The following is a 57,671-nucleotide window of genomic DNA, read 5'->3' as shown; positions in this document are numbered from 1 at the left end:
TACCGGGTCACTCCGTTATACACTAAATAAATTAAACAACGAAAACTCAGTGAGTGAAATCTTCATTCCATTAGAAAAGCCCGTATCTGCTATGCAGACACGGGCTTCTTTTTGCTTATGGGATTAATAGTTACTTTTGCTCCACCTGAATCGTTTGTTCAAGCTCCGGATAATAATGTTTAACTTGTTTTCCTTCTTCATCCCTTAATGCTTTATGATTTTCATCAATGGAGTAAGTAAACGGCTTAACTGTAATTGTCTTTGGTGTTTGCGCGAACGGTATGAAATCTTTGTCTACCATAGGATAGACTATAGCCGGCAAGTTGAATGACCCACTCGAAGAAAATGCATTGCCTAGTTCATCAACAATTTCATAGAACATTTCAGAGGTTGTGTATCCATCCTTTTCTTTCACAGTTGGCGCTTTACCTTCTTCGCTGAGCTGTAATCTGCTTGTGGCTGGAGTTAATTCCAGCTTGGTAATCGTATAACTGAATTCTTCTGCCTCTTTTGTTTGGTTCAGATCAAGCTTGATAATTCCTTCCGTTACTTTTTTCACCGGCACCTTGATTTCAAAAGGCTCTGCGATTTGTGTAACCGGCACAGTGATGCTTAATTCAAATTCATTCCCCAAAGCCTCTACATTATTTAGATTTCTATAATCGTATAAAATAGCATTCTTTTTACCCTCAACATCGCCAAAAGACGACATTTGGGCCTCCAGATTCTTTCCATTCGGCAATTTCACTTCTGCTGAACCCAACAACCCTTTTTCGGACTGGTTCATTGTCACTTTCGCATACTGCTGTTCTTTTACCGCTGGATCGAATTCAGTCGGTTCAATAATCATTTCTGCCATCATCTTATCCTTATCAATGCCTTCCCGTTCAATCGCAAAAGCCAACCGCGAGCCGTCATAATAGGCATCGGTAACCTTCAAGGTCACTCCATCATGGGTAACGCTTTGGTTAGGCGCAGTAGATAATCCTTTTTCTTCAGCAGCATTTAGACCTTTATCGTCAATCCCCTTAAAAATACTTCCTACAACAGGAATCTGCTTTAACGTTTCAGCCATGACTGGGGATATAAATCCGCTACCGATTATCCCCGCACCCAACACTGCTGCTGCCGCGGCAGCCACCAATGATTTTTTCAGGAACTTATTCCCACTTTTTCTTGACGCTCGCTTTTCCATTCCCTCGTCTCCTATTCGCTTCATAATTGAATCGCTGAAACTGTCTACCGGCATTTCATGATTATGGAATGTTTGACGAATGTGCTCCATCTTCTGACTTTCAGTTGGATCTTGCCATTTCTCCATGAGGGCTTCCTCCTTCATTCATTCTTTGCCGGACTAACTTTTTGCGTAGACGTTCAAATTTCTTGCGTAAAGTAGCTGAATTACAATCCATAATCTGACCCATTTCTTCAAAACTGTACTGCTCTACTACCTTAAGAATCAGAAGATTGCTCTCTTCAGCTGTCAGATCATCCATAAATAACTTCTGCAATGGCTCCTCATCGTTAGGATTATAATAGGCTTTCGGCTGCTGCTCTTTATATAGCGACAACAGACGGTTTCTTCGTTTGCGTTTGCGAACCTGATCCAAACAATGATGATAGGCCACTTTATACAGCCATGAATTAAAAGAGACTCGTTTCTCATAACGTCTGAGTTCCTGATACACTTTTACAAATATATCTTGCACAGCATCCTCTGCTTCTTCATGACTTCTCAAAATATAATAGCAATACGTATAAATCTTTCTTTCATAGGCTTGTATTATAGTTCTATAGGCTTCGCGGTTACCCGCAAGAACCTGATCAATAGCCTCTTCAATTATTGTTTGATTCATTTGGACCCCGGGGCTGCGACGTTCCAAAGAATCACCTCCTTGTTATTGACTACAACTATATAACGATTGTGATCCCTGTAATTGTGACAGGCTCAAAATTTTTTCCAAATATGTTATAAACATCATCTGTTTTTCAATAAAAAAAGCGACTGCCCCGATTGATGCTCGGAGAAATCGCTTTTATAATAATATTCCATATTTATAAACTTTTTACTTATTTATGTTTTTCAACTCAATACATGCTTCAAAAAATACAATATCACTATTCTGGCCACGGACATATATACCATCATCCGTTACAGCTGAGCGTAAAATAGTCAGTTCATCCCCAAACTTAGCTTCTTGTAGATAAGTAATCCGGAAGCGTGTGAACTCTGCATTATCCCATTCCGCTAAACTGAGTGCATCACAACATAAATCTCCGTATCGGGCATTATTCAGATGTCCGTTGCTATCCAGCCCACTATATCTTACCTGATACCGATAAGCTTCTTCCATAATAATATCAGTAGGGATCGTTACCTTAACAGGCATATCCCCTACTGAATCGCCATTATAGTGCTTAACCTGAACTGGAAGAGCGTTCGGTCTGAGTATCTTTCTCTTCTCAATATCTACTAAAGCCCATATAGAACGCGCTGTGGCAATCTCTATATGATCTGCATCAAAAATACGATAATCCCGTTGCCATAAAGCCCCTTTAGTACCTTTACTCCAGGTATGTACGCTAAGCACATCATTTGGGCGAGGAATACGCTTAAAATCAAGGTCTAACGTAATCATCATCCAGCCCATTCCTGCACTCAGAATTTCTTCCACACTTATCCCCAAATTACCCACTGCGAAGTCTGCCGCACATTGCATGATATCCAGAATAAAGGATAACTTACTCTGCGAACGATAATCCGTGTCGCTCGCATGTACAGAAAAATCTTCTATCCACACAAGATTACTACTGTTGTCCATTGTTTATCCTCCTGCCATGCAAAATATCCTTGCATTTACTTGAAGTATCCACATATACCACTACTCTATCCACATAAATTGGGGACTACTTTCATTTTTGAATATATTTTATTATTTCATCCACATGTTAGTAACTTTTATTTTTTCGTTATTTCCCCATGACTTATCCACATTATTTAAATTAAGCGATAAAGGGAACAAAAAAGCCATTGTTGATAAATCAACAATGGCTTCGTGTGCTTGGCAACGTCCTACTCTCCCAGGACCCTTCGGTCCAAGTACCATCGGCGCTGGAGGGCTTAACGGTCGTGTTCGGGATGGGTACGCGTGGAACCCCTCCGCTATCGCCACCAAACGGGCATTTACAGCGTAAATGCTCAGACTTAATCGCCTGAAAACTGAATCCGAATTGAATTTGCGTTCTAAGTATAGGATAAGCCCTCGACCGATTAGTATTGGTCAGCTCCATGCATTACTGCACTTCCACCTCCAACCTATCTACCTCGTCGTCTTCAAGGGGTCTTACTAATTGGGAAATCTCATCTTGAGGGGGGCTTCACGCTTAGATGCTTTCAGCGCTTATCCCGTCCGTACGTAGCTACCCAGCCATGCTTCTGGCGAAACAACTGGTGCACCAGCGGTACGTCCATCCCGGTCCTCTCGTACTAAGGACAGCTCCTCTCAAATTTCCTGCGCCCACGACAGATAGGGACCGAACTGTCTCACGACGTTCTGAACCCAGCTCGCGTACCGCTTTAATGGGCGAACAGCCCAACCCTTGGGACCTACTTCAGCCCCAGGATGCGATGAGCCGACATCGAGGTGCCAAACCTCCCCGTCGATGTGGACTCTTGGGGGAGATAAGCCTGTTATCCCCAGGGTAGCTTTTATCCGTTGAGCGATGGCCCTTCCATGCGGTACCACCGGATCACTAAGTCCGACTTTCGTCCCTGCTCGACTTGTAGGTCTCGCAGTCAAGCTCCCTTATGCCTTTGCACTCTTCGAATGATTTCCAACCATTCTGAGGGAACCTTGGAACGCCTCCGTTACTCTTTAGGAGGCGACCGCCCCAGTCAAACTGCCCGCCTGACACGGTCCCCGTACCCGGTAAGGGTACTAGGTTAGAACCTAGATACGATCAGGGTGGTATCCCAACGGCGCCTCCACCGAAGCTTGCGCTCCGATTTCTACGGCTCCCACCTATCCTGTACAGATCGTACCCAAATTCAATATCAAGCTGCAGTAAAGCTCCATGGGGTCTTTCCGTCTTGTCGCGGGTAACCTGCATCTTCACAGGTATTAAAATTTCACCGGATCTCTCGTTGAGACAGCGCCCAAGTCGTTACGCCATTCGTGCGGGTCAGAATTTACCTGACAAGGAATTTCGCTACCTTAGGACCGTTATAGTTACGGCCGCCGTTTACTGGGGCTTCGGTTCATAGCTTCGGGTTACCCCTAACCACTCCCCTTAACCTTCCAGCACCGGGCAGGCGTCAGCCCGTATACTTCGCCTTGCGGCTTCGCACAGACCTGTGTTTTTGCTAAACAGTCGCTTGGGCCTTTTCACTGCGGCCCCCTCGTGCTATTCACACTACCGGGGCACCCCTTCTCCCGAAGTTACGGGGTCATTTTGCCGAGTTCCTTAACGAGAGTTCTTCCGCGCGCCTTAGAATTCTCTTCTCGCCTACCTGTGTCGGTTTGCGGTACGGGCACCTTCTCCTGGCTAGAGGCTTTTCTTGGCAGTGTGAGATCATGACCTTCGCTACTGTAATTTTCGCTCCCCATCACAGCCCAGCCTTAACGATGTGCGGATTTGCCTACACATCAGCCTCACTGCTTAGACGGACATATCCATCAGTCCGCGTCACTACCCTCCTGCGTCACCCCATCGCTCATAGCGGATTACGGTGGTACAGTAATTTCAAACTGTTGTCCTTCGACTACGCCTTTCGGCCTCGCCTTAGGTCCCGACTTACCCTGAGCGGACGAGCCTTCCTCAGGAAACCTTGGGCTTTCGGCGGATCAGATTCTCACTGATCTTTTCGTTACTCATACCGGCATTCTCACTTGTATGCTGTCCAGCGCTCCTTACGGTACACCTTCAACCCACATACAACGCTCCCCTACCCCAGATACATACGTATCTAGCCATAGCTTCGGTGGTGTGTTTAGCCCCGTTACATTTTCGGCGCAGAGTCACTCGACCAGTGAGCTATTACGCACTCTTTCAATGGTGGCTGCTTCTAAGCCAACATCCTGGTTGTCTGTGCAACTCCACATCCTTTCCCACTTAACACACACTTGGGGACCTTAGCTGATGGTCTGGGCTGTTTCCCTTTTGACAATGGATCTTAGCACTCACTGTCTGACTCCCGGCAATAAGTATATGGCATTCGGAGTTTGACTGAGCTTGGTAATCCTTGCGGACCCCGCACCCAATCAGTGCTCTACCTCCACTACTCTTATACCGAGGCTAGCCCTAAAGCTATTTCGGGGAGAACCAGCTATCTCCGAGTTCGATTGGAATTTCTCCGCTACCCCCACCTCATCCCCGCATTTTTCAACATGCGTGGGTTCGGGCCTCCAGTGCGTGTTACCGCACCTTCACCCTGGACAGGGGTAGATCACACGGTTTCGGGTCTACGTCCACATACTCAATCGCCCTATTCAGACTCGCTTTCGCTGCGGCTCCGTCTTCTCGACTTAACCTTGCATGTTAAACGTAACTCGCCGGTTCATTCTACAAAAGGCACGCCATCACCCATAGATAGGGCTCTGACTTTTTGTAAGCACACGGTTTCAGGTTCTATTTCACTCCCCTTCCGGGGTGCTTTTCACCTTTCCCTCACGGTACTGTTTCACTATCGGTCGCCAGGTAGTATTTAGCCTTAGCAGATGGTCCTGCTGGATTCATACGGGGTTTCACGTGCCCCGCACTACTCGGGATCCGTCTCGGAGAGAACACAGTTTAGGCTACAGGGCTTTTACCTCTATCGCGGGCCTTTCCAGACCTCTTCACCTACCATATTCCTTTGTAACTCCATGTGAGACGTCCCACAACCCCTAAGAGCAAGCTCTTAGGTTTAGGCTGTTCCGCGTTCGCTCGCCGCTACTGACGGAATCACTATTGTTTTCTCTTCCTCAGGGTACTTAGATGTTTCAGTTCCCCTGGTCTGCCTCTACATCTCCTATGTGTTCAGAGATGAGTAACTGCGAATTACCACAGCTGGGTTTCCCCATTCGGACACCCCCGGATCAAAGCTTGCTTACAGCTCCCCGAGGCAGTTTCGTTGTTCGCCACGTCCTTCGTCGGCTCCTGGCGCCTAGGCATCCTCCGTGTGCTCTTATTAGCTTAACCTTGATTTTTCCTAAGAAAAATCTCACTAATAACATTTACTTGTTTACACAAGTTGCTAAAAGATGTTCTAAAACGCAAATTCGTTTCGGTATCCAGTTTTCAAGGATCAAGTCTTACTGAGAGCTTAAACTCTCAAAACTGAGCAACGAGTGAGTAACAGGCCTAAACCTGAGATTTTGGAAGCTTAACTTCCGATTTGAATGTCTTCATTGCAGAAGACGATTCTCCATAGAAAGGAGGTGATCCAGCCGCACCTTCCGATACGGCTACCTTGTTACGACTTCACCCCAATCATCTACCCCACCTTCGGCGGCTGGCTCCCTTGCGGGTTACCCCACCGACTTCGGGTGTTGTAAACTCTCGTGGTGTGACGGGCGGTGTGTACAAGACCCGGGAACGTATTCACCGCGGCATGCTGATCCGCGATTACTAGCAATTCCGACTTCATGCAGGCGAGTTGCAGCCTGCAATCCGAACTGAGACCGGCTTTGATGGGATTGGCTTCACCTCGCGGTTTCGCTTCCCGTTGTACCGGCCATTGTAGTACGTGTGTAGCCCAGGTCATAAGGGGCATGATGATTTGACGTCATCCCCACCTTCCTCCGGTTTGTCACCGGCAGTCACTCTAGAGTGCCCAGCTTAACCTGCTGGCAACTAAAGTTAAGGGTTGCGCTCGTTGCGGGACTTAACCCAACATCTCACGACACGAGCTGACGACAACCATGCACCACCTGTCTCCTCTGTCCCGAAGGCCGCCACTATCTCTAGTGGATTCAGAGGGATGTCAAGACCTGGTAAGGTTCTTCGCGTTGCTTCGAATTAAACCACATACTCCACTGCTTGTGCGGGTCCCCGTCAATTCCTTTGAGTTTCAGTCTTGCGACCGTACTCCCCAGGCGGAGTGCTTACTGTGTTAACTTCGGCACCAAGGGTATCGAAACCCCTAACACCTAGCACTCATCGTTTACGGCGTGGACTACCAGGGTATCTAATCCTGTTTGCTCCCCACGCTTTCGCGCCTCAGCGTCAGTTACAGCCCAGAAAGTCGCCTTCGCCACTGGTGTTCCTCCACATATCTACGCATTTCACCGCTACACGTGGAATTCCACTTTCCTCTTCTGTACTCAAGTCACCCAGTTTCCAGTGCGACCTCAGGTTGAGCCCAAGGTTTAAACACCAGACTTAAATGACCGCCTGCGCGCGCTTTACGCCCAATAATTCCGGACAACGCTTGCCCCCTACGTATTACCGCGGCTGCTGGCACGTAGTTAGCCGGGGCTTTCTTCTCAGGTACCGTCACTCCGATAGCAGTTACTCTACCGGACGTTCTTCCCTGGCAACAGAGCTTTACGATCCGAAAACCTTCATCACTCACGCGGCGTTGCTCCGTCAGACTTTCGTCCATTGCGGAAGATTCCCTACTGCTGCCTCCCGTAGGAGTCTGGGCCGTGTCTCAGTCCCAGTGTGGCCGTTCACCCTCTCAGGTCGGCTACGCATCGTCGCCTTGGTGGGCCGTTACCCCACCAACTAGCTAATGCGCCGCAGGCCCATCCCTCAGTGACAGATTGCTCCGTCTTTCATTCTTTCTTCAGGAGAAAAAAGAAATTATCCGGTATTAGCTACCGTTTCCGGTAGTTATCCCAGTCTAAGGGGCAGGTTGCCTACGTGTTACTCACCCGTCCGCCGCTAAGTTATTTTGAAAGCAAGCTTTCAAAATAACTCCGCTCGACTTGCATGTATTAGGCACGCCGCCAGCGTTCGTCCTGAGCCAGGATCAAACTCTCCAATTAGTATTGAAAAGAGCGATATGCTCATTTTGAAACATCTGACGAGAAAATTAATTCTCTAATTTCGGATATCACTTTCGTGATTTCCTACTCACTCGTTGTTCAGTTTTCAAAGATCAAGTTCTCGTTGGCGCCGTTTAATGTCTCAGCAGCAACTCTTATAATATATCATGTTGTTCTCAGTAATGCAAGCTTTATTTTTCGAAAGCCGTTTATATAACTCTCTCAAACATTGCCTGTACGCTGTCTAACAACGCTTAACTATAATAACCTATCTATTCATAGAAAAGCAACCCCTAATAGAAAAATAAACAACTAGCTTAATAATTAAGCTGGTTGTTTATTTAATAGAGTTATGAATCTAGCGATGCAAATTAATAGTATTTTGCTGCAGTATACTTACTTGAAGCCTTAATAAAATCCGTATTCTTCTTACTCTTCGCTGACGATGCATCTACCGTTGTATCAATAGTAACCCATTTCCCATCCATCAACACTTCATTCCATGCATGGTATTGCGTAACGTAGCTAGTATTCCCCATCACCAATTTAGCAGGCACATCTACACTACGCAGCATTGCGGCAAAAAGAGAAGCATAGTCATAGCAGATTCCTTTTTTAGTATTCAAAGTGTTGTTAATGTTCGGAATGTAATCTGTTGTTACATTATTAGCAAGAGAATAATCGTATTGTACATTAGCAACTATATAGTTATAGATTGCCTTAACTTTCTCTTCATCTGTTGTTTTGCCTTTTGTAAGCTCTTTTGCCTTAAGGATCGCTTTATCAGAAGAACTCCATTTCACATTCTGTACGGAGCCCAAATATACGGAATTCGAGTCACTCATGGTTACGTCTACTACTTCGGAATATAACGCTTTGTATTTATTGCCGGTTGTGTTCTCAAGAACAGAAACCTTATAAGTACCATTACCTTGTTGTAAAGGGAAGTCCTCAGCTTGTCCAGAAGCATATAAGTTATATGTATAGCTGCTGTTGTCTTTAGTGATCATGAGTTTGATTCTTTTATCTTTCGGAATATCATAGTTAATTCCAATAACACCTTGAGCCACTTTCGATGTAATCAACCAGCTTGCATCTACACTTGCGGCTTGAGCTGTGCTTACCGGAACCGCAGTAATCAGTACGAACAGCGCCACCATCATAAAATAAACCTTTTTCACGGATAAAACCCCTTTCGGTAGCTGGCTGCCATCCTTTCGGGAAGGCCCTTTAGCTTTGCGTCCCTACCTTTCGATAGGTTTGCCGTTATCGTATAAGCTCTATCTGTTCTAATTTCACTAGACAAATTAAGAGAATCAGTCCAAGTAGAAATATGAATCTAAGATTCTTATATATTTTATAAAAACAAAAAAAGCCTCTTCATTCGGTAACTGGCTGCCATCCTTACGGGAAGGCCCTTTAGCTTTGCGTCCCTACCTTTCGATAGGTTTGCCGTTTATCGTGTTTAGCTTTTATAGTCTTATACTACCATATTTATCCTCGTAAACAAGAACAAAATTGCTAGATTTACTATTATTTTATAGTTATTTCTCTGTATTTGAATTCTCTTGTTATTTCTCGTCAACGATTAGGAAAGCTTGGCATGAACAATCAAACGATGTGTAGGATCTACTAGTGGGTCACACGTAATTAGAGTAAGAATTTTATCTTTGTTATTCCCGTCTAGAACAGACACATCACTAGGAAGTACAACAGAAATATCATAAACCTCGTAATTATAAGTCTGATCGCTAGTCTTTACCGTAATCGTATCCCCAATCACAACCTCATTCAATCTGTTAAACAATCTGCCCGTAGTTCTAGCTCTATGTGCAGCTATTGCGGCGTTCCCTATTTCTCCTATTGGAGTTGTTTCTTTCATATGGGCCGCGGCATGCTTCATATTCGCTTTAGTAGCCCCTTCTAATACAGGCAGCTTCAGATCGATCTTATCGATCTCAATTAATGCGATAACTTTGCCACCCACTTCAATTTCTGGTTCCGGCTTTTCTGTTTCTTGCGGCTGTGCTTGTGCATCTAGAGCTGATTCCTCCGCTAGTAGCTGAGTGACCTCGGCATATCTGCTCTTCAGATCAGGTGGTGGAGTACTTTCACTGGTGCTCAGTTCAGCCGATTCTAATAGCTTATCCTGCTGCCAGTCGTTATACCATTCGTTAGCTTTTGGATAGAGCATGATAAGGATCCCCGCCAGTATGAGCACATACGAGAATTTACGCATGATTTTCACCTCCGTAGATTGTTCTACTGAACTTTAGAATACCCATTTACGACTTCCGAAGAAGTTAATGATCACCGTCACAAACGTTACTAATACCTTAGAGATCAACACTTGAATGCCTAGTTTGTCAGTCAACAGATGCATTAGCAACAGCGATATTCCGAGTACTACCAGATTCAGTACGATAAACTTCAGCAACTGCGTCTTATCAAAACCCTCTTTATTGCCACGATCACGATCCTTGAAGGTTACTTTTTTATTCAAAATAAAGCTGTTCGCTGTCCCTGCACTATAAGAAATCACCTGTGCCAACGCATATACCATCCCAAGTGAGTTCAGTAATGTAAAGATTACGAAATCAATGAGGGTATTTACCAGACCTACAGCATTAAATTTGAGAAACTGTATGAAAGCAGTCCGAAAGTTCTTATCTGACATCTTTGTAATCCTTCCGGCGATCCACTTCTTCTTCGTCACGATATCCTATAGTCTCACTGACAATATACAACGGTCTATCCTTAGACTCGTCATAAATCCGTCCAATATACTCACCGATTACACCTAACAGCATCAGAACGATACCGTTAAAGAGCAAATTGACCCCTACAATGGAAGCCCAACCTGGAACCGTCCATGAGGTGAAAAAGATTCTTTGAAACAATACGAAGAATAAATAGAGAAAGCTGGAGAAGGAAAGAAAGAATCCGACATACGTAGCAATCTTAAGTGGCTTATGCGAAAAGGAAGTGATCCCATCCAGCGCAAAACGAATCATTTTCTTAAGAGGATACTTAGTTTCTCCTGCAAATCGTTCTTCTCGCTCATATTCCACCATCGTCTGCTTGAAGCCGACCCAGCTCACTAAACCTCTGACATACCGGTTTTTTTCCTTGAGACCTCGCAAGACATCACATACCTTACGATCAATAAGACGAAAATCACCTGTGTCCGTGGGAATGTCTACACTTGTCATGCTGCTGAGCAATCGATAAAAGATCTTGGCCGTTACCTTTTTGAACATCGTTTCTCCACGGCGCTTCAGCCGCTTCGCATACACAACGTCATAACCCTCTTTCCACTTCTCGATCATTTGCAAAATGACCTCCGGTGGATCTTGAAGGTCAGCGTCAATAACAACAACCGCTTGACCTTCGGCATAGTCCATGCCAGCTGTAATCGCTACCTGATGTCCGAAATTACGCGAGAAGTCAATTAGCTTGACGCATTCATCCCGATCACTGATCTCCCGAATCATCTGGGCCGAACGATCACGACTTCCGTCATTAACGAAGACAAGCTCATAAGTATCGCCGCATTCGTCCATTACTTTTTTCAAACGTTCGTAAGTAACGCTAATTACTTGCTCCTCATTGAACATGGGTACAATTACACTATATCTGGCTTTCACCTTTATTCCTCCTAAAAGCTTTATGGAGCGTTACATCTTTCTGTACTTCATAATAACGCTGTAAGCATAAACTTATTGTTATAGATATTTTAAAAAAATCTTAGAAAACCCAAGATGGGAACCAACGCAGCATATTCTTCACATAATCTCCGCTTACCTGCATCCCTGACAGGACAGGGTAGAACGCGACAAAGAGCAGTAAAGCAACAGCCACATAGACATAACTAAAATAACGAGCCTCAGGATATTTGCTATCTAGCAACTTCATTATATATACAATACCAAGAATCATAAAAGGCACCATAGCAAAATAATGGTAGATAAAGGTTTCCCTTGGGACAAGCATCCACGGAACATATTGTGAGAAAAAGGCGATCCAGATCATATAAAGGGTCTTATCTTTGCGTTTCAGTGTAATCCACAGTGTTGCCAGCATTGCGAAAATCCCCGTCCACCAGATAAGCGGATTCCCCATAGTCACTATACTGCTGACCTGACCTTGCGGCAATCCCTCACTGCCACTGAAGAACCAGACGGGTCTCTTCATAAACGGCCATTGCCACCAGGAGGAAGCAAAAGGATGTGTAGCTACAAGCTGACTGTGATAGTTGTACATGTTCTTTTGGGAATCAATCAAGCCTTTTATAGTAAAGCCCTCTGCGGATGCAGATAAACCCGGAAAAAAAGATAAACTATAAATAATGACCGGTATGATTACGAAGAATGCAACACAACTTGCTAGCGTAATAATGGTATTCTTCCAGAACGAATTTACGGCTTCGCGACAGGTACCCAGCAGTTCCTTATCTTTGATCTTCCCTTCCGCGAGCAACCGTCCCGATGCTTGGTATTCTCTGTAGCGCTCGAAGAGCGAGATAGCTAGCATAATGGCCAGCCCAGCTCCTCCGTACAGTACAATCCACTTGGAGGCGACACCAATTCCGAAGAATAGCCCGGACCAGAACAACGGAATTAGCGTTTTTCTTAAGGGCTGCCTGAAGAAATTCATAGTGTAATATCGCTGCATGAAATAAAACATTAACATGATGAAGAATACTCCGTATACATCGATCGTAGAGATTCTTGTTTGTGTGAAATGCATGAAATCCAGTGCGAACAATCCAGCTGCAAGTGCTGCGTATTTGCTCTTTTTAAAGAGACGTAGTGCCATTACATAAATGAGAGGCAGCATGGCAATCCCGAACAATGTTCCGATAATACGCCAGCCGAAAGGATTGACTCCGAACAGTTCCATCCCTACTGCGATCAATAGCTTGCCTAGTGGTGGATGCGTGTTCTCATAAGGCACAATCCCGTGTGTATATTCATAAGCTGTCCGTGCATGGTAGATCTCGTCAAAATAAGTGCTATTCATAAAGTTAGAATATTCAGGGATGAGCGACTGCTCGTCAAAAAGATTGGCAGGCTCTCCTCTTTTAGCGACTGCATTAGTATCCGGTGTAACACCGGCTATAGGAAGAGGTACTCTTTCGCCTCCCTGCTCATAGAAGGCCATTTCATTTAAAGTGAACCCTGGAGAGGTGACTGTAAACTTCACGTATCTTGCTGCAACGTTCAGAGGTTGGCTTTTCCAGATGAAGACATTCCCAACATCCTCGCTTACATCCAGTGGACTACTCCAGACCTCAGGGGATTCACTGAATTCGAGCTTAAACTTCCCAGTACCTACGCCACCGAAGATATTCACTCGTTCCAATTGTTTGCTCTGTCCTAGATCTACATAGAAGCTTTCACCGCTGGCAGCTGGCTCCCACAAGGTCTCTGGAGATTTAGTAGAACCTAAATTATATAAAGCAATTGCCGCGTAAACGGCAGTAATGGCAAGAATACATATCCAATCTATACGCTTAAACTTCATCGCTTAAGTCTCCCTCCCTTCTGGTGCGGTCTTATTTGCTCGACGACTTTAAGGTCTTCTTCATATTTTTCTTCAGGTGTTGGTGGTGCTGGAAGAGACTTTACTCCCCCACGAACATACACGTCGTAACCAATGTAGAGCATGTATAGCAATAATGACAGGTTAGCAATAGAAGTAACCAAAACGATTCCATCTGCACCTGGATTTACACCTGCATTTAGATGGGTCAACGTATAAGCCACATTGATATACTGCGTTAAGCTGAATCCAAGGAATAGGAATAAAAACCTACGATCCCGACTCGCTATATAAGTGAACATACATAGAATAACAGCAGGGAACATATAACGTTCATGCATTTTGGTTCCAAGCACAAAAACTACTACAATGAGCGCCATACCGATAAAGTAGGATTTGGATAAATCCAAGCGATCTTTTTTGAAGGAATAAAACGTTGCTATGGCTACTGCCACTAAAATAAATATGAAGCCCCATACACGGTAAGTAATACCTAACCAAGTTAGGTCAAGAGATGACCACATCGGGTCAGTCAATGCATATAGATTAAATGCATTCACAGAAGAATAGGGATAGGAAGATAACGTACTCTTATACAGATTAATAAGGCCAACTAAACCACCGTTATTCCAGAAAAATGGTGCCGCGAGCAATCCGAATATCCCTAATCCGTACAAAGCTCCAAATCCAAGCTGCTTCCAAGCACGGTGATGATAGAAAGCAAACAATAATACCGGTGTGAATATTAACGCTTGTGGTTTAATTAAAGTTGCTATTGCAAACAAAATCGCGGATTGAACAAACTTTTTGTTCGCAGCGCCATAGATACTGAGCAACAGGAAAATCAAAAAGAATGAATCCGCTTGTCCCCACGCCGCTGAATTAACAAGCACCGCCGGATTAAACAGAAATAATAGCGTTAAGCCAAAAGCAATCCCTGAGCCGAGTTTTTTGCGGGACATTTGATATATGAAGTAACCCAATACCAAATCAGAAATAATCGCTGGCAGTTTGAATAGCAGATTCTCTCCACCCGAACCATGCGCAAAGCCAAATACACCGCGAATAAAACTAAGAATGTACAAAATGTACAAATAACCAGGAGGATAATCGGCAAAATACCCTTCTTCATAAAACTTGCCTGGACCTAAATCAACCATACGCTGACCCCAAGCTATAAAGGTATTCATGTCGTTCTGATAGCCTTGAGCAGTCAGACCAATCCAGACCCTTAGGATAAAAGCAACCCCGATGGCAATGCTCAGCCATTTGGAATAGACATTCTCAGGTTGCTTCATAAGCTTCTCACTGCGGAATGCCTTGGTATAAAGCACTGCAAAAAATACACTGAAAAGCGCTGAGATCAGCAGCATCTTGGTTGGAGATACCTTATGTGGGGTATCCGCTTTTTTACCACCAGCATCCTGACTAACTGCTGCACTATCCAGAGAAATGACGTTGGCCCCTTCAGGAGCAGCGTCTAATTTTTCTACAGACAAATCATCAAAATAAGCTTTACCTTGAATCAAGCTGGAGTAGCCCCCCAAACTTGCACCTATGCCGAATTCTTTCTGCTTAGGTCCTGTCTGGCCTATGTATTCAAGATACTGCCACTCTCCTGCCGTATCCGTTACACTGGGATAACCCCCACCTACTCCAACGGCAAGTATATTAGCGCCCATTCCCTCGCCTGCGGTACTTACTACTTTGATCCATCCAGAGATTTTATAATAGCTGTCCGGCGTTGCCTTAATCGTCTGCACCCATTTCAAATGATTGGGCTCGATATTCTCAATGACTGCCGCTTTACTACCGGAGTGAACCTCGTCCGATTGGATTGAAAGTATGCCCGAGTTGTCTCCAGAAATCCACATATCCTTAGTCCAGTTAGAAGGAGCGTCCTCTCCTCCCTCCTCAAATCCAGGGTTTTGCAATAGATTTCCATCTGCATAAATGCTTGTTACAGGAAGCAAAAACAATAACAGCATCAATACAGTCACTGCGGCCGTACGTGTACTCTTGATCATCGTTCCAACCTCACCTCGTCTATATTAATCCAGCCTTTACCGCCTTTAATAAAAATTTCAGTTTGCTCATTCTGACCGATAGATACCATTGGAAGTGTAAGCTCTTGATAAACCTCACTAGCAGGTATTTCAGCCTCCGCCCGCACTACGCCATTAACTCGGACGCCAACCCTTCCTTCTTCTCCACCAGCACTAACCATTATACCAAGCTTATATTCTCCAGGTTCTGCTATTCTGATAGATTGTGTAATCGTTTTGTCAAATCCCGGATCAAGATAGGCCAGATAACTTCCATTATAGGGATTATTGGTTGCCACACCCGTACCGGATGAGAAGCTCCAGCCTGATATCCCCTCTTCAAATCCTCCATTTGTAAATTCCGAGATTCCCTCTACTACCCCAGTCTTAGCGGTCACAACAGTATAGTTGGCAAAACGTTTAACCGAATAATTTTCGCTTTCAGCAGGAGTAGGATCACCATTCCACAAGATATATGTCGCTGTCTCTCCCGGAACTATGCTTGAATATCCAAATCTATATCTCCCAAAGGAAGACACCTGCTGAAATGCACCTCCAGGATTAGAATAATTAACGGTTGCTAAGAAATCATGGGGATTGATCTGCTCATAAAAAAGCACATAAATATAAGGCATATTAACTTTATCAGTCACGTAGATGTTCCCAGCACTCTCTTCAGACGCATATTGTATAGCCTCACCGAAAGATTCATAGAAAGCCGGTCCTATCTCTTTAGGATAATCACGGAAATAAACTGTAGTGAATAGAACAAAAAATAAGCTAAAGGTTACAGCCGACAGAATTGCTAATACTTTTACTTTCTTGCTTAACCACATAAACCCTGCAACAATCAGCAAAATGATTGGATAGAAAATTACATTCATCCGATTAATGTTTACGTTCGTAACAAAGGTCATCAAAACGGAAACAAACAACCAAAGTAAAATAACGAGCAGTCCCGTCCGCTCACGACCACGGTTCCGTATTGTCGTTAACATAAATATAAGTCCTATAAGTACAAAGGGTAACGCAATAGGATACGCGTATCCATAAGGTGAAATCGAATTCCAAGGCAAACCATCAGATCCGCTAATTAATATCTTCAAAAATTCTCGGAAATTGCTTAATGTTGTATGTAATAGTTGCCCTCCGAATATAGAAGTTACCTGTTCCACACGCGGTGTTGTCAATCTCGGAATTGAGAACAATGGGGTCAAAATCCCCTCTAGCGACAATCGATTGATCATAATAAATAGGAAGATTGGGAGTGCCATTAATATAAACAGAGCACAGTTCCATAGAATGGTCCGAAGCTTTAGTGCTCTTGTATAGAATAGAAGAATTCCAGCACCTAAAGCAAATATCGGCACAAAAAAATAGGATGTTCCATAGGCATAAAGTGAAAGGGCAAGCATAATTGTAAAGCCATAAGACCACTTCGGAATTTGAAATGATTTAAGTAACATATAAACGGAGAACAGAATCAGGGTGGGGAATAAATTAGATTCCAGTGCCCATCTTGACATCATAATATGCCAAGGATTAATTGCGATAAAAAACATCGCCACAATACCAGCAGTTCTGGAAGTAAATAGCTCTTTGGAAAGAAGATAGAATACGAGCATACCCAGTAGACCCATGATTAAGCTAACCGCACGTACAGACATTGGAGTAAGTCCGAACAATAATATGAAAGGCATTGATAAGTAAGCATAAAGTGCATTCTGTCCGCTTCCCCAAGCAATGAGGTGAATAGGTAAATGAATACCATTGCGGTCTATTCCATAATGAAGAATAGCGTAAGCATCATAACCTATAGATGCCTCATCCTGATTCAAGCCACCTGGAATCGAACCAAAGTAAAAAATGCGAATCACAGCCCCCAGTAAAAACAATAAGAGCGGCCAAGGATTACTCTTAAAATAAGTAGACCAATTGCTAAACCTTGTGGACAACATTCATCACCTCTTCAACAATATAATCTAAATATTGGATGATGGAAAGGAAGAACATCCAACAAGTTAAATAGGAGAATACATAATCGAAAATAAAAAAAACGGCCCCTTCAGTAATGAAGGAGCCAGAGATGAATTTCAGAAATACTGTATATATGTTAGCCCTCGCTACCAAGGAATACATAACGGAGAACGATCAGAATCGCAAGTACCCACATCATCCAGTGAATATCGTATTTCTTCTTACCTGCAAGGTTAGCAACAGAAGCAAGGATTACATAAGTTACGATACCAAAGGAGATACCGTTAGCAATATTATAAGTGAAAGGCATGATTACAAGTGTTAGGAACGCTGGAATTGCAACAACCATATCTTGAAAATCGATTTGACGGATCGATTGTGCCATCAGCACACCTACGACGATCAATGCTGCGGCTGTAGCAGATCCAGGAATAAGAGCAACCACTGGAGCAAGGAACAATGCAAGCAAGAAACATACGCCCGTTGTTACAGCTGTAAGACCTGTTCGTCCACCTTCAGCAACACCTGCCGCGCTTTCTACAAAAGCAGTAGTAGTCGAAGTACCCAGTGCCGCACCACCTGCTACAGCAACTGCATCGACAAACATCGCATTACCTACACGTCTATTACCTTCTTCAGGGTTATCCATAATACCTGCGCGTTGAGCCGTACCTACAAGTGTACCAAATGTATCAAACAACTCTACAAAAGTGAAAGTTGCAATCGCTGAAACAATACCTGTGTGCAGGATACCATCCCAGTCAAACTGGAAGAAGTTCAATTGTGTGAAGTCAGGAACCCAAGGCGTTGCCGGACTGGACAATGCACTGAAATCAACTACGCCCATCAGCATACCAGCGACAGTTGTTCCCAAGATACCGAATAAAATCGCACCTTTAACGTTCAATACCATCAGGATAGAGATTAGAAGAAGTCCGATAATTACCAATTGGACATTGGAATTCTCTAGGCTACCCATGTGAATGATAGTTTCAAAGGAAAGGACATCTGTGAAAGTGTTAGCAGGAATGTCTTTACCGGCTTCAACACCAATCGTCATGAGTCCACTATTCTTAAGACCAAGGATCGTAATGAACATCCCGATACCTACTGTAATCGCATGTTTCAAGCTGTCAGGAATTGCAGTTAGTAAGATCTGTCGCACTCGAGTTACAGTCAGCAAGATAAAGATCAAACCGGAAATAAATACGGCTGTCAGACCCATTTGCCAAGTGAATGGATGCTCTGATGTGGCGGAAGATAGAATTACGGAAGCAAAATATGCGTTAAGTCCCATACCAGGTGCCAATGCCACTGGAAAGTTTATGAACACGCCCATTGCGATGGTGAAAATACCTGCTGCCAGCGCAGTCGCTAGAAATACAGAATACCATCCCATATCAATACGGCCAAATGCTGTTAAAGTACTCGGATTAACCGACAAGATGTAAGCCATTGCCATGAACGTGGTCAAGCCCGCCATGATCTCTGTACGAACTGTGGTGCCGTTCTCTTTCAACTTGAAAAACCGATTCAAATTGTTCTCCCCCTAAGGTATGTTGTGTGTCTGACAGCAACAAAAAGCCGGTATCTGTTAGACACCGGCTCGAAAAAAAGAGTAGCCTCCCATGACCATAGACCTAAATTAAGGACAATGCGGGGTTGCTCTGCTCTTCTTAATCGTAGCCAGGTCATTACGGTGACCTCGTAGAAACTTCCAGGCCAATTCCCGGAAATATACGAAAGAATTATGTTGTTGTGCTCTATCATTTTAGGTGGACATCATATAAGTTGTCAATGATAAAAAGCGAACATTTTCGACTTTATTTTTTCCATTGTTCGTAAATCATACATTTTCATGCTTGTATCTACTATCAAACTCGTTCTTGCAATGCAGCTTATTAACTATCCGATCACTTTTTATATGGGTATATTTCACTATGTTTCTAGTTATTGATCTTTAGTGTACTTATAACTATGCCAAGAATTAGCTAAATGCCCTATTGCTAAACAAACTACTGCAATACTCAGCCAAATAGATTTTCCCCAAATCGCTGCCAATCCGAATGCACATACTGGAAGAACTGCCATCGGGATCGGAATAAAAACTAAAGGGTCCCATAATAATTTAAATTGCTGCCCCTTAACTATATATCGAACCCATAGACCATAATAAACAACGATAAACAAGACGATGAAGGCAGCTATCACACCGAATTTCACATGTTGAAAGTTATCCTTTGAGATTGCAAGAATGCCGATACAACCCAATTGTCCTGCTCTCTCCAAGAGGGTATAGATTAGTCCTGCATCTCGCAAACCCGAAGGTACATTTTCAGGTGGAAACTTAATCATTAGCAAACTTGGGGCAAGAAGGATTAATGCCATTAGTGTGCCGAGAAGAGAAAATCCCATGTTAATTTCTCCCTATGATAGATTTTTCCCATTTTATCACATTCATATTGAGCAGCTATATAGCGTCTATCACATTTTTTTGAATACAAAAAAACCTGCAGCCCCTTCTTCAATAAGGAGTTGCAGGTGTTTGTTAAGACTCTATCGCAAAAAATCCTTTGAGAAAAATTAGCGAGTGGATGCCCAAAAGGCCAAAGCAAACATTGTCCAGTCATTCATCACGTGCACTATAAACGATGTCCATATATTTTTAGTCTTAAGATATGGATATAGCAGAACGATCCGTGCAATACCAATACCGAGAATAGCTTGGACAATATTCCAATTATACGTTGGTAAATGGTATGCCCCAAATAAAATAGCTGAAACTATGCAGGCTAAAATTATAGCAGACTTTCTACTCATCTTAAGTTTCTTAACTCCAAATGATAGCACGACCAAGAATGGAAGTATCGTGATTAATTCTTCACCAAACAGCATCGGGATCGTTCTCAAGAAGAATGGAATTGCATCAGCAAAATTACCATTGAAACTATCGGTTGCGGGATTAGCGCTCGTACTAAACAATTTCGTAATAAGGAAACCGACAATACCTGTCACAATCAAATTCGCAACGTAAGTTCCAAGAATCAAAAGAATATCTTTAGCTACTAATTTTCTGAATAATGATGTCCATTGACTTCGTGCCACAAAGATTACTGCTGCTAAAGGAAAAATCACATTCATAAAGGGCTGTACATTGGGACCTCCAAACATAATAAGAAACAGAGCAAAACCAACCGCGACAGAAACGAGAAAAATGAGGCTGCTCTTCAAATTTAGACTAGGCGATGACAGTTCACTGTAGAACGGGAAATCATCATTTTTACGCTCAAATCTGAAAAAATCACTTTTATTATTCATAATAAATCAAATCCTTCCAAGGAAATATAAAACTTATGCTTCCATTAATCCATCTAACGTACTTACATCATAATTGCTTTTATGTCCCATTTCGACAAAGGTCTTATAAATAGGACCTTAAATTGAAGAAATTCCCAACGGATTCGATTTATTTACTAATATTTCCAATCAGCTCAAAAAACCACTATGAGCAGACTTTCAAATATCAAAATTTCGTAATCAAATTAGATTCTCTCTGAAATATAATAAAAGCTCACGATTTCAATAAGAGGGTGGCGAACGAATTGAATACCTACGGTGAGGTTGTTCGAAATATACGGACCAATAAGGGATTAAGTCAAAAAGAAGTGTATTTAGATATTATCTCGAAATCATATGCCATTGAATTTGAAAAAGGAAACCATGAGATCACATTAAGGCTGTTAGAACAAATTTTAAATCGACTTATGATGGGGATTGATGAATTTTTCTACATTTATAGAGGTTATAAACTATCTAAACACGATACATTTACCAACAAATATTCCAAAGCTGGAAACAATAACGATCTCGAAGCATTAATTGAGATTTATCAAGAACTACATCAGAGAGAGGATCTGACCTCAAAAATTCATCTGGCAGAAGTCAGGTCTCGTATAAGATTATTAAAGCACTTTAACTTGACGGGTCAGTTTGAGAAGAATGTCATTTTGACAGAAGATATCGAGACGATCACTAACTATCTCAACAATCTCCAATCCTGGACCCTCCAAGAAATGCAGCTGTTCACAAATACTTTAAATTACATAGATTACGATCAAAGAGATATACTCTTTCAAACGCTTATTAAGTCTATGAAAAAATATGAAGCTCACGAACGCGGACGAGATGTCATATGTGTAATGCTAACCAATATGATTTACGAATTAATTATGATCAATCAAATAAGCTATGCAGAGATCTTACTAGAGAACTTAAATAATATTAGCAGGCCTCAATATCAAACGCTGTTCTTTAAGATTGTATATAAGTATTATAACGGTCTAATTAAAATTAAAAGAAACAGTAAAGAAGAAGGAACGAAGCTTGCTCAATCAGCAATCGATGTATTATATGAATTTGGCGAGCCCTATCAAGCAAAAACATTAGAGTCTATATTGTCACAGATCTTACAATAGAGTTTCTAGAGGGTGGTGATGAATTCTGCTGCATAAGGGAATCTTGACTTTTTTATCATGATTATTTTCTTATCCTGAGACCAGACCTGCTGACCTCCAGAAAAGAAGCAAAGAATAAGGATAAAGCAGATAAGTTTCCTATATTTTTCACTAACCTACTTTTATTATAATGGGGCTATCTGATGTAAGGAGGATTTCCATGATGACAGCAAAAAATTTCGTATGTTCCTCAGCAGAACCCATTGTACAGACTAAAGCCGGAAAAATGAGAGGCTTTCAGGTCAACGGCACTCATACCTTTCACGGAATAAAGTACGCAGATGCCAAGCGCTTCCAGATGCCCACAGAGGTAGCGCCTTGGGAGGGAATTAAGGATGCACTCGCTTACGGTTATGTGTCTCCCATGTTAACCCAGGATCAGCCCGTCATGGAAGTGCTGGTTCCTCACCGTTACTGGCCTATGGATGAGAATTGTCAGTATCTGAACATCTGGACCCAGAGCCTTGAACCGCAGGCCAAAAAACCTGTTATGGTATGGCTACACGGGGGCGGTTTCGCAGCTGGCTCTTCTATTGAACAGGTAGCTTATGAAGGAGACAAGCTTAGCGAGTTCGGCGATGTGGTCGTAGTAACCTTAAATCACCGATTGAATATTCTGGGATACATGAACCTGGCTGCTTTTGGAGATAAATACGTCAATTCCGCAAATGCCGGAAATGCCGATATGGTAGCAGCTTTAAAATGGATTCAGGAAAACATTACAGCTTTCGGCGGCGATCCGGACAATGTGACCATCTTCGGACAGTCTGGTGGCGGTATGAAGGTATGGACACTAATGAATACTCCCGCAGCAGACGGCCTGTTCCATAAGGGCGTTATCCAGAGCGGATTAATTGATGGGTTTTTGGACACCCGCAAGACCGATAGTACCGCCATTGTAAAGGCACTGTTGGCAGAGCTTAATTTGGGCGAGGTCGAAGTAGAAAAATTGGAAGCGGTTCCTTATCCTCAGTTAGCTGCAGCATATAATAAAGTTGCACCAGCACTCGCAATGCAAGGGGAATACATTGGCGGCAATCCTATGCCTAATGAATTCTATGTAGGCGATCCTAGAGAGGTGGGCTTTACCGAGCATGCGAAGACCATTCCGGTATTGATTGGTAGCGTATTTGGTGAGTTCGCTTTTGGTCCCGGTGTTCCTAACAAGCAGGACGCGACTGAGGAAGTCACCATGGAGATGCTGACTCAAAAGTATGGCAGTCATACGGAGAAGCTTGTCACACAATTTAGGGAAGCGTATCCGGATAAACACTTGACCGACCTGCTATTCTTAGATACCTTCTTCCGTATTCCAACCAAGGACTTTATTGAGAAGAAATCCGTACACGAGGAAGCTCCTACCTACTCCTACTTATTTGCTTATGAATTTCCTTTTGAGGGCGGCAAGATAGCATGGCACTGCGCTGAGATCCCTTTCGTTTTCCATAATACGAAACGTGTTCCCGTGTGCCTCATTCCAGGAGTTTCCGATCGGATGGAGGAACGCATCTGTGGTGCCTGGGTAAGCTTTGCACGCTCTGGCAATCCTAACATCCCTTCCCTCCCCCAGTGGCCGGCATGTAAACCGGGAGATGAGGCTACCATGATTTTTGACCGAAACTGTGCATTAAAGCATAATTTTGATCATGCGTTGATGGATACTTTATTGAAAACGAATCCGAAGCTACCTTTCCTGCCAAGCAATGAGGCCGAAGAAGAAGGATTTATTTTGCATTAACCAATCCCCCCTCGAAAACTCTTTGATTCGGGTCAAAAAAAAACTCCCTTCTATCTGCTAAATATCGCAGATAAAAGGGAGTTTTTCTAATCCATTATTATTGGTTAGCCTTTAGACAAAATTAATTTTAAATTTGAGAACTGCTGTGGAATATAAAATTTATTATACATTAACGGATAATCTGGCTCTGTTTTGTCGTAAAGGGCTTCTAATAGTAAAAAGCACTCGTTCCGTCCCATTAATTTATCTTTCCGATCAGCTAAGTTAACGGTATGCGTATATTTTATTTCAATATTCCCATGGTTAGCATCTACATAAGCCTGATTCTCTAGAAAATCCAGCATTTTCTCTTTATTATCAAGATCCAAAGATAACCTCTCTACTGTTTGCATAGACATAAAAGTAAAAGCGTAAGCATGTAGCTCGCCTCCCTTTCTATACAAACGCTCCAAAGCTACAACTGTAGCTGAATCTCTTCTTAATACTTGTTTGGTATGTTCCGTTTGCGGGTCCAGCCGATAATGTAAATCTACTTGGTCAAATATGCTTATATGACATTTATGCATGGGGTTGCTCAGTTTCTCTAATTGAGTATCCTCTTGTTTATAAGAAGACTCAAGTACAAAGTTTCCCTTACCACGTACATTTCTTACTAATCCATCATCTTGCAAAAGAACTAAAGCTTGCCGTAAAGTAGCGCGACTAACCCCAAGTTTTTTGGCTAAATCCGGTTCTGAAGGAAGCTGACTACCTACGCGGTATTCTCCTTTGTTAATCTGAAGAAGAAGCTCATCATATACATTGATATAAAGCGGCCGTTTCAATTTATCTAGTTTATGTGTGTTCATTCATCTGATGTCCTTTTCTCCCCATTATGACACATCATTTTTCAAGCGACAAGGAATGTCATTCTCTGCTTCAATCACAACGTAAAAACCTCCAAAAAGAAACTTTGGAGGTTTTTATGTGATATCAATTATTTAAGAAATGGCAAGAAAGACTCACCGTTGTCTGGCATATCAACATCAAAGTTATCCGCTATAGTCGCACCGATATCAGCAAAGGTATCATGCTCAGGTAATGCGCCACTGTCCTTTAATTGCTTGGAATAGACTAGGACTGGAATAAACTCACGAGTATGGTCTGTACCAGGGAAGGTCGGGTCATTTCCATGGTCAGCCGTAATGATTAACAAATCATCTTCTAGAATGGAATCGAATACCTCATCTAATCGTTTATCAAATTCCTCTAATGCTCTTCCATAGCCTTCCGGATCACGACGATGACCGTATAAAGCATCGAAATCAACTAAATTCAAAAAGCTCATTCCAGTGAAATCTTTTTTAATTACATCAAGCAGTTTATCCATGCCATCCATATTGTCTTTTGTACGAATGGATTCAGTAACGCCTTCACCATCGAAAATATCATTGATTTTACCAATGGCGATGACATCATAACCTCCGTCTTGCAAGCTATTCATAACGGTTTTATGAAATGGTTTTAAGGCATAGTCATGACGATTGGAGGTTCTCGTAAATTTCCCGGGTTGGCCTACATAAGGTCTGGCAATAATACGACCAATTAAATAGGCAGGGTCTTTGGTGATTTCCCGAACCTTTTCACAAATATCATATAACTCTTCTAATGGGATGATTTCTTCATGAGCTGCAATTTGCAGAACCGGGTCAGCAGAGGTATAAACGATCAGATCCCCTGTTTTCATTTGATGCTCGCCATATTCATCAAGAATAGCCGTTCCACTTGCAGGCTTATTCGCTACTACTTTTCGGCCCGTTATATCCTCGATCTGTTTAATTAATTCGTCGGGGAATCCATTTGGATACACATTAAAGGGTTGATCAATATTTAAACCCATGATCTCCCAATGACCTGTCATTGTATCTTTCCCGACTGATTTTTCCTGTAATTTAGTATAATAAGCAAGTGGTTTCTCAGCTTTTGGAACACCCAAAATTTTTTCAATATTAGATAGACCCAATTTGGCTAGGTTGGGCAGATTTAATCCATTCATATGTTCTGCAATGTGTAATAGGGTATGGGAGCCAACATCGTTAAATTGATCCGCGTCTTTTCCTTCTCCAATGCCTACTGAATCCATGACGATTAAATGTACACGTTTAAATTTCTTCATTCTACTCTCATCCCTTATCTAGTAATTAAAAATAATATAACCGGAACGACTTTACATAACAGGCTTCCATTATCTCATGCTGTATAAACTTTATATCGTTTACATTAGTTTCACATAGAAGGAAAGAATTTATGCTAACTCTAATGCGATCTCCATCATTTTAGTAAATGCAGTTTGGCGTTCCTCCGAAGTGGTCTGTGCTCCTGTAATAAGATGATCACTCACTGTTAGAATGCACAGCGCTTTTACACGTGCTTGGATAGCGTTCCAATAGAGGGCTACAGATTCCATTTCAACACCCAAAATCCCTACATCCTGCCACTTTTTATTAGCTGCCTGATCCGCATTATAAAATATTTCACTGGATAAAATATTACCAATATGAACCTTTTGTCCTTTATCATCTGCTATTTTCTTAGCTTTCTCCAAAAGCTCAAAAGAAGCCGTTAGTGGATATTGTCCAGGTAAATTATATTGATGACCATAATTGGAATCCGTTGCAGCTCCCATACCAAAAATTACATCGTATAGCTCAATGTTTTCTTGCATTGCACCACAGGTACCAATTCTGATTAAATTCTTAACTCCAAATACATTGATTAATTCCCAAGAATAAATTCCCATGCTCGCTGGACCCATTCCCGTACCCATAACAGAGATTTTCTTCCCTTTGTAAGTACCGGTATATCCTAACATTCCTCTTACCTCGTTAAAGCACTGGTAATCTTCTAAAAAAGTTTCCGCAATGAACTTAGCTCTTAAAGGATCACCAGGCAACAGAATCGATTCAGCGATCTCTACCCCGTTCGGTTTAATATGAGGTGTCTCTTTGGAAATAGTCATCATTTTGATTGGCCCCTTTAGTAGAAAATGTACTTGTTTATCTTGTCTATTTTTTAGACAAGTACAATTTATCATAACTTTTCGAGGGTTGCAAGCCCTTTCAACAAAACGTGTTCATGAAAGATTTGTGAAAACGGCGTCTCCAGCACAACCCTTTACTTGAGAAATAAAAAAACTCTCTTTTATTTGCTAAATAACGCAAATAAAAGAGAGTTTTTTTGAAATCTATAGTTGCACCGATCCTATTCCCACTCGATTGTTGCTGGTGGTTTCGAAGTAATGTCATACACTACGCGGTTTACGTTCTCAACTTCGTTAACGATACGTACGGAGATTTTCTCAAGGATATCCCATGGGATACGCGCCCAGTCAGCCGTCATTCCGTCGATGGAAGTTACTGCGCGCACACCTACTGTGTAGGAATAAGTACGAGCATCCCCCATAACACCAACACTCTTCATGTTAGGCAGGGCAGTGAAGTATTGCCAAATTTCACGGTCTAATCCCGCTTTAGCAATTTCCTCTTGCAGAATGTAGTCAGAGTCGCGAACGATAGTAAGCTTGTCCTCTGTTACTTCACCCAAGACACGGATAGCAAGACCTGGACCAGGGAAAGGTTGACGCCAAACGATAGCACGTGGCATTCCCAGCTCTTCACCCAGTTTACGAACCTCATCCTTAAACAAGGTATTTAGTGGCTCGATCAAGCTGAATTTCATGTCTTCCGGCAAACCGCCCACATTGTGGTGAGATTTAATCGTTTGTGCCGTAGCTGTTCCGCTCTCAACGATATCCGTATACAGTGTACCTTGTGCAAGGAATGCGAAATCTCCGAGCTTAGCCGACTCTTCGTCGAAGCAGTAGATAAACTCGTTACCGATGATTTTACGTTTTTGTTCAGGATCTTCAACACCTGCAAGCTTGCTCATGAAGCGCTCGCGTGCATCGATTTTCACGACATGAATATCGAATTTACCTACGAAGGTCTCCATAACACTTTCAGCTTCACCTTTACGCAAAAGACCGTGATCAATAAACATACAAGTTAATTGGTCACCGATTGCACGGTGAATAAGCATTGCAACTACGGAAGAATCTACGCCACCGCTAAGTGCGCAGAGTACTTTTTTGTCTCCAACTTGGTTACGAATATCTTGAATAGCTTCATCAATAAACGATTCCATCGTCCATTTGCCGTCGCAACCGCAAATTTGATACAAGAAGTTCGAGATCATCTCATTACCATGTACAGAGTGACGTACTTCTGGGTGGAATTGAACCGCGAACAATTTACGCTCATCATTGCTCATTGCCGCGATTGGAGCACTTTCAGTTCCTGCATCCAGCTTGAATCCTGTTGGAAGTTCAACCACATGGTCACCATGGCTCATCCATACCGTCTGACGGCTCTCTAGCCCAGCAACGAGTGCAGTACCTTCTTCAAAATCAATATCGGCTTTACCATATTCACGTTTAGCGGAGCGTTCCACTTTACCGTCAAGTTGGTGAGCCATTAGCTGCATACCATAGCAAATACCGAAGATCGGTACTCCTAAATCATAGATCGCTGGATCTACATGTGGAGCATCTTCAGCATATACACTGCTAGGGCCACCAGAGAAGACAATCCCTTTAGGTGCAAGTGCTTTGATCTTGTCTACCGGCGTATTGTACGGCAAAAGTTCGCTGTATACTCCCAGGTCCCGAATTCTGCGCGCGATAAGTTGGTTGTATTGTCCCCCAAAATCGAGAACGACGATAATTTCATTTGGCTTATTCATTACGAGCCTCCCTTGATTATTGGATTCATTATACTCATGGTTAATTCTCATCGTCAAGGAAAGGAGAACACACTTCTCATAATAGGAGAGAGTTAAACTTCATGAAGAACATTCCTTTCCATGGAAGGAATTGTATAGCAGCATCAGCTGTTCTGACCGATTAAGTTAACCGGAAGGTGATGATCAGGCATTCGCGTATAAACGCGGACGCATCATGAGTAGTAAGCTCGCTGATCTCTGCAGGTGATGCTGGCGCCGCAGACATTGCAGGGATTGCAGATATCATCGACCTTGCTGACATTCTAGACGTTGCAGGCATTTCGTTCGCGGGATCGGCCGCGACGAAGGCTGAAGGCGCGGGCGCGTACGCCAGGGTCTCCCACTGGCGTACGAACTGCCGGACGGCTTCGCTTAGTCCGGCATCGTAGATCTGCAGGGAGTCCACATACTCCCTGCCAGTGACACCGGGCGGCGGCGGTCCATACCGCTCCGCCAGCCCGTGCCAAGCTAGAGAGGCAGCGCGCAGCTGCCTCTCGCGGCTCATGCTGCTGGCGCTGCGCGTTGCCAGCAGCAGAGCCAGGCTACGCCGCCAGCGCCAAGCGGCGGCGGGAAGCAGCGCCGCGGCAGCGAGCGGCGCGGCAGAGGTCCCGCCCGCCAGCGGCAGGGCGGGCAGGCCCGCGTTTCGCGCAGCTTGCGGCGCGAGCGAGGCTGCCGCAGGCAGCGCCGGCGCAGCGAAGCCGGCGGCAAGGGCGGGGCCAGGCGTTGGGTCGAATGGGACCCAACCGGCGCCGGCGAAATAGACCTCCACCCAAGCATGGGCATCGCCCTGGGTGACTAAATACTTCGCCGGCATAGTATCGTCCTGCAAGGTCCCAGGCCCAAAGCCTTGGACATAACGAGCAGGAATTCCTGCACTGCGCAGCAGTACGGTCATAGCTGTTGCAAAATGAACACAGTAGCCTTGTTTCGTCTCAAATAAAAAGTGATCCACAAAATCAAATCCGGATGGTGGAACCGTTGTGTTCAACGTATAGGAATATCCATGTTGTAAGTAATCCTTAATGGCAGTTACGGAGTCATAGCGGTTACCTGAAGAAGCTGTAAGCATCTCCGCCAGATCTCTCACTCGTACGGGTAACAAATCTGGCAATTGCAAATACTTGCCCATAATTTCCTGGGGATCGTTACTGTTTAAACCACGAAGCAGTACTGGATCGCTCTCAGGAAGTAAGGACTCCACTGAATATTCTGTGATCCGTGCAGAGCCTATTGAATCAGGCAGACGAAAACTCTCTCTGTCTATGTTGGACAGCACATATCCCAATTTACTTCCGCCCAAGAGTTCAACCGACTCAACATCAGTTATTATTCCCGCATTGAATAAAGGAATTCCCCCGGAAGAAGGGGTGGCAAATTGTATCCGCTGCTGAAGTGTTCGTTTCCTAGTTTCACCGCTTAGCATCAATGAAGGATTCTTTGGAATACCGGACAGATTAAGCGGTATAAACTCTTCGCCCCCCCTGATCCATCGGCGACCATCATAGTAAGCAATGCTCTCACCTCGCCAGTAAGTACGCTCGCTAGTTATAGCTGTAAAGACTGGTTCAGTATTTCGGGATAAAGGGGCACCGAGTTCACCGTCATTCGAACTATACCCTGTTGTTCCTGAAGCATTAGGCGCCTTATCTTCTGGCAAATGGCCTGAAGCCCAAGTCTGCAGCTTCTGAAATGTCGATTGCAACGTAAGCTCGCTGGTTGGTCTTGCCCCGAGCAGCTGCCCACCAAACCATGCTGTTGCCATCACGACAATGGCTGTCGCCAAAGTCAGCCCTCCCCAACGCGCATAAGGCAGTGTAGTAGCTCCCTCACGTTCTTGAAGACGCAGGAGTCCACTCATCGCGTGCATCCAAAAAATAAGACCCATTGATATCACAATATCCATTGTGGTATTGACGTCAAAGCCCATATCCAAGATCAGCAAGTAAATGATTGTAACTGCTGTGAATAGTACTGTACTCCCTCGGAAGAGTGCAAGCTGCTGTACTGAGGATACCAATAGCCCCCAACCTACAATCAATATCAAAAGCCTGCTGATCTCGCTTAACTGAGAAACATGTCCAGAAAGAAGCAGAATAAGATCATTCGGAATTTCGTCCGCATAAATCCCTAACCACCCTATGCCTTCGCCCCCACTGCATAAGTAAAGCCATGCTGAAACAGTAATAAGAAATTGAATACTTAGCAGTAGCCACCCCGGAATCTGAAATATCCCCCATAACAGCAACACTGCCGCCAATACCATTAGAACTTGTAGCATCTTGGAGGTATCTTCTAATAAAGCAGACCTATATAAAGGGAGTAACCATTCAATAAATAGCCCCATAATGGCCAAAGAGAACAGCAAACGATAGTACAGAGGCACTTTTCTCTGCTTACCGGCATGTCTGTTCTCTATTTGCCCCAAGTTGAACTGAAAGCCATTCATAGCCAGTTCTGTATCACCCGATTTTCCCTTACCGTAGTGTTGGTTTTCCGGATGATTCATGGAACTCTACCTCCCTGAATCTGAATGCTGGCAATGCATCATCCAGACAAAACATTCGTGCTCCAAGACGAGCCAAACTATCTCCGACAGTTCCCCTTCCAGGCTGGCGAGCCTCCCCTTGCTTCGGTGCTGATTGGTCCCAAGCATAATAAAGCTCCACCTTCACACCTTGCATCAAGAACTTGGCAATCACCTTGGCAGATTCCTCTTCTAGTCGTCCCGTGATAATGGCTACTGTCATCCCCGGAATCCAGCCTCGGGAAGCATCATCAAGCAGCAGCGACAGGTTTCTAGTGCCATCCAGGGAAATTTCAGTTAGAATATCCAGCACTCTCCCTGGGATTTTACCCAGCCCTTCATGTCTAGCCATACCTTCTGGCCAACCGCCGCTAAACAACTGAACATAAGCACCTGAACGCTCAGCGGAGAGCATCAGCCCCATCGCTGTCGACACCGCTTTCTCAAATGCCGGAGGCGAATCGTCTCTGCTCCCACGAGGTTTAAGCGCATCTGTAGGAACCTCGTAGCTGAGCGGGTCATTAGCCAATACGATACAGGTCATTCTTGCCTTTTCCCGTTCTGGAACTTTGCTCTGCAGCGCTCCCGTTCTTGCACTATTCTTCCAATGAATTCGGCTAAGTGGATCTCCTGGCTCATAATCCCTGGATTCCAAAGCCTCATCACTGATGCTTCTTCCCCGTCTAGAATACAAGGTGTCACCCGTCATAAATCCGCTATCTGGTACAGTTCCACCAAAGTATAAAGGCGCTGGCAGCACCTTAAAACTCTGTCCTCCATCCGGTTCAGATCTTCCCGTGAACCAACCCGGAAAATCTCCCCAAGTTACTCTACAGCCAAGCAGATGATGATTGCCGCGAGATAAATTTTCAATCGTGTATGTGTATGAAAAAGAACGTTTGAATCCAGGAAATAGCAGCTTCTGATGATGGCTATCACCCCAATAATCGGCAATGGTCATCCAAGGGAGAGGCAACCGAGACGAGAAGCTCAGCTGTACCTTCACATGAAGTGTATTTCCAGCCATCGGTCTCGAAGGAGTAATTGTACGAACAAGCTTAATCGTCCGTGGACCAGAGAGCTGAAGCATAAGTCCACCGAGCATAATAACTCCAACAACGATCAGGAGAAACAGCAAAGACGGACCTCCTCGCCAAACATATAAAGCACCTATAATTCCAGCCACAGTCAGCATCCTTAACCATTCCATCAGAGCACTTCGGCTACGCGGATAAGAGAAGCTTTTGACACTTCCGGCATCTTTCTTCAATTGATCAATTAGTGATGAAGAGGACAATGGGACACCCATCCTTTGGTCATAGACTTGTTCCCAGCTCAGGAACTTATTACTATCTATTCTTCCCATGAAAAAGGGTGCCCAGACATTTGTTTTTTCTTTTTACTAGACAGCCTCAGCTCTTCTTTCAGAATGTTTTTACCCGGCGTTCTACTTCAGTAACGCTTATATTAAGCGGAGGATGACCTGTTGTCTCCAGCAGTTCTCGTAGCGATACCCAGATCGATCCACCAATCATTTCTATCCTCGCATCGATTGTCTTTTGACCCTTATCAGGATGGTTTAGAATCATTTGTTTGTTCATTACATCGGCAATGACCGCTTTCCCGTTCCAATCTATTTCTCCACTTCGGCTATTCACATCCCAGCTAACTCGCCCTCCAAGCCGTTCAATTACAGCACGAAGCGGAACCATATACTGTCCATTTCGCACGGAATATTCCCCGGGATTCAGCTTCGTCTCCAGCTTTCCTACCTCCAGAATCAATGGCTTTCCAGGCGCAAAGAGCTCCGCATTCGGTGTGATATTTGAGGCGACCCAAGCTTCTGAAGGCTTTTTCCGCACCAAATTAGTGGCTTTTGCAGAGACTTTAAATTGTACAGGTTCTACCGTTTCATCCAATAGGCCAAAGTCATATCCAGCCGCCTTATAGCGTGCAATAATGTCCGGCAGCGCTTTGACGCTCTCTTGATGACCGCCACCATCATGTAGCAGCAAAACAACCTGGGAAGACTTCATATCCATTGTGGATTCCTTCAAAATTTCTGAGGCTGGCACGCCTCTCCGTTTAGAATCGCCGCTATCCACCGTCCAATCCATCACCTTATAACCTGCTTGCTTCAATAAATTGAAATAGGTATTATCAAAATGATCATAGGTTCCACCTGGGGCGCGGATAAGCTGTGGCCGAACCCCTGTAATCCCTTGAACAATCTCTTCAGTCTGTTTAATTTGATTCCAAAATTCCGTGAATCCACTATATAAATCATGGTAATTATGATTATAGGTATGATTGCCAATCGCATGGCCCTGTTCCCATATGGAGTCGATGAGCTCAGGATGGCTTTTCGCTTGATTACCAAGAACAAAAAAGGTTCCCTTCACACCTTCCTGATGTAAAATTTCAAGTACATTGAAGGTGTTATCGCTAGGTCCGTCGTCAAATGTAATATAGACTGTTTTTTTAGATTTTTTGGCTGCTGTGATTGCAGAACTCGTTGTCGAAACCTTGGATATTTTCTCTACCCCATTAGCTTGAGGGAGTTGAGTCACAGTAAGGGCCGCACTTGAAGAGGAGTGAACTTCCGGAGGTGCAGAAGCGAGTGGTTCTACTGCAGATGGCAAATCTTGCATCGTCGCTGCGGTAAGCTTATTCTTAACAGATACAGACTCGGCGCTAGCGGGCTGCAAGGATCGGAGCTCCCATGAATTCAAGTTTTTCCCTATACTCCATCCGAGCATTACGATGAATATTACAACCATAACGAGCAATCCGCTTATCAACTTTCGGCGGCTGTGTGCGCTTTTATTACCCTTCATCTTCTCTACCTCCAGCATTCTATTGGCTTAAAAGCCATTTGGTAGATTGTATGAAGACAAGCTGTAAAATAGAATAAGGCAACTGCCTCTTGGAGAGTGACAATCTTATGGAAATGCTGAGTTTTATACAAGAATTATTCACCAAATATGGATATAGCGTATTATTTTTTGGATTACTTCTCGAGTTCGTTGCCCTGCCCTTTCCCGGAGAGACCACTATGGCGTTTGCCGGTTTCCTTTCCTATACTGGGAGACTTGATTTTTTTACGCTAATTGTAGTTGCTTTTGCAGGCACCACAGCTGGGATGACCCTCACCTATTTTGTCGGATTAAAAGCCGGTATGCCCTTTATCCAGCGATATGGAAAATGGTTTCTATTCTCACCTACTAAGCTAGAAAAAACACAGAAATGGTTTGAGAAATACGGAAGCTTTCTAATTTTTATCGGTTATTTCATTCCAGGGGTACGGCACTTTACAGGTTATTTTGCTGGTATTATCGCGCTTCCCTTCCGTAAATTCGCCCTATATGCTTATAGTGGAGCCGTATTCTGGGTAGTGCTGTTTCTTAGCATCGGAAAGGTGTTTGGTCCACAGTGGATGGGCATCTTCCATTTGTTCGAGTCCTATGCGCTTTGGATTATTTCTGGTGGTGCAGTAATAGCAGCTCTTGTGATCATTTACCGTTATCGCAAAAACATTGGTGCCCGCCTCTTCCCTGGCAAAGCTGCCACTCGGATTCAGGCCCAGATTAAAAAACCTTCCAAGGAGCGGTGAATTCACCGCTCTTTTTACTACGTATCAACGCATACCCTGCCAACAGTATAGCAATTACAGAAAACCCTGCTCCCCCAGCAAAACCCAGCGTCCGAGGCTTCATCCATGCTTTATTTTCAAGGATTTGCTAAGATGTAGTACATCATTACATAACGAAATTATCCGAAAAGGAGGGCTCTACTTTTTGAAAATTGATCGATTGCTCTCTATCGTCATTCTACTAATGAACCGGCGTCTCATTCAGGCGAAGGAGCTCGCCGACATGTTCGAAGTGTCCGTGCGTACCATTTACCGTGATATTGAAAGTATTAATGGGGCTGGAATTCCTATCGTCACCTATCAGGGATCGGGTGGTGGTATCGGCCTTATGGAAGGCTACCGGTTAGACCGCAATGTATTGACCGACCGCGAGCTGGCTGATATTTTTTCCGCTCTGCAAAGCGTCTCCTCTTATGGAGGAACTGAACACACTCTGCTCATGGAGAAGATCAGTAGCGTAATCCCGCCCTCACAGACCGCCGCTTTCCGAAGCAAAACGACCCAGCTTATCATCGATTTCTCTCCTTGGGGTCTTCAGCCTATCCTAGAAGAGAAGATTGCAACTCTAAAAGAGGCGCTGGAAGAAAACAGAACTGTGGCCTTTGATTATGTCAATGCCGAGGGGCAGTCCAGTCAGCGTTCTGTCGAGCCCTATACTTTAGTCTTAAAAGGACAAGCATGGTACTTGTATGGTTACTGCCTGCAACGCCAGGATTTCAGATTATTCAAGCTGCATCGTATGAAAGGACTCGTTAAAGAAAAACGGGAGTTCATTAGAGAAGATAGGGACATGCATGAGCTGCCCTGGAGCACTGATTATCAGCGAGTGACTTCTGCCTCAGTAGTGTCGCCAATCCTTCTGCACTTCACAGCTGAAGGCAGACATCTAGCGGAAGATCGCTTTGACTCCACTGAGCTTCAACCGGACGGACATGGTGGATATAACGTGTCCATCCATTATCCCGAGGACGGATGGCTCTATGGTTTCTTGCTCAGCTTCGGAACGGCTTTAGAAGTGCTAGAGCCGGAACATATTCGTCAGAAGCTTGGAGAGTTAGCTCTTGGGGTTGCCAAAAAATATGCAACCTCGCTTTAAACCTGACGGTATGTCGTCAGATTCATAGTTCTATAATGTACTTAAAGCGAGTGCTCATAAGCTTCGCATACTTTTAAAAGGAGTGCTGTATATGAATCAAGAGCATGTAGGGCAAATGCAAGGCGAACCGAAATTTTGTCAAAGCTGTGGGATGCCTATGCCTACGGAAGATCTACTTGGAACGAACAAGGAAGGGCAAAAGATCGAGGATTATTGTGTATACTGCTACGAAGATGGAGCATTTAAACAGCCTGATATTACGCTGCAAGAAATGTCTGACATTTGTACAGGCTACTTGGTTCAAGAAGGAATGGATGAGGCTGTCGCCCGCAAATTACTCGCCGAACAGCTGCCTCATCTGAAACGATGGAGAGGCGTAGCCAGCTCTCCTTCAACAAACTAATAATCAGCACAAAAAAGCGGACCAAGTGAATTCTTGGTCCGCTTTTTATAGGCACTTCTTCTATATGTTACCTTTTTAAGCTCAGGTCAAACTGTAGGAGCCTTCAAGTAGGGGCTGCTGCAGAGGTTTAAGTGATGGTTCTAAATCAGACACAGCATTCCCTTCATGACTGCTAGCAATCGACATCATCAGCTTGATTCGATTCGCTTGGTTAACTACACTAACTCCAGCATCATAATCAATGGCGACGATATTCGCACCTGGATACAACTCCTTAAGGCCCTTAATCATCCCACGCCCGGTAATATGATTGGGCAAGCAGGCGAACGGTTGAATACAAGCAATATTATTCACACCATTATCCAGCAGATCCATCATTTCTGCAGTCAGGAACCATCCCTCACCCATCTGATTTCCTACGGATACCAGTCGGCTGGCCTTCTCAGCAAGACCATAAATATTTTCCCGTCCTTTAGCCAGTCCGGCATCCTCAAGAGCTACCTTTATCGGCTTGCGATAAATCTCCAGATAGGAGATCAACATCGGATTAATATATCCTAGCCGTTTACTTTTACCGAATTGCTCGGCTTTGTAGATCGGATTATACACGCAATAAAAGATGAAATCTAAGAAGTCTGGCATTACCGCTTCTCCGCCCTCTGCCTCAATCATCTCGATGATGCGGTTGTTGGCGTCCGGATGAAATTTAATCAGGATCTCTCCAACAATGCCTACTCTTGGTTTAGTAGCACCTGTAACGGGCAGCTTACAGAAATCGGCTACAATTTCACGAATCAGACGTTTATATTCTCGGAACGAGAAGTTGACTAGACTGACCTTACAGCGCTCCATCCCCTTACGGAATAAACGCTCAGCACTCTGTGGAACGACCTCATACGGCCTAAAATGATTTAGCAACCGCATCATTAGATCACCATAGCAAGCCGCAGCGATCAGCCGATTTGCCAGCTTAAGACTGATTCGGAAGCCTGGCTGGTTCTCCATTCCAGAAGCATTCAGCGAAATCACAGGAATCTGTTCGAGGTCTGAATCCTTTAGGGCTTTGCGGAGCAAAGAAATATAATTCGTCGCCCGGCAGCCACCGCCCGTCTGTGACATGATTACAGCGGTACGATTCGGATCATAGTCCCCACTCTTCAGTGCCGACAGAATCTGCCCTATCGTTACAATAGCGGGATAACATGCATCATTGTTAACGTATCTAAGACCCTCTTCCGTCTCTTCAGGCCCAGTGGTTTCAAGGATCTTGAGACGGTATCCCGCATCGCGGAAGACCTGTTCAAACAATTCAAAATGAATGGGCGACATCTGCGGCGCAAGGATCGTGTACGTTTCTTTCATTTCCTTCGTGAATGCTACATTAGCCTGTATTTTAGGCGGCTTCTGTGGCAGCACCTTTCCTTTTTCCCGTTCGCGCATCGCTGCCAGCAGTGAACGCAGCCGAATGCGCGCAGCGCCAAGGTTGCTAATCTCATCGATTTTGATCAGCGTATATACTTTGTTATGCCTTTCCATAATGTCTTGAACGGCATCACAGGTGATCGCATCAATCCCACAACCGAAGGAAGTCAATTGAACAAGCTCCAGGTCGGTTCGGACTGCGGCAAGGCGGGCTGCGCGGTACATTCGGGCATGATAGGTCCACTGATTAACTACCGCCACATCCCCTTCACTTCGGTCCAGATGGCAGACAGAATCTTCTGTCAGCACGGCGAGTCCCATACCGGTAATCATATCTGCAATGCCGTGATTAATTTCAGGATCCGCATGATAAGGGTGACCACAGAGAAGTATTCCCTTGTTCCCAGTGCTGGCAAGATACGCAAGCGTCTCTTCACCTTTGGTACGCACATCACTTTTGGCGCGGTCAGCTTCAGCAAGTCCTGCCTGCACAGCATTCGCAATCTCTTCTCTCGGAATCCCTGTAAATGTCTTCACGAGTCCCTTAGTCAGCGCAGATCTATCGTCGAAGGTCAGAAACGGACTGACCAGCGTGATTCCATTATCCTTTAGTCCATCCATATTGTTGCGAATGACCTCAGGGTAAGAGGCGACCACCGGACAATTGAAATGATTATCCGCTGCTTCATCTTCCTTCTTCTCATACACTACGGCAGGATAAAAAATAAAATCGACGCCTTTACCGATCAAGCTCTGCACATGTCCGTGCGCCATCTTTGCAGGATAGCAGATCGATTCTGAAGGAATCGTATCCATCCCACTTTCATAGAGCTTCTTGCTTGATTTAGGAGAGAGAATTACCCGGTAGCCAAGTTTGGTGAAAAAAGTGTGCCAGAACGGGTAATTCTCGAACATATTCATCGTACGTGGAATACCGACAGTGCCCCGTGCTGCACCTGCCTCAGGTAATGCTTCATAGTCAAAGAAGCGTTCATACTTATACTGCATCAAATTTGGCAGTACATTCTTCTCTTTCCTGCCTCCTGCACCACGTTCACAGCGATTGCCTGTAACGTAGAAGCTCTTGTCCGGGAACCGACTGATCGTTAACGCACAGTTATTTCCACAGCGGCCACAGCGACCTGAAGATACCTCGTACTTAAAGTTGGCTATTTCCTCCGGTCCAAGCAGTGTACTTTTTCCGTCAGCCCCTGCTTGCTCACGGGCAATCAGTGCACAACCGTACGCTCCCATAACGCCAGCAATATCCGGTCTGACTACCGTTCTCCCCGTTAGGCGCTCAAAGGCCCGCAATACGGCTTCGTTATAGAAGGTGCCGCCCTGAACAATAATATTCCGCCCTAAATCCTCAGGGTTGCGAATTTTAATTACTTTTTGCAGGGCATTCTTAATTACGGAATAGGCAAGACCTGCCGAAAGATCAGCCAGCGACGCACCTTCCTTCTGAACCTGCTTCACTTTAGAATTCATGAATACCGTACAGCGGGAACCCAAATTAACAGGTTTGACTGCTTCCAGCGCTGACTTCGCAAACTCCTCGATACCTAATCCGAGCGCAGAAGCAAAGCTCTCCAGAAAAGAGCCGCAGCCTGCCGAACAGGCTTCATTGAGCATTAGACTGTCGATAGCACCGCCGCGGATCTTGATGCATTTCATGTCCTGTCCGCCGATATCCAGAATAAAGTCTACTTCCGGCATGAACTTAGATGCGGCCTTGTAATGAGCAACCGTCTCCACTTCACCGCCGTCCGTCCATAAAGCGGCTTTGATTAACCCCTCTCCATAACCTGTTACATAAGAACCTGCAATATAACAGCCTTCCGGTAGAACCCGATACATTTCCTTCAGTGCCTCACTGACAGAATACAAGGGATTCCCATTGTTGCTGCCATAAAAGGTATGTAGAATTTCGTCAGCAGAGCCGGTCAATACGAGTTTGGTTGTTGTTGACCCCGCATCGATCCCCAGATAACAAGGGCCACGATACACAGCCAGGTCTGATCTGGCAGCAGAAGCTTTACCATGGCGCTGACGGAACGCAGTAAGCTCTTCGGGGTTCTCAAACAGCGGTGGTAATTCAGCATCGGCTGCCCGATCCGCTGTAAAATCCACAGCCGCTATTCGCGCGATCCAGCCTGAAAGCGGCAAAATAGTAGGATCCGCTTCAGAGAGTGCTGATCCAATCGCTACGAAATACTGCGACCGCTCGGGGAAAAGAATATCTGACTCCGCAAGTTCAAGCGTCTCCGCAAAACGCTGACGCAGGGCTGGCAGGAAGGTTAGCGGTCCGCCAAGGAAAGCCACCCGTCCGCGAATCGGACGTCCGCAAGCGAGACCGCTGATCGTCTGATTAACAATACTCTGAAAGATTGAAGCCGCCACGTCCTCCCGGCGGGCCCCCTCGTTTAATAGCGGCTGCACATCGCTTTTGGCGAATACACCGCAGCGTGAAGCGATAGGATAGATTCGCTCATGCTTCTCTGCCAATGCATTTAAGCCCGCTGGGTCGGTCTGTAGCAGTGATGCCATCTGATCAATGAATGCTCCCGTTCCTCCCGCGCAAGCCGTATTCATACGCTGCTCAATGCCGCCTCGGAGATAGATGATCTTGGCGTCCTCACCACCCAGTTCAATCGCCGTATCGCATTCTGGAATCAGCTCGCCAATCGCCTTTGTACAGGCGATCACCTCCTGAACGAACGGTACGCCTCCCAGTTTGGATAAAGATAAGCCTGAGGAACCGCTTACAGTAAGGGCTGCGCCTCTCTCAGGAAATCTGCTCTGTACATCAGATAGAAGAGAGAGGGCTGCTTTTTTTATATCGCTATAATGTCTTACATAGTCCTGATAAACAATAGTGTTACGCTCTATAACAACCACTTTCGCAGTAGTTGATCCGATATCAAGGCCAATACGCAGCATTATCACTACACCACCTCGTCTTGCTCCAAATTTGAAGCAATTATGAGGAAACTATATCATGACAACACCTTATGAAAGCTGTTAAAAATGTAACAGACTTTTACAAAAAGTTATTAACAAACTTTATGATTTGGAAATCCCTGTTATGGCAGATGCTACATGACCTTTCACTCGTACTTTCCGCCATTCTTCCACTAAGATCCCCTGCTCATCGATCAGAAAAGTAGAGCGTACAATGCCCATGAATTCTCTACCATAGAGCTTCTTAAGCTGCCATACACCGAACATTTCACTGACCTTATGATCCTCATCAGACAACAGTGGAAAGGGTAGACTGTTCTTCTCCGTAAATCTCATATGCGAAGCTAAAGGATCTGGACTGATGCCTAAAACAACCGCACCAAGCGTAGTAATCTGATCATGGGCGTCCCGGAATTCGCAGGCCTCCTGCGTACAGGCTGGTGTCATATTTTTAGGATAAAAATATAAAATGACCTTTCGGCCCAGGTAATCACTTAAACTAACCTCTTGCCCGTTGGAAGACGGAAGAGTGAAATGCGGTACTTTTTGTCCAATAGCTACTACGTTCAAGTTATATCCACTCCTTCTTGATATTGGAGGATCGAGCATGAATTGCGCGTATCCCCAAAAGAAATTATAATGTAGAGAATGTGAATGCGAAAGGAAGAACGAGAAATGCCACCTAGAAAGAAAAGGCACGCAAAGACTAATAAGTCAAAAAAGAAACCGCTGCTTTGGATACTGGCCATTATACTCCTACTTATTATCGGTGGAGCCACTTACTACTTCACTTCCATTGTCAATGAGCTTGGCAGCATGTCGAACACCGAGAATTCACCATTCAAGGATGCTGAGACCGTTGATGTTGACACTCCAGAACCTCCAAAGTGGGAAGGTACAGAGCCTGTTAATATACTACTAATGGGCGTGGATGCCCGCGGTGTCAAGAAGGGGGAAATTCCTCGTTCCGATACAATGCTTGTCGCCTCACTTGATCCCGTGAAGAAGAAAATCAGCGTATTCTCAATTCTTAGAGACACTTACGTTCCGATTCCAGATCACGGCGAAAAACGTATTAATTCAGCTATCATTTATGGACCTAACACGGCGATGCAGACTGTAAGCGATCTGCTCGGCATCCCGATTCAATATTATGTCTACACGGACTTCCAAGGATTCATCAAGCTAGTAGATGCCGTTGGTGGTGTAGATTATGAAGTCGAGAAAGATATGGTGTACAAGACCATTGCAGATGGTCCCGAGTATGACATTGATCTTAAAAAAGGATATCAGCATCTCGACGGTAATAAAGCTCTGCAATATGTACGTTTTCGACATGACGCTACCTCCGACTTCACTCGGACCGAGCGCCAGCGTGCTTTTCTCAAGGTTGTGGCTGACAAGCTGATCAAGACCACATCCATAATCAAGCTACCGAATATCCTGTCTCAAGTTACGCCTTATATCGAAACTAATCTGACAGTAAATGATATGTGGAAGCTTGCAACCGTTGGGTACGATAGTACCATGGGCGGTAGTGAGCAAATTCCGCCAATGGATCTGCTCAAAGAGGAAACTACAAGTGACGGATCACAGGTTATAGGCATTCGCAGTGAGAAAAAATTAAAAGAATTTGTTCAGGATACCTTAAATGGCCCTGAGCCAACGCCTACACCTTCAAGTTCACCAGAGACAACTTCAAATAGTAACACTAGCGGAACCCAATAAAGATCTGACAAGCAACGTTCACAAGTAGACACTACAGGCAATGGTATAATACGGGCGGACAGCGGAAACACCGTTGTTCGCCCGTTGCCATGAGCATCAACAATCGAAAGGATGATCACATTATGAATCGTTCCACATCTGAGCAACTTTATCACGAAGCCCTTCAACATATCGTTGGAGGTGTAAATAGCCCTTCCCGCTCTTTTAAAGCCGTTGGAGGCGGAGCACCTGTATTTATGAAACGTGCCAGCGGATCTCACTTCTGGGATGTAGATGGCAATGAATATATCGACTATCTCCAAGCCTATGGACCGATCATTACCGGCCATGCTCACCCACATATAACGAAGGCAATTACCACTGCAGCTGAGAATGGTGTTCTTTACGGAACCCCAACAGAGCTCGAAATTAAGCTTGCTAAAATGCTTAAAGAAGCTATTCCGTCTATGGATAAAGTCCGGTTTGTCAATTCAGGCACAGAAGCGGTTATGACTACCATTCGTGTCGCTCGTGCTTATACAAAGCGCAGTAAAATCGTAAAATTCGCTGGCTGTTATCACGGCCACTCTGATCTAGTGCTCGTAGCAGCAGGATCCGGGCCTTCTACGCTTGGCATTCCAGATAGTGCCGGCGTTCCTAGCAGTATTGCACAGGAAGTAATCACTGTTCCTTTTAATGATCTGGAAAGCCTGCAAGAGGCACTAGAAAAATGGGGCGAAGATGTCGCCGCTGTAATGGTTGAACCGATCGTCGGTAATTTCGGTATGGTGATGCCGAAGCCCGGATTCCTCGAAGGGCTCTGCAAGCTGGCTCATGCTAACGGCTCACTCGTTATTTATGACGAAGTCATTACGGCCTTCCGCTTCCACTATGGTTCCACACAGACATATGCAGGACTGGATAACCATGAAGACATTACTCCTGACCTTACAGCACTCGGCAAAATCATCGGTGGCGGTCTACCGATCGGCGCGTACGGCGGACGTAAGCATGTGATGGAACAAGTAGCCCCACTAGGACCGGCATACCAAGCGGGAACAATGGCGGGAAATCCTGCTTCCATTTCCGCAGGGATCGCCTGTCTGGAAGTGCTGAGCGCAGAAGGCGTATATGATGAGATGGAACGGCTTGCGATCCGCCTTGTCGGCGGTCTTCAGGAATCCGCTGACCGTCATGGCATTCCACTGACGATCAACCGCATCCTTGGTTCATTCTCTACTCATTTCTGTAAGCATCCAGTTACAAATTACGATGAGGCACAGGATACAGATGGCGAATTGTTCGGTAGCTTCTTCCGTCACATGTTGAACCGAGGAATTAACCTCGCCCCTTCGAAATATGAAGCTTGGTTCCTAACGACAGCACATACCGATGCAGATATCGACGCTACGCTGATTGCAGCAGAAGATTCATTCCGCGCTATGGCGGCTGAGAAATAAGACGTTATTTACAGCCACTAAACATACTAAAACCTACCACCAAGCTTCTGGTGGTAGGTTTTTTTTGCATAGGCACTATTCGAAGTCAATTTGCTTGTCCAATATAATCTCTGTCATGGCAGGTCCAAACATTTGGTCTCCTCCGGGTATTAAGGCAAATTGAACCGTATCCAGATCCGCTGGCAGCGGTGGCGAGACCAAGAACTGCATTTGTGTATGAGCTCCTCCTCCGTGACCTCTATGCGACTGGATTTCATAGGCTGCCTCACTCAAAATCTCCAATGATAGAGCGGGTCTAAGATGAACGTGCTCCACTGTTTCTTTTAAATACTTAATCTCCACAGTAACTATACTGAGCGTTTCATACTGCATAGCATGTGTAAGTGTATACTCGCAATCTTCGAGGACTGTCCGCTTCACAATTGGAAGTACGCCGAGCAGTAAACCGGGCTCTTCCCAATATTTCCGTCTGGGCACAGCCTCATTCAGAATGTGTATATACTGTACAATCTGAGAAGTGTCCATCTCGAATCTAGTTGACCATTCCTCAAGGAGCTCACTTTCGGGGGAGAACCGTTTTTTGCCTGTTATAGCTTTACGTTCCTGAATCAGAGTCAAAATATGCTCATCAATCTTCTTAACCTCATCATTATATTCGTTGACCACGCCTCTTATTGGCATTCTACCCCAACCCATTTAATAACCTCCTTCTTATAATAAAGTTAATTTCTACCCATTAGCTACATGGTACCTCCTGTGGATTAATTTGTAAAATATTCGAAATCATTCAATCTTGCAGATAGCAAAAAAAAAAGCATGTGCCCCTCAGCTTTATGCTGCAAGACCACACGCTTTAAGATTCAGAGATTTTCTTTTACTCATACAAGTTACGGATTTCCACTCCCTGAGGAAGCTTGAATGGATTTTCCTTGTTGATTCGGTCGTAGAACATGATGCCATCGAGATGATCGATCTCATGCTGGATGATGATGGCTTGGTAGCCCTTAAATTTAAGGACCACTTCCTTCCCCTCAAGATCATATCCCTTTACCTTCACAGATTCATAACGAGGTACAAAACCATGCACCGGCCGATCAACGGACAGACACCCCTCGCTCTCCGGTAAGTACACCATGGTTAGTGAGTGACTGATGATCTTAGGGTTAACCCAAGCATGCTCTACAATCCTCCCTCTCTCGTCCGTAGAATACATCACGAACATACGCTTCAACAGTCCGATTTGATTCGCCGACAGACCTACGCCAGAGCGTAAATTGTATTCTTCGGAAATCTCCGGGTCCTGGCTGTTCTTCAGAAACTGAAGCATACATTGCAGAGTCTCACGATCCTCCTCCTGTAGAGGAAGCTCCACTGGTTGAGCTACGGTACGAAGTACGGGATGACCTTCCCGTACAATATCATCCATAGTGATGATATATTCAGCACTAAATTTTGAACTAGACAATATTCCATCCACCTTTGCCTTACGGGCTTAATTTAAAATCATGATATAGTATGCAGATTTATGGATTTATGAAAGCCGTTCGCAGTTTGCTACTATAATTAACATCAAATCCAAGTCCGGTCGCCAATGCGGCAAGGGGAAGATAAGTTTTATCTTCTTTGCCTACCTTTTGCAGAAAAGCAGGGGTATCAATGGCTACATTCTGTCCATTCACCTTAATAAATTTGCTACCGATCGTGATTACAACAGTCCGTCCACCGTATTCAATAGTCGCACTGGAGGTCTTATTATCCCACTTTCCGTTAGCGCCTACGGCATTTAGAATATCTTTAAGCGCCAAGAAGTTCTGACCATTCTTAAGGATGGGCTTATTCGGCGTATTTAACTCTACACCCTTTACAACAATCGACATCGGTACAGTATCCGTAGCCATCGCCGCTACAGTGGGAATGCGGTATTCCCCCCATTGTAATTCAGCAAATACTTTTGCAATGGTCTCGTATCCAAGCTGCGTAGGGTGAAAATCCGCTTGTCCTGCCCCGATAATATGCGTGAGTGATCCCTCTGAGCCGGCAAACTTTGCCGCTACATGAGCTACTACTACCTTTGCTCCCTCTTGATTCATACTTGCAGCCACACGATCTGCCGAATCCGTAAATTTCGCTGCTGCGGTCATCAATTTAGTGTACATCGCACCAAGAGCGATCTTAGGAGCAGGCTGGTATTGGTCAGCCAATATAATTGTTGCTTGAGGATTTATCGCACGAATATTCTCAAGACTCGCCTTCACATTCGTATTGTAATCCGCTAGCTTCTGCTCCAGCTGAGATTCAAAATCTGTATCTGTCAGCTCCTTCACCTGTAAGAAAAGACGGCTTACATCATTCCCGCCAATTGTAATCGTAATCAGATCGGCTTCCTTCAGCTCTGATGCGATCTGCGGGGTTAACTTTACGAATTGGTCAATCCGCGGATCTGGAAGACCTGACTGAATACCTTCAGCGGTAATCGCTGAGCCGTCCTTGATGGCTCCAGTGTAATTACGTAATCCAGCAGTGGTCAATCCAAGAATACCATAATTGGTAAGCTCGCTCCGGCCATGATACCACCCCTGCTCCAGTAGTCGCTCCGCATAACCGTAAGGCTTGGTATTCACATCCGTCATTCCCGGCTCGTATCCGGCAGTAATCGAATCGCCAAGAGCTACGATGCGAAAGACATCCTGACTTGCATCTTGTGTTGTAGACGTGTCAGCTGCATTTGCCGATCCGGCACCTACGCCAATCAGCACAGATAACAAAAGCATACTGCTTGTGCTAGCTGCTAAAATTCTTCTCCACTTACTTAGCATCGTATCCCTCCCAAAATGTTCTAATTCTCATTCTACCATCCCTGATAGCAACGCAAAAGAGCGGCCTCCCATATTCGGGAAACCGCTCTGAACATCGCAATTATTATCACAGCTAGAAACGAATGTCTTATTCTTTATTAGAATCCTCTTGTGAATTCAAATGTTTCCCGGCACGTTCCAGATATTTATCATAACGATCGTCTAGTTCATGTCCAATCTTACGATACCGCAGCGTCTCCTCCACAATAGGATCCATTGTGGTCTGGATACGAATTTCATACTTCGGAGAGATCTCACGGATTTCTTTAGCTATACGGTCACCCTGTTCCATCTCACCATCAACCAGCATTTCGCTTAGCTTGCGTTCCAGATCATCCTTCTCGCTCATGACGCATCGTCCTCCCTAAAGCTTATATCCTGTTGCTTCAGCATTCTTCAGTGACGAAACCAAATATTCGTGAATATGACCATTACTTGCTACTATATGACGAGTGCCAATATCGTATGGACGCCCAAGCGTATCCGTAATTCTGCCCCCTGATTCAAGCACTAGCAGCACTCCTGCTGCACAATCCCAAGGGCTTAAGCCTACTTCCCAGTACCCATCTACCCGACCTGCTGCCACATAAGCCAAGTGTAGAGCAGCTGAACCTCCTGCGCGAATACCACGAATCTGCGGAAGAATGCTCTGCAGTCCTGCCATATTTACAGGTTGCGCAAATTCACGGTCCGGCGGAAAGCCCATTGCAATCAAGCTGTCTCCAAAAACGTCCTCCGTAGAGACTGCGGTAGGAACACCATGCATGTAGGCTCCCTTACCTTTTTCAGCAACGAACATTTCATCACGAATCGGATCGTAAATTACCCCCACCGTTAATTCTCCACGAATCACTAAAGCAATGGAGACACAGTAAAAAGGAAATCCGTGTACAAAATTAGTCGTACCATCTACAGGATCTACAATCCACAGATATTCATGCTCACGAGCTTCTTCCAATGCAGCGGTTGCTGCTGCTGCTCCCGGGGAAACGCCTTCCTCACCGAGGATCGCATGATCTGGATAATGTGTCAGGATCAATCTGCGAATCATCTGTTCAACGCCTTTATCTACTTCCGTGACCAGATCCTGTGCCGATGTCTTTGTATTAAGTTCCTTCACCAGGCCCTGTCTGCTTTTTATCCATTCTCCTGCTTTGGCAGCAGCATTAATGGCTACCGCCGTATGTCCCTTGCTTGTTACTACATAGGGTTCACGTTCTTTCTTACCCTCTGGTTTTAAAGGACTCATATCTTCACTCCGCTTCCTTGAACATAATCGCCATTGGCATGAAATTTAAAGCAATCCTATTCACAATACCGTTCACTACGCCAAAACGTTCTCAAAGTTCCGCCATAAGGGATACCCATCTCTATGTTCCCTTGAATGTTAATCGTAATAAAGTTTCATTCAACGTACCCTATTTCAAGTTACATATCAAGTCATGATAGAGCCCGTATTCGGGACCTATCGCCTTATTTTCATTGTTTAAGGTTCGATATTCACACTTGCCCCATTTAATACAGAAATTCCGTTACCGGCATCAGCCAGCTCCTTCATCGCTTCCATCAATCCAAATAACGCACCATCTTTTAGTTTTGCCTCAATCATAACATCGACTGCAGGGGTATCTGCAGCTATCCGCTTTAAAAAAGCTACTAATGGCGCTGGCTCCACACCATCTGCATGGCTGCGTGGATCAGACGGACTGCGCGGACTAGATACATGAATCTTAGGCGGGAAAAGCTCTCCAGATGGAACATCCTTCTGCGCAAGCTCGCTCCGCCATGTCTGCTGAATGTCAGGCCACAGCTCCCAAGGGAGCTCTCCTTCATTATTCACCCATTGATGGTGAATATCCAGCACCATCGGCAGGCCTACGTTCTGGCAGACTGCCAGTGTCTCCGGGGCTGTGAAGGTCTTATCATCATTCTCCAGCGTAATACGTGCCTGCAGCGCTGCTGGTAGCTCGCGGAAATGCTTCTCAAACCGCTTGGCTGCCACCGGCTTGTCCCCATAGGCTCCGCCAATATGAATATTGTTCTTCGCCATGGCAGGAAGTCCCATGGCATTCAGCATGTCCGTGTGGTGCTGCAAATCCCGGATGGAACTTACTAGCACCTCAGGACGGGGTGTACTAAGCACTGTAAAGTGATCTGGATGAAAAGACACCCGCATCCCATGCTTTTTCACATATTGCCCCACTTCCGCGAATTCCTCAGCGAGCGCAGCAAACGGATTCCAATCCTGTAAATCAGGATGCGTCGCCAAAGGAATCAACTTGGAAGTGAGACGGTACACGAAGATGTCGGAACCCACATTATGCTTCATTAGTCGCAGCGTATTGTGCAGATTCATCCGAGCGAGGTTCTCCAAACGCCGAAGTGCCGCTTCACGGTCATCCAGCTTCTTGAAGGAGGCCATCGTCATAGTCTTGGATGGTGAGCAGTCTTTGATAACGGTGGACATCGCTACATATCCAAAACGGACAATCATCCCTGCGCTCCAAAAAACATTTCATCTGCTAGTGCAGTTTGCACTTTTGATTCTTCTTCATTCAATTTACGCACGAGTTCCATTTCGACCGCTGTAACCTCATGCCCCTGAAAATTAATTTCTGCGATCGAGGCTGAGATTTTGACGATCGCTACAGCTACATTCTCAGGTGTGTAGGCAATCACCTTCTGACCCGTCGGATACACGCGAAAGCCCTGCTTCACCATTTTGGTACGCCCATACTCCAGCAGCTCGTACAGCTCTTGTTCATTCTTGAACTTACAGACGGAATTGAATTCAGTTTGAAAACCCATATTTCGTCGCCCCTTTCCAGTCGGGATGAACCCGCTAGTAGCTTCAATTACTCATTGTCATACTTAAGACCTTGTTTGAAATTATAGCGCTCTAAGGCTAACTCAATCATACGGTCTAACAGAGCTCTATAGGATACACCTGTCTCACGCCACAATAGCGGATACATGCTGTAAGGAGTGAAGCCAGGCATCGTATTCACTTCGTTAATTAGAATTTTACCATCCGATCTCCGCAGGAAGAAATCCGCCCGGGTAATCCCGCTACCCTCAATCGCTCTAAAAGCGGTTATCGCGGACTCCCGCAAACGATCAGCAACTTCAGAATCTACTGGCGCAGGAATCATCATTTGCGATTTACCGTCCGTATATTTAGCTGCGTAGTCATAATATTCTCCAGAAGAAACGATTTCACCCGGAACAGAGGCCTCTGGCTCATCATTTCCGAGCACACCGACCTCTACCTCACGAGCATCCACGAATTCCTCAATAATGACTTTGGTGTCATAACGGAGGGCGAAATCTATAGCTTTCACAAGACTTTCCTTATCAGAAGCCTTAGAAATACCTACACTTGAGCCCAGATTAGCAGGCTTTACGAATACTGGATATCCCAGTTTATCCTCTACACCCACAATCAACTCATAGCTTTTTCTTTTCCAAGCGCTGATGTTAAAATAACAATATTCACACTGATCCAGACCTGCATCAGCGAATAGCTTCTTCATAACAACCTTATCCATTCCTGCCGAAGAGGCAAGAACACCAGCCCCAATGTAAGGAATATTCGCCATTTCGAACAACCCTTGAATTGTTCCGTCCTCGCCATACGTGCCGTGCAGCAGTGGGAACATAACGTCCACCGCTTTATCCGCACCGGATAGTCCACTAAATACTACATTCAGGGCTGTGCCCATATCTTCCGTTGCATCTGAAAGCTTGAGCTGCTCTACCTCACTATAAGGTACCGATAACGTCTCTCCGACTTTCCACAAGCCCTGTTTTGAAATATAAAAAGGGATAATCTCATATTTATCGTAATCAAATGAGTTCATCACGGCAAAAGCCGTCTGTAGCGATACCTCATGTTCTCCGGATTTGCCCCCGTACACCAGCCCTACGGTTAGTTTTGCGTTCCCCATACCTTTATAACCTCTTTCTGTCTTATAAATAGTCGTTAATATGAAAAAAACGGTATTTCGTTTGATCCGTCCATGCGTAGGAATCACGATAGTCCCAGAAGCGATGACGACTGCTAACTGTACGTGCATTCACAAGCGGCATGCCACCAGCATCAAAGGCCGTGACGATCGTGCTGTGCTGATATTGCCCGTTACCATCCCAGTCATATTGAATGATATCGCCCAGCATCAATTGCTCCGGCCGCTCCATGACTTCCGCACGCAAGCCACTGCTCCGGCTAACGCTCAAATAGCGCTGCAGACTGTCTGATACAGCCCAGCTATAACTCCACCATTCTTGTTTTCCTTGGTAGCCTTTGTACCACCAACCCGTTTCTCTTTTACCAGTATAGTTGATAGGCGCGCCCCCTGCAAAGAGGCATTGGGAGACATAATTCGTACAATCTACCTCAAATGTTTCGAACTCCGGATTCCCGTCTTTCCACCAACGATCGGCATAAGCCACCGCTTCTTCACGGTTGTAGCGAACCTCTCTTGAGCCCGAGATCTCACCAAGAATATTCCGGTTTAAAAGGGGCTGTGATGGCAGCGGAGCAGGCAAAGCTTCCCCCCATTTGGACAACCTGCCTGATAACTCCGCCTCAGCTCTATGAACTGTATTCCTTTCGGGAATAGTTCGTTCTATAGCAGCGATTTCCCAGCCCCCTCCGTCCCGCACAAAGGTCAACCGCTCCAGCTCAACCCTATCCTCGCGGTGGTTAACGCCTCCTTTTTCATAATAAAGTGCACTATGCAGCGTAACCTCTGCTACCACCTCATTCGGAGTCTGCCGGACGGTCCGTAAAGTCTTCACACCTGTTTCCCCACGCAGCGGAGTGATCCCACGAGCGGTATACCATTCAGCGATACGGCGTGAACGTTCCCCTTGCTCCACCAGAAAACGTGGATCTTTAACGGATACGGAAACTGTTTGCGATGAGGACTTAGGTTCCACCTTGGCCTTATTCACTTGATCTACATATACATATAGACTCTGCTTCCACTGTTGTTCCATTATACTCGCACCCCTTCATTCCCTTTTAACTACTGCTCTATGTATATGAAAGGAAACAGGCCGCTATACAGATCGCTTCAATTTACATGGTAGGGCATATGCTTTGCTTATAGCTTACGTTTTAGAGGTAAATCTAAATGGTTTCTGAGATGCGATATTCGGGCTTTATATATAGGAAAAAAAACTTTACTCCCCTCTTTGTAACCGTTATAATTAAATAACATGCAATGTGAAATTGAGTTTCAATAGATGAAACAAGGAGGCGCACATATGCCAAGCAAGGATCATTTCTCGTTGGCCCGCACCCTGGAATCAGGTGGCAAATCTTATCGCTATTATGATCTTAACTCCCTTGAGGAACAAGGATTGGGCTCTATCTCTTCCCTTCCTTTCTCGATCAAAGTATTACTTGAGGCGGCTGTTCGTCAATTTGACGGACGGGCGATTACAGAAGAACATGTGAAACAATTGGCTGATTGGTCAGGCGACATTGATCGCAATAAAGAAATTCCGTTTATCCCTGCTCGTATCGTACTTCAGGACTTTACCGGTGTTCCGGTAGTCGTAGATCTGGCAGCTATGCGTGACACCGTAAAGAAAGCCGGCGGAGATCCTAAACAGATCAACCCGCTCGTTCCCGTTGACCTTGTAATTGACCACTCTGTTATGGTTGATGCTTTCGGTACGGCAGACGCTTTGGAATACAATATGAACGTGGAGTTTGAGCGCAACGAGGAACGCTACCGTTTCCTTCGCTGGGCACAGACCGCTTTCAATAATTTCCGCGCAGTTCCTCCAGCTACCGGTATCGTGCATCAGGTGAATTTGGAGTATTTGGCTTCCGTAGCCACCACTAAAACTATCGATGGTGAAACTGTCGTTTATCCAGATTCCCTTGTTGGAACGGACTCCCACACTACGATGATCAATGGACTTGGTGTTGTGGGCTGGGGTGTAGGCGGTATTGAAGCTGAAGCAGGTATGCTCGGACAACCGCTCTATTTTGTTACACCAGATGTAGTGGGCTTCAAGCTTACAGGCAGTCTTATCGAAGGGGCTACAGCAACAGACTTGGCACTGACTGTGACTGAAATGTTGCGTAAAAAGGGCGTAGTCGGCAAATTCGTCGAATTCTACGGTCCTGGTCTTGCTAACATCAGTCTTGCTGACCGGGCAACGGTTGCTAACATGGCGCCAGAATACGGAGCAACGATCGGTTTCTTCCCTGTAGATGAAGAGACACTTGCTTATCTTCGCAGCACAGGTCGTCCAGATGATCTGGTAGAGCTCGTTGAGTCTTATTACAAAGCACAAGGCATGTTCCGCACTTCGAATACGCCAGATCCTGAGTTCAGCGATGTAATTGAACTTGACCTAGCTTCTGTCGTTCCAAGCTTGGCTGGACCAAAACGTCCGCAAGACCGGATCGAACTTACGCATATGAAAGAAAATTTCGAAGGTATTATCCGTACACCTGTAGACAAAGGCGGTTACGGTCTCAGCGATGAGAAAATCGCCCAAGCTGTAGAAATAGAACATAAAAATGGCACCAAAAGCAAGCTAAGCACAGGCGCGGTCGTGATCGCAGCGATTACAAGCTGTACGAATACTTCTAACCCTAGCGTTATGCTTGGTGCAGGTCTTTTGGCGAAAAAAGCTGTGGAACGTGGTTTGACCAAACCAGCATACGTTAAGAGCAGCTTGACTCCAGGATCATTGGTTGTTACTGAATATTTGGAAAAAGCAGACTTGCTGAAGCCACTTGAAGCACTGGGCTTCTACTTGGCGGGATATGGCTGTGCTACTTGTATCGGTAACTCCGGTCCATTGCCTGAAGAGGTTAGCCAAGCCATCACTGATAACGATATGACCGTAGCTGCTGTAATCTCCGGTAACCGTAACTTTGAAGGCCGCGTACATGCTCAGGTCAAAGCCAACTACTTGGCTTCACCGCCGCTCGTAGTTGCTTACGCACTGGCTGGCACTGTAAATATCGATTTGCAGACTGAACCGCTTGGATTTGATCCACAAGGTGAGCCAGTATTCCTGAAGGATATTTGGCCAACTACTGCTGAAATTCGTGAAGCTATCGGTCTCTCCCTTAGTCCGGAGATGTTCCGTCGTAAATACGAGAATGTATTCACTGCTAATGAACGTTGGAATTCTATCCCTGTTCCACAAGGCGAGCTGTATGAGTGGGATGATAATTCCACGTATATTCAGAATCCTCCATTCTTTGAACATCTGGCAGACGGTCTGGGAGACATCAAGGATATCAAGGATGCACGCGTTCTGGCGTTGCTTGCTGATTCCGTAACCACCGACCATATCTCACCTGCAGGTAATATCTCTACCTCTGGTCCTGCCGGCGAATATTTACGCGATCATGGTGTAGAACGTGCAGACTTCAACTCCTACGGCTCACGCCGCGGAAATCATGAAGTCATGATGCGTGGTACATTCGCTAATATTCGGATTCGTAACGCAGTAGCTCCAGGTACAGAAGGCGGAGTTACAACCTTCCTACCAAGCGATGAAGTCATGTCCATCTATGACGCTTCCATGCTGTATCAGGACGCTGGACAGAATCTCATCGTTATCGCCGGTAAAGAATACGGCACAGGAAGCTCACGTGACTGGGCTGCCAAGGGCACGCTTCTGTTGGGTGTTAAAGCTGTTATCGCTGAGAGCTTTGAGCGGATTCACCGCAGCAATCTGGTTGGTATGGGTGTGCTTCCACTGCAATTCCAGGAAGGCCACGGCTGGAGCAGCTTGGGACTGACCGGACGCGAGACCTTCAACATTACCGGTCTCGATAACGAGGTGACGCCAAGCCAAGATCTAACTGTTACCGCTACCCGTGAAGACGGTACTCAGTTCGATTTCCCTGTCACAGCACGCCTCGACAGTACGGTTGATATTGATTACTATCGCAATGGTGGTATTCTACAAACTGTACTTCGTCAAATGCTGGCGGATGCCACAGATTCTTCGGCTGTATCTGTAGAATAGGTTTATCGTAAGACGCACAAGGGAGTGCCCTCTGGCCATTAAGGCTAGAGACACTCCCTTGTCTTATTATATTTGGATATTAAACGGCCAGCCTCCGATCATCCGGAGACTGGCCGTTTTTCTCATGTTGGGCTATGGAATCATCATGCCCATTTCACTTGCTGCTTCCTTCAAGATGGCGGCATACTCCACTAACGTATCCCTAGACAGGCGGCTGACCGGCCCTGACAGCGATAACGCCGCAATCACATTTCCACTACGGCCTGTGACAGGTACCGCCACAGCGGCCGCACCAGACTCACGTTCTTCGAAACTCGTGGCATACCCCAGCCGGATGATCTCATTAAGCTGATCTTTGTATACACTCTTCTCAACGTAATCTGGCCACTCCGAACTCTCCAGCAATTCTCTCAACACCTCAGGTGGTGCATACGCTGCTAACACCTTACTCGACGCCCCTACAGATAATGGCAGCCTCGCACCTATCTGTGCGACTCTACGGATCGCCTGCTGGCTCTGTACCGCCTGAATACGTACGCGTTCAATACCATCCCTTAAGTAAAGACTTACCGTCTCACCGAGTCGATCTCTCAGCCGTTCCATAGATGGCAGCAATACCGCTCCCGACTCGTCAAAAGCAGGCAGATGCGTAGACAACTCCCAGATTCGTATACCCAACCTATATTTTTCTGTCGCCGGATTGCGAATAAGAAAGCCCTTTTCCTCTAGTGTTGCCAGCAATCTGTGGACTGTACTCTTATGTAAGTCAATCTTTGATGCGATCTCCGTTAACCCTAAATCACTGTCCTGCGTAAAACAAAGTAATATGTCGAGCGCACGTTCAACCGCGCGTACCGTTAGCTTTCGGTCCTCCACAGTAATCCCCCCTCGTGTTTCATCAAATGAAACGCGGTTACATTATAATTAACTCTATCTTAGTGCAAAACTCTACGGAAAGTCCAGTATATTCACTGAGCCGATAAAGACTGGTCCGCACTTTACAGTTACATTACAAAACGGTCTAATTCATTGACTTTGTAAGTGCTTCAACTTACGATAAACATATTAAATATACTAATGCTTTAGTATCATTTTCGACAAATTATCCTAGGCACTAGTACTCACATCATACTTAGGAGGGGACCTTATGGATCTGACAACCAGCCGAGCCGGCACGTCAGTCTCCCGTCGTCCTAAACTACCTAAACAGGGCAGTTCATCACGACTATCGCTGCGGATGATCCGTGTTAAGCATATTATCGTTGCATTGCTATTATCTATATTTTTCTTTTTAGCATTTTGTTTTGTCTCGCTCCATGGCTACATCGCTTGGGTACTATCCAATCCAACCGTCGCGCCACTGTACTCCAATCCTATGATGGCCAAAGGCCTCGCCTACGAGGATGTAACCTTCCCAGCTAAGGATGGCAGTCGCATGATGAACGGCTGGTATATTCCAGCCAAGGATGCCACTAAGACTATCGTGTTCAGTCATGGCTATGGTGCCAACCGCGAAGAGTCTTGGGTACCTATGTACGATCTCGCTCACTATGCACACAGTCTGAATTTCAATGTCGTAATGTTTGATTACGGATTTGCTGCCCAAGGTAATAAGGATATTGCAACCGGCGGCAAAAAAGAATCCCAGCAGCTTCTAGGCGCCATTGATTTCGCAAAGGAACGCGGGGCTAAAGAGCTCGTTGTTTGGGGCTTCTCCATGGGTGCTGGCACAGCACTGCAAGCAGGATTAGTATCTGAGGACATCGACGCGATGATTCTGGACAGCACCTTTTTGTTAGAACCAGACACGCTGTATCATAATATCAAGCAGAATATCGATCTGCCGCGCCAACCTTCCCTGGCGATCATGGAAATGCTGTTCCCGGTACTGAACGGTACGGGACTAGATCAGATTCCTTATGCAAAGGTTAAATCCAAAGATTATCCTTTCCCAATCCTTTTCATGCATGGAACCAAAGACGATAAAGCCCCTTATCCTATTGCCGAAGAACTAGCAGCAAATCAGAACAATCCGTTCTCTGATTCCTGGATCATTGAAGGTAGTCATCATGAGCTGTTGTTCCGCGAGCATCCCCGTGAGTATTTGCGGCGGGTCTCCGCTTTTTTAGGGAATGTCCATCTGGCCAAAAATAATAATGGCGATCAGCCGGCGATGGCAAGTAATTAACTAAGCGCTAATAACCATACGAACAGCCTCTTCCAGGGACAGAAAGAAATGTATCCTAGGAAGAGGCTGTTTTCATCCCCTGGAAAGAAAGAAGCCAAAGAGGCACTCTAAGTTTATGTTCTTCATAACCTTCCAAGACCGTTCATATAATGGACTGATAAAGACATATCACGGGAGGTTTTCTTGGCATGCTATATGTATACGGGCCGATGCTGCCAGTACGTATCCTGGAAGAAATCGTATTTTGGAAAACACAAGAGAAAGAGCATACCGAAGTCATCAAAGCGATCGTACCTAAATTAGAGGATCCTTATGTGAAACTCCTCGATGAATGGGCCGTTGTTTTTGGTGCAACTGAGCAGGCGGCACAGCAGCTATTGAATGCTGCCCTTTCCTCTTCTCCTCCGCCACAGGCAGAACTCACTGCGGAAACGGAGAAACTGCTACATATCTCCTGCAATCAATCCCAAGAGTTCGTCCGGCAGCTCTTTGCCATCATGGAGAGTAGCGCAGCGGTCAAAGCCGTCCCCCTTGCAACTACTGTGATTCTGCATATTATTCGCGAATCAGAATACTTCTTAGCCGTACTGCAGACACTCAGCTCGCCCGGAAAGCTTTCACAAGTCATGCGTGATTACACAGAGGATTATGTCGTAAACATCGATACAGACGATACTATGCGGAATGATGGATTTTCTACTTTTACTGACACTGTTCCTGATATCCGCGATAAAAACGACGCGGTACCCATTGGCGGCCATACGCTACCTCCCTTGCCTTA

42 protein-coding genes, 3 rRNA genes and 3 riboswitches (1 of these 48 only partly in view) are annotated in these 57,671 nt (G+C 45.1%); of the genes, 10 read left to right on the top strand and 35 right to left on the bottom strand.

Going from position 1 to position 57,671, the window contains the following annotated elements:
- Positions 1 to 130: 130 nt before the first annotated feature.
- The 16 genes from MKX41_RS27885 to MKX41_RS27810 all read right to left on the bottom strand — a co-directional run bounded on the left by MKX41_RS27885 (position 131) and on the right by MKX41_RS27810 (position 20,854).
- On the bottom strand, positions 131 to 1,321 hold the full coding sequence (locus MKX41_RS27885; RefSeq protein ID WP_340974030.1) for a DUF4179 domain-containing protein: 1,191 nt from the start codon (positions 1,319 to 1,321) through the stop codon (positions 131 to 133).
- Positions 1,296 to 1,883 (bottom strand): RNA polymerase sigma factor, encoded by a 588-nt coding sequence (locus tag MKX41_RS27880; RefSeq protein ID WP_340974029.1) that lies wholly within the window; start codon positions 1,881 to 1,883, stop codon positions 1,296 to 1,298. Before MKX41_RS27880 ends, MKX41_RS27885 begins: the two co-directional genes overlap by 26 nt.
- A 183-nt stretch (positions 1,884 to 2,066) precedes the next feature.
- Positions 2,067 to 2,822, bottom strand: coding sequence for an acyl-[acyl-carrier-protein] thioesterase (locus MKX41_RS27875; protein WP_076300186.1), 756 nt, complete (start codon positions 2,820 to 2,822; stop codon positions 2,067 to 2,069).
- 238 nt (positions 2,823 to 3,060) lie between these two features.
- Positions 3,061 to 3,177, bottom strand: a 5S ribosomal RNA gene (gene rrf, locus MKX41_RS27870).
- A 74-nt stretch (positions 3,178 to 3,251) separates the two neighbouring features.
- Positions 3,252 to 6,180 (bottom strand): 23S ribosomal RNA (locus tag MKX41_RS27865).
- Positions 6,181 to 6,412: 232 nt separating this feature from the next.
- Positions 6,413 to 7,970 (bottom strand): 16S ribosomal RNA (locus tag MKX41_RS27860).
- Together the 16S, 23S and 5S rRNA genes form the textbook arrangement of a ribosomal RNA operon.
- Positions 7,971 to 8,341: 371 nt before the next feature.
- Positions 8,342 to 9,151, bottom strand: a complete 810-nt coding sequence (locus tag MKX41_RS27855) for a transglutaminase-like domain-containing protein (protein ID WP_339244695.1) — start codon at positions 9,149 to 9,151, stop codon at positions 8,342 to 8,344.
- A 13-nt stretch (positions 9,152 to 9,164) separates the two neighbouring features.
- Positions 9,165 to 9,245: riboswitch (cyclic di-GMP riboswitch) on the bottom strand.
- Between the two features lie 108 nt (positions 9,246 to 9,353).
- A riboswitch (cyclic di-GMP riboswitch) is annotated at positions 9,354 to 9,434 on the bottom strand.
- A 124-nt stretch (positions 9,435 to 9,558) separates the two neighbouring features.
- The gene (locus tag MKX41_RS27850) at positions 9,559 to 10,209 is read right to left on the bottom strand and encodes a class D sortase (protein ID WP_042184724.1); all 651 of its coding nucleotides are present in this window, start codon (positions 10,207 to 10,209) and stop codon (positions 9,559 to 9,561) included.
- A gap of 33 nt (positions 10,210 to 10,242) precedes the next feature.
- Entirely contained in the window at positions 10,243 to 10,647 is a 405-nt protein-coding gene (locus MKX41_RS27845; RefSeq protein ID WP_042184722.1) for a GtrA family protein, read from the bottom strand.
- The gene (locus MKX41_RS27840; RefSeq protein ID WP_340974028.1) at positions 10,637 to 11,617 is read right to left on the bottom strand and encodes a glycosyltransferase family 2 protein; all 981 of its coding nucleotides are present in this window, start codon (positions 11,615 to 11,617) and stop codon (positions 10,637 to 10,639) included. The genes MKX41_RS27845 and MKX41_RS27840 overlap by 11 nt, the downstream gene beginning before the upstream one ends.
- A 100-nt stretch (positions 11,618 to 11,717) precedes the next feature.
- On the bottom strand, positions 11,718 to 13,496 hold the full coding sequence (locus MKX41_RS27835) for a phospholipid carrier-dependent glycosyltransferase (RefSeq protein WP_340974027.1): 1,779 nt from the start codon (positions 13,494 to 13,496) through the stop codon (positions 11,718 to 11,720).
- Positions 13,493 to 15,541, bottom strand: a complete 2,049-nt coding sequence (locus tag MKX41_RS27830) for a glycosyltransferase 87 family protein (protein ID WP_340974026.1) — start codon at positions 15,539 to 15,541, stop codon at positions 13,493 to 13,495. The genes MKX41_RS27835 and MKX41_RS27830 overlap by 4 nt, the downstream gene beginning before the upstream one ends.
- Entirely contained in the window at positions 15,538 to 17,517 is a 1,980-nt protein-coding gene (locus MKX41_RS27825) for a glycosyltransferase family 39 protein (protein ID WP_340974025.1), read from the bottom strand. The genes MKX41_RS27830 and MKX41_RS27825 overlap by 4 nt, the downstream gene beginning before the upstream one ends.
- 155 nt (positions 17,518 to 17,672) lie before the next feature.
- The gene (locus MKX41_RS27820; RefSeq protein ID WP_042184716.1) at positions 17,673 to 19,073 is read right to left on the bottom strand and encodes an NCS2 family permease; all 1,401 of its coding nucleotides are present in this window, start codon (positions 19,071 to 19,073) and stop codon (positions 17,673 to 17,675) included.
- A 126-nt stretch (positions 19,074 to 19,199) separates the two neighbouring features.
- Positions 19,200 to 19,299: riboswitch (purine riboswitch) on the bottom strand.
- A 187-nt stretch (positions 19,300 to 19,486) separates the two neighbouring features.
- Positions 19,487 to 19,951, bottom strand: a complete 465-nt coding sequence (locus tag MKX41_RS27815; protein ID WP_340974022.1) for a hypothetical protein — start codon at positions 19,949 to 19,951, stop codon at positions 19,487 to 19,489.
- A 168-nt stretch (positions 19,952 to 20,119) separates the two neighbouring features.
- Positions 20,120 to 20,854, bottom strand: a complete 735-nt coding sequence (locus MKX41_RS27810; protein WP_042184712.1) for a CPBP family intramembrane glutamic endopeptidase — start codon at positions 20,852 to 20,854, stop codon at positions 20,120 to 20,122.
- Between the two features lie 284 nt (positions 20,855 to 21,138).
- Here MKX41_RS27810 and MKX41_RS27805 point away from each other — a divergent pair, with 284 nt between their 5' ends.
- The gene (locus MKX41_RS27805; RefSeq protein ID WP_340974021.1) at positions 21,139 to 22,011 is read left to right on the top strand and encodes a helix-turn-helix domain-containing protein; all 873 of its coding nucleotides are present in this window, start codon (positions 21,139 to 21,141) and stop codon (positions 22,009 to 22,011) included.
- A gap of 199 nt (positions 22,012 to 22,210) precedes the next feature.
- Positions 22,211 to 23,788 (top strand): carboxylesterase/lipase family protein, encoded by a 1,578-nt coding sequence (locus MKX41_RS27800; protein ID WP_340974019.1) that lies wholly within the window; start codon positions 22,211 to 22,213, stop codon positions 23,786 to 23,788.
- 104 nt (positions 23,789 to 23,892) lie between these two features.
- Here MKX41_RS27800 and MKX41_RS27795 read toward each other — a convergent pair whose 3' ends face one another.
- The 7 genes from MKX41_RS27795 to MKX41_RS27765 form a co-directional block, all read right to left on the bottom strand.
- Complete coding sequence (locus MKX41_RS27795; RefSeq protein ID WP_340974017.1) at positions 23,893 to 24,636, bottom strand: GntR family transcriptional regulator; 744 nt, start codon at positions 24,634 to 24,636, stop codon at positions 23,893 to 23,895.
- A gap of 128 nt (positions 24,637 to 24,764) precedes the next feature.
- Entirely contained in the window at positions 24,765 to 25,943 is a 1,179-nt protein-coding gene (deoB, locus tag MKX41_RS27790) for a phosphopentomutase (protein ID WP_340974016.1), read from the bottom strand.
- A gap of 129 nt (positions 25,944 to 26,072) precedes the next feature.
- Positions 26,073 to 26,786 carry a purine-nucleoside phosphorylase gene (gene deoD, locus MKX41_RS27785; RefSeq protein WP_379426044.1) on the bottom strand — a complete coding sequence of 238 codons (714 nt, stop codon included), beginning with the start codon at positions 26,784 to 26,786 and terminating at the stop codon, positions 26,073 to 26,075.
- 242 nt (positions 26,787 to 27,028) lie between these two features.
- Positions 27,029 to 28,567 (bottom strand): glutamine-hydrolyzing GMP synthase, encoded by a 1,539-nt coding sequence (guaA, locus tag MKX41_RS27780; protein ID WP_042123987.1) that lies wholly within the window; start codon positions 28,565 to 28,567, stop codon positions 27,029 to 27,031.
- Positions 28,568 to 28,727: 160 nt separating this feature from the next.
- Complete coding sequence (locus MKX41_RS27775; protein WP_340974015.1) at positions 28,728 to 31,112, bottom strand: DUF4129 domain-containing transglutaminase family protein; 2,385 nt, start codon at positions 31,110 to 31,112, stop codon at positions 28,728 to 28,730.
- Positions 31,081 to 32,496 carry a DUF58 domain-containing protein gene (locus tag MKX41_RS27770; protein ID WP_340974014.1) on the bottom strand — a complete coding sequence of 472 codons (1,416 nt, stop codon included), beginning with the start codon at positions 32,494 to 32,496 and terminating at the stop codon, positions 31,081 to 31,083. Before MKX41_RS27770 ends, MKX41_RS27775 begins: the two co-directional genes overlap by 32 nt.
- 58 nt (positions 32,497 to 32,554) lie before the next feature.
- Entirely contained in the window at positions 32,555 to 33,967 is a 1,413-nt protein-coding gene (locus tag MKX41_RS27765) for a polysaccharide deacetylase (RefSeq protein ID WP_340974013.1), read from the bottom strand.
- 107 nt (positions 33,968 to 34,074) lie between these two features.
- Between MKX41_RS27765 and MKX41_RS27760 the strand changes: the two genes are divergently transcribed.
- The 3 genes from MKX41_RS27760 (at position 34,075) to MKX41_RS27750 (ending at position 36,281) form a co-directional block, all read left to right on the top strand.
- Complete coding sequence (locus MKX41_RS27760; protein WP_076285863.1) at positions 34,075 to 34,743, top strand: DedA family protein; 669 nt, start codon at positions 34,075 to 34,077, stop codon at positions 34,741 to 34,743.
- Between the two features lie 184 nt (positions 34,744 to 34,927).
- Positions 34,928 to 35,878 carry a helix-turn-helix transcriptional regulator gene (locus tag MKX41_RS27755; RefSeq protein ID WP_076301085.1) on the top strand — a complete coding sequence of 317 codons (951 nt, stop codon included), beginning with the start codon at positions 34,928 to 34,930 and terminating at the stop codon, positions 35,876 to 35,878.
- A gap of 91 nt (positions 35,879 to 35,969) precedes the next feature.
- A complete protein-coding gene (locus tag MKX41_RS27750; RefSeq protein WP_231573377.1) occupies positions 35,970 to 36,281 on the top strand; it encodes a zinc ribbon domain-containing protein in 312 nt (103 codons plus the stop codon).
- 81 nt (positions 36,282 to 36,362) lie between these two features.
- Here MKX41_RS27750 and MKX41_RS27745 read toward each other — a convergent pair whose 3' ends face one another.
- Both MKX41_RS27745 and bcp read right to left on the bottom strand, forming a co-directional pair.
- Entirely contained in the window at positions 36,363 to 40,646 is a 4,284-nt protein-coding gene (locus MKX41_RS27745; RefSeq protein ID WP_340974012.1) for an acyl-CoA dehydratase activase-related protein, read from the bottom strand.
- 123 nt (positions 40,647 to 40,769) lie between these two features.
- A complete protein-coding gene (bcp, locus tag MKX41_RS27740; RefSeq protein WP_445671329.1) occupies positions 40,770 to 41,237 on the bottom strand; it encodes a thioredoxin-dependent thiol peroxidase in 468 nt (155 codons plus the stop codon).
- 105 nt (positions 41,238 to 41,342) lie between these two features.
- Here bcp and MKX41_RS27735 point away from each other — a divergent pair, with 105 nt between their 5' ends.
- Both MKX41_RS27735 and MKX41_RS27730 read left to right on the top strand, forming a co-directional pair.
- Positions 41,343 to 42,395 (top strand): LCP family protein, encoded by a 1,053-nt coding sequence (locus tag MKX41_RS27735; protein ID WP_339804131.1) that lies wholly within the window; start codon positions 41,343 to 41,345, stop codon positions 42,393 to 42,395.
- Positions 42,396 to 42,517: 122 nt separating this feature from the next.
- Positions 42,518 to 43,834 (top strand): glutamate-1-semialdehyde 2,1-aminomutase, encoded by a 1,317-nt coding sequence (locus MKX41_RS27730; RefSeq protein WP_340974008.1) that lies wholly within the window; start codon positions 42,518 to 42,520, stop codon positions 43,832 to 43,834.
- A gap of 75 nt (positions 43,835 to 43,909) precedes the next feature.
- Here the strand turns inward: MKX41_RS27730 and MKX41_RS27725 are convergent, their stop codons facing one another.
- From MKX41_RS27725 to MKX41_RS27685, 9 genes are all read right to left on the bottom strand, one after another.
- Positions 43,910 to 44,530 (bottom strand): hypothetical protein, encoded by a 621-nt coding sequence (locus MKX41_RS27725; protein ID WP_340974007.1) that lies wholly within the window; start codon positions 44,528 to 44,530, stop codon positions 43,910 to 43,912.
- 178 nt (positions 44,531 to 44,708) lie between these two features.
- Positions 44,709 to 45,260, bottom strand: a complete 552-nt coding sequence (gene def, locus MKX41_RS27720; RefSeq protein ID WP_042193240.1) for a peptide deformylase — start codon at positions 45,258 to 45,260, stop codon at positions 44,709 to 44,711.
- A 97-nt stretch (positions 45,261 to 45,357) separates the two neighbouring features.
- Positions 45,358 to 46,650 carry a stalk domain-containing protein gene (locus MKX41_RS27715; protein WP_340974006.1) on the bottom strand — a complete coding sequence of 431 codons (1,293 nt, stop codon included), beginning with the start codon at positions 46,648 to 46,650 and terminating at the stop codon, positions 45,358 to 45,360.
- Positions 46,651 to 46,777: 127 nt separating this feature from the next.
- Entirely contained in the window at positions 46,778 to 47,038 is a 261-nt protein-coding gene (locus tag MKX41_RS27710; RefSeq protein WP_076285870.1) for a hypothetical protein, read from the bottom strand.
- A 15-nt stretch (positions 47,039 to 47,053) separates the two neighbouring features.
- Complete coding sequence (locus tag MKX41_RS27705; RefSeq protein ID WP_042184672.1) at positions 47,054 to 47,938, bottom strand: inositol monophosphatase family protein; 885 nt, start codon at positions 47,936 to 47,938, stop codon at positions 47,054 to 47,056.
- Positions 47,939 to 48,175: 237 nt separating this feature from the next.
- A complete protein-coding gene (uvsE, locus tag MKX41_RS27700; RefSeq protein WP_340974005.1) occupies positions 48,176 to 49,183 on the bottom strand; it encodes a UV DNA damage repair endonuclease UvsE in 1,008 nt (335 codons plus the stop codon).
- Positions 49,180 to 49,497 carry a hypothetical protein gene (locus MKX41_RS27695; RefSeq protein WP_042123954.1) on the bottom strand — a complete coding sequence of 106 codons (318 nt, stop codon included), beginning with the start codon at positions 49,495 to 49,497 and terminating at the stop codon, positions 49,180 to 49,182. The genes uvsE and MKX41_RS27695 overlap by 4 nt, the downstream gene beginning before the upstream one ends.
- 47 nt (positions 49,498 to 49,544) lie before the next feature.
- Complete coding sequence (locus tag MKX41_RS27690; RefSeq protein WP_340974004.1) at positions 49,545 to 50,636, bottom strand: D-alanine--D-alanine ligase; 1,092 nt, start codon at positions 50,634 to 50,636, stop codon at positions 49,545 to 49,547.
- 22 nt (positions 50,637 to 50,658) lie between these two features.
- Positions 50,659 to 51,690, bottom strand: a complete 1,032-nt coding sequence (locus MKX41_RS27685; RefSeq protein ID WP_445671328.1) for an amidase domain-containing protein — start codon at positions 51,688 to 51,690, stop codon at positions 50,659 to 50,661.
- Between the two features lie 270 nt (positions 51,691 to 51,960).
- Between MKX41_RS27685 and acnA the strand changes: the two genes are divergently transcribed.
- Positions 51,961 to 54,702 (top strand): aconitate hydratase AcnA, encoded by a 2,742-nt coding sequence (gene acnA, locus MKX41_RS27680; protein WP_042184665.1) that lies wholly within the window; start codon positions 51,961 to 51,963, stop codon positions 54,700 to 54,702.
- 132 nt (positions 54,703 to 54,834) lie between these two features.
- Here acnA and MKX41_RS27675 read toward each other — a convergent pair whose 3' ends face one another.
- Positions 54,835 to 55,578: an IclR family transcriptional regulator gene (locus tag MKX41_RS27675; RefSeq protein WP_340974002.1), complete on the bottom strand. Its 744-nt coding sequence runs from the start codon at positions 55,576 to 55,578 to the stop codon at positions 54,835 to 54,837.
- Positions 55,579 to 55,849: 271 nt separating this feature from the next.
- Between MKX41_RS27675 and MKX41_RS27670 the strand changes: the two genes are divergently transcribed.
- Together MKX41_RS27670 and MKX41_RS27665 are read left to right on the top strand one after the other, a co-directional pair.
- Positions 55,850 to 56,890: an alpha/beta hydrolase gene (locus tag MKX41_RS27670; RefSeq protein WP_076285877.1), complete on the top strand. Its 1,041-nt coding sequence runs from the start codon at positions 55,850 to 55,852 to the stop codon at positions 56,888 to 56,890.
- Positions 56,891 to 57,078: 188 nt separating this feature from the next.
- Positions 57,079 to 57,671 carry the 5' portion of a Fe-Mn family superoxide dismutase gene (locus tag MKX41_RS27665; RefSeq protein WP_076285878.1) on the top strand. 586 nt of this gene lie beyond the right edge of the window, so the window shows 593 of its 1,179 coding nt (coding positions 1-593); its start codon is at positions 57,079 to 57,081; its stop codon lies beyond the right edge, outside the window.

The sequence above is a fragment of the Paenibacillus sp. FSL R5-0475 genome (assembly GCF_038004585.1).
In the GTDB taxonomy this organism is placed as follows: domain Bacteria; phylum Bacillota; class Bacilli; order Paenibacillales; family Paenibacillaceae; genus Paenibacillus_AQ.
The sequence above is the reverse complement of the archived record's forward strand: the minus strand, read 5'-3'. Positions and strand labels throughout refer to the sequence as shown.

Excerpts from the sequence above, each read along its gene's own strand:
- MKX41_RS27885 (WP_340974030.1), bottom strand. The coding sequence starts at position 1,321 with ATGGAGAAATGGCAAGATCCAACTGAAAGTCAGAAGATGGAGCACATT.
- MKX41_RS27875 (WP_076300186.1), bottom strand. The coding sequence starts at position 2,822 with ATGGACAACAGTAGTAATCTTGTGTGGATAGAAGATTTTTCTGTACAT.
- MKX41_RS27850 (WP_042184724.1), bottom strand. The coding sequence starts at position 10,209 with ATGCGTAAATTCTCGTATGTGCTCATACTGGCGGGGATCCTTATCATG.
- MKX41_RS27845 (WP_042184722.1), bottom strand. The coding sequence starts at position 10,647 with ATGTCAGATAAGAACTTTCGGACTGCTTTCATACAGTTTCTCAAATTT.
- MKX41_RS27835 (WP_340974027.1), bottom strand. The coding sequence starts at position 13,496 with ATGAAGTTTAAGCGTATAGATTGGATATGTATTCTTGCCATTACTGCC.
- MKX41_RS27830 (WP_340974026.1), bottom strand. The coding sequence starts at position 15,541 with ATGATCAAGAGTACACGTACGGCCGCAGTGACTGTATTGATGCTGTTA.
- MKX41_RS27825 (WP_340974025.1), bottom strand. The coding sequence starts at position 17,517 with ATGTTGTCCACAAGGTTTAGCAATTGGTCTACTTATTTTAAGAGTAAT.
- MKX41_RS27815 (WP_340974022.1), bottom strand. The coding sequence starts at position 19,951 with ATGGGATTTTCTCTTCTCGGCACACTAATGGCATTAATCCTTCTTGCC.
- MKX41_RS27810 (WP_042184712.1), bottom strand. The coding sequence starts at position 20,854 with ATGAATAATAAAAGTGATTTTTTCAGATTTGAGCGTAAAAATGATGAT.
- MKX41_RS27800 (WP_340974019.1), top strand. The coding sequence starts at position 22,211 with ATGATGACAGCAAAAAATTTCGTATGTTCCTCAGCAGAACCCATTGTA.
- MKX41_RS27795 (WP_340974017.1), bottom strand. The coding sequence starts at position 24,636 with ATGAACACACATAAACTAGATAAATTGAAACGGCCGCTTTATATCAAT.
- deoB (WP_340974016.1), bottom strand. The coding sequence starts at position 25,943 with ATGAAGAAATTTAAACGTGTACATTTAATCGTCATGGATTCAGTAGGC.
- deoD (WP_379426044.1), bottom strand. The coding sequence starts at position 26,786 with ATGACTATTTCCAAAGAGACACCTCATATTAAACCGAACGGGGTAGAG.
- guaA (WP_042123987.1), bottom strand. The coding sequence starts at position 28,567 with ATGAATAAGCCAAATGAAATTATCGTCGTTCTCGATTTTGGGGGACAA.
- MKX41_RS27775 (WP_340974015.1), bottom strand. The coding sequence starts at position 31,112 with ATGAATCATCCGGAAAACCAACACTACGGTAAGGGAAAATCGGGTGAT.
- MKX41_RS27770 (WP_340974014.1), bottom strand. The coding sequence starts at position 32,496 with ATGGGAAGAATAGATAGTAATAAGTTCCTGAGCTGGGAACAAGTCTAT.
- MKX41_RS27765 (WP_340974013.1), bottom strand. The coding sequence starts at position 33,967 with ATGAAGGGTAATAAAAGCGCACACAGCCGCCGAAAGTTGATAAGCGGA.
- MKX41_RS27760 (WP_076285863.1), top strand. The coding sequence starts at position 34,075 with ATGGAAATGCTGAGTTTTATACAAGAATTATTCACCAAATATGGATAT.
- MKX41_RS27750 (WP_231573377.1), top strand. The coding sequence starts at position 35,970 with ATGAATCAAGAGCATGTAGGGCAAATGCAAGGCGAACCGAAATTTTGT.
- MKX41_RS27745 (WP_340974012.1), bottom strand. The coding sequence starts at position 40,646 with ATGCTGCGTATTGGCCTTGATATCGGATCAACTACTGCGAAAGTGGTT.
- MKX41_RS27735 (WP_339804131.1), top strand. The coding sequence starts at position 41,343 with ATGCCACCTAGAAAGAAAAGGCACGCAAAGACTAATAAGTCAAAAAAG.
- MKX41_RS27730 (WP_340974008.1), top strand. The coding sequence starts at position 42,518 with ATGAATCGTTCCACATCTGAGCAACTTTATCACGAAGCCCTTCAACAT.
- MKX41_RS27725 (WP_340974007.1), bottom strand. The coding sequence starts at position 44,530 with ATGGGTTGGGGTAGAATGCCAATAAGAGGCGTGGTCAACGAATATAAT.
- def (WP_042193240.1), bottom strand. The coding sequence starts at position 45,260 with ATGGATGATATTGTACGGGAAGGTCATCCCGTACTTCGTACCGTAGCT.
- MKX41_RS27715 (WP_340974006.1), bottom strand. The coding sequence starts at position 46,650 with ATGCTAAGTAAGTGGAGAAGAATTTTAGCAGCTAGCACAAGCAGTATG.
- MKX41_RS27710 (WP_076285870.1), bottom strand. The coding sequence starts at position 47,038 with ATGAGCGAGAAGGATGATCTGGAACGCAAGCTAAGCGAAATGCTGGTT.
- MKX41_RS27705 (WP_042184672.1), bottom strand. The coding sequence starts at position 47,938 with ATGAGTCCTTTAAAACCAGAGGGTAAGAAAGAACGTGAACCCTATGTA.
- uvsE (WP_340974005.1), bottom strand. The coding sequence starts at position 49,183 with ATGATTGTCCGTTTTGGATATGTAGCGATGTCCACCGTTATCAAAGAC.
- MKX41_RS27695 (WP_042123954.1), bottom strand. The coding sequence starts at position 49,497 with ATGGGTTTTCAAACTGAATTCAATTCCGTCTGTAAGTTCAAGAATGAA.
- MKX41_RS27690 (WP_340974004.1), bottom strand. The coding sequence starts at position 50,636 with ATGGGGAACGCAAAACTAACCGTAGGGCTGGTGTACGGGGGCAAATCC.
- MKX41_RS27685 (WP_445671328.1), bottom strand. The coding sequence starts at position 51,690 with ATGGAACAACAGTGGAAGCAGAGTCTATATGTATATGTAGATCAAGTG.
- acnA (WP_042184665.1), top strand. The coding sequence starts at position 51,961 with ATGCCAAGCAAGGATCATTTCTCGTTGGCCCGCACCCTGGAATCAGGT.
- MKX41_RS27670 (WP_076285877.1), top strand. The coding sequence starts at position 55,850 with ATGGATCTGACAACCAGCCGAGCCGGCACGTCAGTCTCCCGTCGTCCT.